A 57,671-nucleotide genomic window follows, 5' to 3' on the forward strand; every position below is an offset into this window, starting at 1 on the left:
CGGCCGTCTCGGCGTCGCCATCGCGAATGACACGCCACGCCCACCAGAGCGGAAAGAGCGGCAGGATCGCCGACGACCAGGCATAGATCGCATCGCCAAGGACCGTCGGGATGCGCAGCATGATCACCGGCAGCACGAGGCCAGCGGCGATGAGCGCATACGCGAACTGCACCGCACGTCGGGCGCGGTGCAATCGGCTGTCTCGGTTTTGGGACGTCAGCATGCCGAACTCCATATAACAGTGGAGAGTGTCGGCACCTGAAACGCCCAACTGTACTATTCGGGGGGCGGTCGCCAGCCGAGCGCGCGCAACTCGACAATCGGCGTGAAGAGTGGTTCAGGAAGCGCCTCCCACCGGCACCACTGCCACGCCGCACATTTGTCCGGTTCGCGCGCTTCGGGCTCACCCGACTCAGCGCGCGTGAGCACGAACAGGGTCACATACTGGCGCCCTTCGGCGGTGAAGAAGGAGTCCACCCACGGGCCCCGCCCTGTCACGCGGACGGCCAGCCCGGTCTCTTCACGCGCCTCGCGAACCGCGCACTGCTCAACGGTTTCGCCGAATTCGAGATGTCCGCCGGGGAACTGCCACGTGCCGTCGCCATGTGTGGCGCTGCGCCGCTGCCCGACGAGCACGGTGTCACCACGCTGGATGATGACGGCGACACCGATGCGAGGAATGGGAGCGGTCATGAACGGGGGGGGTGGCGTTAGCGGACGTACTCCTGCGCCGCGGCGCTGAAGGCGGTCGGCGTTGGCTGCGTGGCGGGTACGTACTCGAGCCGTACCCGCGATTCGCTGAGGAGTTGCGCGAGCACCCACCCGGCGCCGATGCGCCCCATCACGGGCGTTCCGCGAAAGATGACGAGACCGCGCGACTGGTCTACCGTGCGCGGGTCGGGATCGGTGGCGGCGATTTTCAGGACGCCGGCCTCGGTGAGGGTGCCCCCGATGGAGATGCGCGGCGTGCCATCGGTCCAGTCATAGGTGAACGACACGCTCTTGGGCCAGCCGGCGGGGCCGTTCACGAGCTCGGATGCCGAGGTCGCAATGGACGTATGGAACCAGTCGCCGGAGAGTCGACCGGCCACGCCGTAGTCGGTCTTGCCATCGGGATCGATCGGACGGCCATCGATCGTTCGCACGCGCGCGCGCAACCAGCTGCGTAGCGGTTCAATGAAGTAGCGGTACGGCGACGCCACATGCAGCGAGGCGCCATAACGTGCCGGCACGAGCCGCCCGGGTACTGGTGCGTCGTCGTCCACGACGCCGAGGTCCATGCTCGGACACCGGCCCGTGGTCGTCCCGATGGTATCACCCACCTGGACGCGGGTACCGACTCGAACGCCGGGCTTCAGCAGAATGTGGTCGTAGTAGTAGCGGAAGGTACGCGTCATCAGGACTTCGACCTTGAGATCCCCCGTGGATTCGGTCTGCAGCACGAAGTCGATGACGCCGCTGCCGATCGCGCGCACGGGGCGCGGCGAACAATCGGGCGGCGTGGGGCTCCCACTCCACGGGTCCACGAAATTCAGATAGACGTGATCGGTGGGCAGCACGTGGCCCGGTGGCGCCAGATAGCCGAGGGGCGTCCCCGACACGAGGGTGCTGCTGTCGAGCGGCAGGACCGTGAAGACTCCGGGGCCGGTGGCGGTGATGCCGTACGGATTGTCGTTCGCGGGCGCCGTGCTCTCGTGCGAACCGCAGGCGGCGAGGGCGACGAGACTGAAGAGGACGAAGGGGCGCATGCCCTACGGACGGGGGCAGGCGGCCACTGGCAACCAGCGGTCTCGATGGGCGGCCTAGTCGCCGGGGAGGCTGACGTCCTGAAGAAAGAAGGCGGCGAGTTCGCTGCGGCCCTGCACGCCGGCTTTCCGGTACACGTCGACGGCCTGCTGGCGGACGGTGCGTTCGGAGCGGCCAAGCTGGGCGGCGACCTGCTTGTGGCCGAGTCCCTTGAGCAGGAGCAGGGCGACTTCGCGTTCGGCGCGGGTGAGCTGCCAGGTGGTGAACTGCCCGTCGATCGCCGCGCCGAATCCCTGCAGGGCCTGTTCGGCGCTCGCGCGCCAGGCGTCGCGCTCCTGCTGGCGCTGGGCCAGCGCGGCGGTGGTGGCGGCCAGGCTGTGCTGGGTGTCGCGGAGCGCCGCGGTGGAGGCACGCCAGCGGCGGAAGAGAACAATGGAGAAGCTCAGACTCACCACAACGGTGAGCACTTCCCAGGCGACGTGCAGCGTGAGCCAGGAGGCCGGGCGGTCGAGCACGAGATCGACGACGCCCGCCACAACCACAAAGAACAGGAACGCGGCCATGATCGCGCTGAGCGATCCGGTCATCGGGTCCGATTCGGCGTCACGTTCCGCGTGCATGGTACAGATGTCGGATAGATCGACAGTGAAATCAAGTCACCTGTCGGATTCAGCGGGCGGCCGGTGCGGCTGATGTTCATCTCCGAGGCGCCGCTCGAGCGCCCCGTCGATGTACGCACGGTGAACACGCCCTTTGAATCGGAGCTGACGATGATGTTTCAAAACCTGCCGTTGCATGCGCTGGTGGTGCATCTCCCCATCGCGCTGACCGTTCTGGTCCCGCTGTTCGTGCTGCTGGCCTTCTTTCTGGCGAAGCGCGGGGTCGCCGCCAACAAGGCCTGGATGCTCCCGACTGGGCTGCTGGCCCTGCTGCTGGTGAGTGGCTGGGTCTCGCTGCAGACGGGTGAGCAACAGGAAGACAAAGTCGAGCCGGTGGTCCCGGGCGCGGCGTTCGAGACCCATGAGGAAGCCGCCGAGCTATTCCTGTTCATCACCGGCGGCGTGCTCGTGCTGGCGGCAGGTGGTCTGATGAACAACCGCGCGGCCAAGGCGCTGCGCGTGGCGGGGGCCGCCGGCACCCTGGCCGTGCTGGGCGCGGGCTACAACGTGGGACACAGCGGCGGAAAGCTGGTCTACCAGTACGGCGCGGCCAGCGCCTATGCGACGGCGGGGACGACAGCGACCGCGCGTGCCCAGGGTGGCGCGGCGGCCGGACCGATGACAGGATCGGCGGCGGGCGAACTGAGCCGCGGCGATCACAAGGACGACGATCGCTAAAGGTCAGCCCATAACCGACCGATCGATCCAGAACCCTCAGCGACCGCGCAGGATGCCGATCAGCGCCTCAAGATCGGCGGTGAGGTCGCTGAGGGTGGCGCCGGAGCCGACCCGGACCGGCACGCTGGCCCAGTGGTTCACCACGGCGCGGGCCAGCGCGGCCACGGGTGCGGTCCCCCGTACCTCGCCGCGCCGGACGGCGATGGCGAGGACGGTGGCCACGGCGCCGAGCAGGCGGGTCTGCAGGGAGGACAACGCCTGTTGCACGCCGGGGTCGGCGCCGCGCTCCAGCGCGGCCCAGGCGAATACACAGCCGCCCTGCTCGAGGACCCGGGTGGCCCGCCCGAGCAGATAGGCCCGCAGGGCGCTGACACCAGCCGCCGCCTCATCGAACAGCTGAGCGATCCGCGCCTCTTCGGCAGCAACCTCGTGCGCCAGTGCGCTCGCGAAGAGCCCCGCCTTGTCACCGAAGGTGTCGTAGAGACTTTGGCGGCCCAACCCGGTCGCCTCCTCGAGGGTGGCCAGCGATGCCCCGGCGTAGCCCCGGACGCGAAAGACCTGCCCGACCAGCGGGACGATCTGCGCAGGATCGAAGGCTTTGGGGCGGGCCATGGCCCATGGATACTATTTTCTGACCGATCGGTCAACCATCTGCGAACTTTGCCGGCGGCTGCGCTGATGGATACTCAGCGACGGCACCACGATCACCCGGTTGCGGCGGAGTTCGAGCGCGGAGCGATCGTAGAACACCCCGACCTCCAGCCCCAGCCCCAGCCCCAGCGCACCGCTCCCCATGCGGAGGCCGCCGAACGCCCCCGCCGTGGGGTCGTCCCGCACCGCGGTGCTCGACATCGGCAGCACCTGAATGACGCGGAGCCCTCCATACGGCACCCAGTCCCGATCGGGGTCCCCCGACCGGATCAGGGTCGCTTCGAAGTGGGCGTGCTGCCCGAGGTTCACGAATCCGGCCCCGGCCAGCAACGCCGTGGCGGCTCCCGGCTTGGCCGAACGTCCATCAAGCCGGTGCTTCACGGTCATGATCACGCCGCTCGAGGAGTTGATCCGCACGCCGACGTCGTTCCGCTCGTCCACGCCATGCCGGATGTCGACATCGAGCGATGGCACGGAGTAGCGGTTGCCGGCGCTGTCGAAATTGGCCCCGTTGGGCACCACGGTCATAATCGACGTGACCGATCGCTCGCCCTCGGCGAGGGGCTGGGCGGTCGTGTGCACGGCGTAGGGGGTGCAGGCCACCAGCAGCACGCCGGCCGGGAGCAGTGGGAAGAAGCGTCGGAGGCTGGGCATCGGGCGTCGGGGTTGGGGCGGACCGGCCATCCGGTCACGCCGTGGAGTGCCAACACAGTGCCCGGCGCCGAGTCCGCGGCCCATCCGCTACGTGACGTAGACGGCTCCGGCAGCCGGCCCATCTTGTCCCGGCTCTCCCCGCTCTCTAGCGTTCCGCACCTCCCTCCGGCCCGGCGCTCCCGCCGGCCCACCGACGCTGCCACCTCCGGCCACTCCCCTCGTGACGCGCTACGCGGCCATCACCGGTTGGGGCGAAGGGCTCCCGCCCGCCGTCCTGACCAACGACGACCTGTCCACCTTCCTCGAGACGTCCGACGAATGGATCGTCCAGCGCACCGGCATGAAGGAGCGCCGGGTGTCGCATGTCTCGGCGATCGAGATGGCGACCATCGCCAGTAAGCGCGCCCTCGCCTGTGCGGGCCTCGACGCATCGGCGCTCGAGCTCATCGTGTACGGCAGCTGCTCCCCCGATGAGCAGGTCCCAAACTCGGCCTCCGGCGTGCAGGTCGCCATCGGGGCGACGCGCGCCGCGGCGATGGATGTGAATACGGCGTGCACGAGCTTCCTCTACGGTCTCTCGAGCGCCACCGCGATGATCCAGAGCGGCATGGTGCAGAACGCGCTCGTCATCGGCGTGGAGTACATCAGCCCGTTCATGGACTGGAGCAACCGCAACGTGGCCGTGCTCTTTGGCGACGGCGCGGCGGCGGTGGTGCTGCAGGCCAGCGATACGCCGAGCGGCGTGATCGGCACCGTACTCGGCTGCGATGCCGAGGCGCGGCAGACACTCCGCGTGCGCGGGATGGGATGCAGCTATGTGAACGGCGGCCTCACCTACGGCGACACCCTGTGGGACTTTGACGGGCAGGCCATCTTCAAGCGCGCCGTGCACGGGATGAGCGAAGCGTGCGCCCGGGTAATGCGCGAGGCCGGCGTCACCGCGGATGACATCGATCTCGTGGTACCGCATCAGGCCAACCTGCGCATCATCGAGGCGGTGGCGAAGTATGCCGGCGTGCCGATGGAGCGCGTCATGGTCACCGTGCACAAGTACGGCAACATGAGCGCCGCCACCGTGCCGGTGAGCCTGGTGGACGCGCTCAAGGAAGGGCGCATCACCCCGGGCTCGCTGGTGTTGATGCCCGGCTTTGGTGGTGGACTGACGTTCGGCGCGCTGCTCGTGCGCTGGGGCGATCGGGTGACGCCGCTCGGTACGAGTGACGCCGCCTTCCCCCCGGCACCGCATACCGCACTCGAGATGGTGAACGCGATCCGGGCCCGGCAGGTGCACAAGGAGCGCTCGCAGCAGGCGCTGCTCGAGACGCGGTTCATCGAAAGCATGCTCGCGCCGGCCTAGGGCGCGGAACCGGGGCGCGTGGCGGCGCATTAGGTTGCCGCCATGCTCGAACCCCGCATCGATCTCCGTCGCATTCCCCTGGCCACCGCCATCGCCACCACCGGTGGCGTGGCGGGGAACGTGGTCATCCTGAAAGTCGCCGAACGCTACGGCACCCTCACCATTGGCGTGGGCGAGACAGTTCTGTTCAGCGTCATCGGTGCGCTCCTCGCGGCCGCCGTGTTCGCCGCGCTCGGCAAAATGACGCCGTACGCGGTACGCTGGTTCACGATTCTCGCGACCATTGCCATCGCCGTCTATGGCGTGGGCCCCATTGCGGCGGCGTACGAACCCTACATGGAAGGCGCGCCGCTGTTCACGCTCACCACCGTCGTGGCGACGGAGCTGATGCACATCAACAGCGGCGCGTGGATTCTGGTGGCGCTGTTGCGCTTCACACGGGCGCCGTTGGCACCCACACACTGAAGGTCGTGCCCCGCCCCACGGCGCTGCTCACGCGCACCCGGCCACGGGCCCCTTCGAGAATCCGGCTCACCATCGCGAGCCCAAGCCCCGTACCGCGCGCGCACGTCTTGGTGGTGAAGAAGGGCTCCCACATGCGTCGCTGCACCTCCGTGGCAATACCGGTGCCGGTATCCTGCACGTCAAAGAGCACACCGTCTTCCTGCGGATAGGCGTGCACGCGTAGCGTGCCACCGGCCGGCATCGCGTCGCGCGCGTTGAGCGCGAGGTTGATGAGAACCTGTTCGAGTCGTCCGCGATCGATGGCGAGGGGCGCGTCGGCTTCATTCTTCAGCTCGACCTGCACCCGCTGCCCCATGAGCGGGCGCAAGATCAGGTCGAGTCGAGCGAAGAGCTCGCTCGGCATCGCGGTGGTATCGTCGGCCCCCGTCTCCCGCCCCACCGTCAGAATCGTGCGCAGGCGCGTCGACGCCTCGTCGCCCACCCGACGCAGATCACGGATCGCCACCTGCGCCTCCGCGGGTAGCGGATGCTCTTCGAGCAGCTCGGCCGTAGCGGTCATCACCTGCACGATGTTCGCCAGATCGTGCGTCATCCCGGTGGTGACGACATTTACCAGCTCGCGGCGCTGCAGCACCTCGACTTCCCGCTGCGCCTCCAGCATGGCCTGCAGGCGGGCCTCCGCTTCGGCCTGCGCATCACGGTAGATGTGGATGGTCTGCTGCAGTACCCGTGCGCTGAACCACAGCCCCGTGAACATCACCAGAATGGTGACGATGCGATACGTCACCGGCTGCAGATATTCGGGCGCCGTTGGAGTGACGAGGTTGTTGGCGGAGAGGACGAGATTGAGGACGACCGCCACCACATACGCCGCCAGCACGCCGAGTGAGGCCCGCATGCCGTAGAACAGCATGGAGAGCGTGAGCACCACCACGACTGCCATCGTGCTGAGCGCGCGCGGGGCATTCACGATCATCGGGACGATCGAGATCAGCATGATGACCGCAATCGCGTACCGGGCGCGCTGCTCCGCGGGCCAGCGCGGGCGTTGCAGCAGCCACCCCACGAATGGCAGACCTCCCAACACCAGCAGGATGAGCGGGCGCGTGCCCGGCTCATTCCAGCGCGAGATCAGTCCCGCACCAAAGACCGGCGTCCAAAGCCACAGCACCAATCGCGAGAGGAGGCGCAACGCCGCCTCTCGTGCCGATTCGAGCGGATGATGTCCCACCGAGAGCATGTCACAAAGCAACGAGGCTGACGCGACGTGCGCCAGCCTCGGTGCCCAACCGTTCGTCCCGCGCGCCTGTCGTGCGATCGACCGGTCGCGTGCGCTTTACGGCCAGGGCAGCACGATCACCTGATAGCGTGGCCGCAGCTCCGGCTTGTCATTCCCGTCCACAAAACGCTGGATATCGAAGAGCGCGGCGCTGATGTGCGCCTTCGCCGCATCGTCGGCGCCGGTCATGCCGCCCAGGCGAGTCTGGAGGGCCTTAATATGGTGCACCGCCGCCGCGCGCACATCGGGCATCGCCTTCGCATCGCCCGCGAGGTCGAGCAGGATATCCAGCGCCGAACGCTGCGCCGCGCGCTGCATGGCCCGCTCGGCCGCGGATGCGGGTGCCGGCGATCCCCACGTGCGGGTGAGGATCGTGCTGATCACTTCGTCGAGCGTGAGCTGATTGGCGTCGCGCGACGCCTGCACCACCAGGCGCGCGGCGCGCTCACGGTCGAGCAGATAGCCGATCACTTCGGTGGCGAGCCCCCCACCGAGCGTCACCGGATCGAATGTGGGACCCGTGTAGCCCTCGGCCCAGATCTGATCGCCGTTGAAGCCCGGAGGAGCCGGCGGAATGAGCGCCTGCACGCGATCGGGCACCGTGAGTTCGGCGGGCTGGATGGCGTCGAGGGCCAGAGTGAGCGCCTTGCGCTGCTCATCGGCCGCGATGAGACGCGTCGGCACCTGCCCGTCGCCGCGCAGCGCAAAGCTGAAGTCTTCGCCGCCCACGTACTTGGCCACCGCCTCCAGCGAGTACCGGTGATGCAGGTACGCGTGGGTGAATCGCATGTTGAGGAGCGCCATCGGTTCGCCGGGCTGAATCGCGCGCTCGTCGAACTTGTCGATCAGCACCCGCCGCACGGCCCGCGTGCGATTGACCGCATCGAACGCCGTCGCGCCCTCTTCCCACCGCGTCACGAAGGGATTGGGCGTGTTGCTGTTGGCGTACGTGTCGTTGATGAAGCGCACGTTGCGGGCGATGCCGTCCTTCATGATGGCGGCGAGCCCCGTCTTTTCCTTCGCGGCGTCGGGGAACCAGTGATAGCCGAGGTTGATGGCGAGCGAGTCCCACGCGCCGGGGCCGGTGCGGTAGGCGTCGCGCAGATCGAGCGTGCCATCCTTGGCAACGGTGATGAACGGGAACGGATAGTCCATCACGCTCGAGCGGTTCTGCGTGCTCGCGATGTAGTTGTGCTGGAGACCGATCGTGTGGCCGATTTCGTGCGCCGCATGCTGACGGCGACGGGCCATGGCGAACGCCTCGGCGGTCACGTTGGGACCATTCGGGCCCGCCGCCGGCACGGCGCCGGCCCAGATGTTGTAGTCGATCAGCGAGCGCCACGCGTCCATGCGCGCCATGCCGCGAATGATTTCGCCGGTGCGCGGATCGGAGTAGCTGCCGCCGACGCTCGGGCCAGGCCCGTTGCGATGCAGCCAGAAGAGCATGCTGTAGCGGGCATCCATCGGATCGGCGCCCGCCGGAAGATCGAGCACGCGAAAGGCATTCTTGAAGCCCGCGCCCTCAAAGACCTTGGCCCACCAGTTGCCGCCTTCCTTCATCGCCGACTTGTACGGCTCGGGCGTGGAGGGGTCGAGGTAGTAGGTGATCGGCGTGACCGGCTCCACCAGTTCACCGCGCGCGTACGCGGCGGGATCCTTGGGGATGAGGCGCCAGCGGTTCACGTAGCCGCTGCGGTAGTCGCCACTGAGCGGCTCGGAGAGATCGGCAAAGGACGTGGTGCCGTATCCGTAGCGCGGGTCGGCGATGCGCGGACGGAAGCCCGTGGTATCCGGGAGCATCACCAGCGAGTGGTGCTCCTCGAACGTCATGGCCTTCGCATCGGGGGCAAGCCCACCGCGCCCGCCGCGGCCGCCCTGGTCGGTCACGAAGGTGAGGACCGCATGCACCTCGACGTTGCGCGGGAACGCCTTGGTGCGCTCGCCGTCGATGTAGCTGCGCGCCGCATCGACGCGATAGGCACCGGCGCCGGGCGCGGCGCCGCGCAGGTTTTCCGCCACCCCGTAGGCATCGCCCAGGAAGAGCGACGAGGCATCGGCGACGATCACCCCGCTCGAGTCGCGCTCAATCGGAAAGGAGCCGACGATGGAGCGCGGGAAGGCATCGCGCGCGGCCTTCTGCTGGACGGCGTCGCCGGTGAGGGTGCGCACGCCCCAGTTGTCGCGCACCAGCAGGACGCGATTGCCCCGACGCTCCAGGCGCACGATGCCGTTGGGGCCGGTGGAGCCGCGATCGAGGCTGCCGTTCCCCAGGCCGGTGGCGATGGTGACCTGATGGAGGAAGTCCTTGTTCAGCTGCGCCGCGGGGATCTCGAGCAGTGCCCGATTGCGGGCGTCGTCGATGCGGACGCGGAGGAAGGGGGCGTCCTGAGCGCCGGCGGGAAGCGCCAGCAGGAGCGGGACGAGGCCGGTCGCGAGGGGGCGTCGAAGCATGGCAGATCGGTCAGAGCGTGAATCACAGGGGTGCCGAGCTCCCAATGGTACTCCGGGCTGCCGCCGCTCGCGATAACGCGCCGCGAATAGCGAGCTCAGCCTATTTCGCGCCGGGCACGAATTGTCGTATATAACGTTTCCTTCATCTATAATTTTCCTGATTTCGGTATATCTGTAAATCTCACTCAGGTATGCAGTTATGGATTCTGGTAACGCCTGTCACACCGTCTCGAAGTATTCCCCGGCTTGGTGCGCTGGGTCACTGCGCTCGTGAGACCTCATCCATAGTTCATTCGTCCCAGCGGAGTAGGGGAACTCCCGTACGCAGTTCTACGGAGGGCTGACGAGCCCTGCCGTTTCGAAATCGCTGGCCAGCCTGATGACTGCACCCACGTCGCCGTTGCCCATTCCGACCACCACGGCCCGCGTCCCGAGCCCGGCAAAGAAGCCGGGCGCGAGTCGCCTGGACGGCGTGCCCCTCACGCTGCTCCTCTCGGCGCTCATCGCCATCAACGTTCTTGGCGCGCCGTACTACCTCGCGCCCGCCACGGCCCGCCCGCGCCACCCGTGGCACCAACTGCTCAAGCCCTCGGGTGATATCGGACAAACGGCCGGCATTCTGGCCTTCGTCATCTTCGTCTTTTTGTGGCTCTACCCGCTGCGCAAGCGGTGGAAGCCGCTCAAGTGGACCGGCGCCGTGGCGCGCTGGCTCGATGTGCATGTCACGACGGCGCTCGGTTTGCCGTTGCTGCTCACCATTCACGCCGCGTGGCGCTCCGACGGCGTGATTGGTCTGGGCTTCATCGCCATGCTCATCGTGTGTGCCTCGGGTGTGGTCGGTCGCTATCTGTACGTGCGCATCCCGCGTGCGAAGAGCGGTGTGGAGCTCACGCGCGATGAAGTGGCCGCGGAGCAGCTGGACGTGCTGCAGGCGCTGTCCAAGGCCCTCAACGAGCCGATCGACGAGCTGCGCAAGCTGATCGAGCCCGCCGAGCGCACCGCCAACACGAGTGTGTGGGGCGTGCTGGAGGGGCTGCTGCTCAATGACGTGCGCCGCTGGCAGCGCCGCCGTGAACTGTCGGCGCTCTGGGCCCGCAAGGGCGTGTCGAAGGCCACGATCAAGAAGGCCGTGACGCTCGCCAGCCGCGAGATCGCGCTCACCGATCAGGTGCGCATGCTCGAGGCGACGCAGCGCGTCTTCAAGTTCTGGCACATCGCTCACATGCCGTTTGCGCTCACCGCCCTCATCGCCGTGACGGTGCATGTGGTGGTCGTGATTGCGGTCGGCCAGACCTGGTTCTGGTAGGCACCCATGCTGCTCACCACGCTTGGCTTCTTCGCGCTTACGGGCTTCTTCATCTGGCTGCAGCTCCGCAAGAGTGCGCCGTCGTCGGATGCGGCGCCCGCGACCAGCGGCGGCAACATGACGTCGACGCACAACTGCGTCCGATGCGGTGCCCCGGTACCGACCAAGTCCACGTACTGCCCCGGGTGCGGCGTGGCGCAGCAGCTCTTCGAGATCGTGGCAGCGCCAATGGCGCTGGGCGCCACGGCCCTTGGCGGTGGCCAGCCGAAGGCGCTGGTGCGAGCCGACATGTGCGTCGGCTGCGGGACGTGCGTGGCGGCGTGCCCGGAGGACGGCGCCATCTCGATGCGTGGCAAGCTGGCCGTGGTCAATGACGCGCTCTGCAAAGGCATTGGCGAGTGCGTCGCGGCGTGTCCGGTTGGCGGCATCAGCGTGACCACGGGCGCTGCCGTGAATCGGGTGTCGGTGCCGCTGATCGATGCGAACTTCATGTCCAACGTGCCGGGGATCTACATTGTCGGCGAGTTGGGGGGCCGCGGCCTGATCAAGAATGCGATCAACGAAGGCAAGCTGGCGGTCGAGCACATTGCATCGGAGTTGCCTGGCGGTGAAGCGCGCCCCGATGGCGATGAGGACGCGTTCGACGTGGTGATCGTGGGATCGGGTCCGGCCGGTCTGTCGGCCGGTCTCGAGGCCCACAAGGAGCACCTGCACTACGTGATCCTCGAGCAGGGCTCGCTGTCGGACACGGTCCGCAAGTATCCTCGCAAGAAGCTCCTGCTGGCCGAGCCGGTATCGATTCCGCTGTATGGAGACCTCTGGGTCGCCGACGCCTCGAAGGAAACGCTGCTCGAGGTGTGGGAAACCATCGTGGCCAACACCGGGCTCAACGTGAAGACCGGCGTCAAGGTCGATCGCGTGGTTCGGAACGGTGCGTTCTTCGAAGTCATGAGCGACGGCGCCCGCTATCGGGCCCGTCGCGTCGTGCTGGCGATGGGGCGCCGCGGGACGCCGCGCCGACTCGGTGTCCCGGGCGAGGAGACCGAGAAGGTGTTTTACGACATCGTCGAGATGGAGGCCTTTGCCGGCCAGAAGGTCATGGTCGTGGGCGGTGGCGACAGCGCGGTCGAGAGTGCGCTGGGCCTCGCCAATCAGCCGAACACGGAAGTGCGCCTGTCGTATCGCGGCACCGACTTTAATCGCGTGAAGCCGCGCAACACCGAGAAGCTCAACAAGGCCATCGCCGAGGGCAAGGTGATTCCGATGCTCCAGAGTGAGCTGCGGGAGATTCAGCCCGATCGCGTGCGCATTGAAGTCGAAGGCAACTCGATGATCCTGCCGAATGACACGGTGATCATCCGCATCGGCGGCGAGGCGCCGACGACGTTCCTCGAGAAGCTCGGCATACGCATCGTGGACAAGGACGTCCCGATCCAGATGGACGTGGAGGCCGTGAACAGCGGCGCCGCCACGGCCAGCCCGTCCGACTCGACCCACGTGGCTCGCGCCGGATGAGGATTGCGTGAGTGATCGCGTGCGCAACGACCGCGGCCGGCTGGTCGGCGTCTGGCGCCGGAGCCTCGTCATGCTGACGGGGCTTTTGGTGTGCGCCACGACCCGCGAGGCCCAGGGACAGATCTCCCCGGGCAAGCTGTCGCGCGCGCACACGACGCTCGAAGGCGCGGCCAACTGCGTGCAGTGCCATCCGCTCAATCGCCAGCCGATGGCGCAGGCGTGCCTGAATTGCCACAAGGATGTCCAGACGCTGATCACCGAGAAGCGCGGCTATCACGGCAAGCTGCCCGCCGGCCAGCGGCTCGAGTGTGCGAGCTGCCACCCCGATCATGCCGGGGTGGAGTTCGAGATGATTGCCTGGCCCACCAGCAAGGCGCGGTTCGATCATCGCTCGACGGGCTACGCGCTGGAGGGGAAGCACACGACCACCGAGTGCGAGAAGTGCCACACGGTGGCCAACAAGAAGGATGCGGTGGCGGCGCTGTCGAAGCGCAAGACCGGCACCCCGTGGGTGGGGATGAGCGCCACGTGCGCCACGTGTCATGCCCGCGACGATATCCACGAAGGTGAACTCAAGGGCGGCTGCGACAAGTGCCACGATGCGCGCACGTGGGAGAAGGCGCCCAAGTTCGATCATGACGACGCCCGCTTCAAGCTCACGGGCAAGCACGAAGACGTGAAGTGCGCCGAGTGCCACGAGACGACCAAGCTGCCGCGCAAGACCAACCCCAAGGGCGAGGTCGTGCCGATCTTCCGCCCGGTGCCGTTCGCGCGCTGCTCCGATTGCCACGCGGACCCGCACAAGGGGCGTCTCAAGCAGTCGTGCACGAGCTGCCATGAAACGACCGGCTGGGACGCCATCGACAAACGCGCCTTCAACCACAATGCCACCCGCTACCCGCTGCAGGGGCGGCATGCGCGGGTGAGCTGCGCGGCGTGCCACGGAAAGGACAACGAGAAGCCCACACCGGCCTTCGCGACGTGCGCGAGCTGTCATCAGGATGTGCACCGCGGCGAGGCCACCAAGGCGAAAGCGTGCGAAAGCTGCCACGTGGTGGATGGCTTTGCGCCGGCCACGTTCACGGTGGCCAATCACGCCACGACCAAGTACCCGCTGGAAGGCAAGCACGCCGCGATCGCCTGCGCGAAGTGCCACACGACCACCGTGGCCACCCCGGGTACGACGACGCCCGGACTCACCGCCAAGTACGTGAAGCTCCAGATGGCGAGCACGAGCTGCACGAGCTGCCACCAGGATGTGCACGGCGGCCAGCCGGCCGTGAAGGCTGCGAATACCGGATGCGTGCAGTGCCACACGCTCGAGGGGTTCAAGCCGAGCACGATCACGGTGGCGGCGCACGCCAAGTTCCGGTTCACGCTGGAGGGCGCGCACGCGAGCGCGACCTGCGCCGCCTGCCATGGCGTGGTCCGCAAAGACCTGCCGGCGCTGACCACCCCGGCGGGGACCGCCAAGTTCGTCTTTGCGATGGGCGCCAGTGCGGCGGATACGGCGTGCAGCAGCTGCCATCTCGATCCGCATGCCGGTCGCTACGCCCCGGGCGGCGCCCGCGCGAAACTGGGATGCCGCGGCTGCCATGAACTTGCCCGCTTCCGTCCGGCGGCGGTGTCGTTCGCGACGCACGAAAGCTTTGGATATGCGCTCGATGGCGCGCATCGCGCGGTCGAGTGCGCGCAGTGCCATCAGGAAATGCAAGGCAAGGCGCCGGCGTCGTCGCTCAAACTGGTGAGCAAGGCGCGGCCACTGCCGTTCGCCGCAGCCAAGACGCGGAGTTGCAGTCAGTGTCACGCCGACGTGCACGCGGCGCAGTTCGCGAAGCGGAAGGATCAGGGCGCCTGCGACGGGTGTCATGTCACGGATCGCTTCGGTGGTGCGACGCGCTTCGATCACGGCAAGACGAAATTCGCCCTCACGGGTGCGCATTCCCAGGTGCCGTGTGCGAAGTGTCATGCCGTGACACCCAGTGCCGACCCGACTGCGCCGCTCTCTGCCCGCCGGCAGTACGCTGGCGTATCCACCGCGTGCGAATCCTGCCACGCCCCCTCTGCCAAAGGCGCGCTATGACGCCGCATCGCTTCCGCCCGTTGCTGGCCGCCGTTGGCCTGCTGAGTGCACTGGCACTCGGTGGGCGGCCCGCGCACGCGCAGAACGGCCCGCGCCCGCAGACCCCGGCACCCGCCAGCGGTACGGCCGCGAAGGCCGTCAGCTCGGTGACGTCACCGCACGGTGCTACCCTGCGCGAGGCGTGCGCGAGTTGCCACCGGGCAGACGGGTGGAAGCCGGCCCGCATCGCGCCGGACTTCAAGCACGCCGCCCAGACGTTCCCCCTCACCGGCGCGCACGTCCGCACGACGTGCATGAGCTGCCACAAGAGCCTCGACTTCCGCGGCGCGCAGACCTCGTGCGCGTCGTGCCACACCGATACGCACAACGGCGAGCTGGGCACCACCTGCCAGCGCTGCCACAACACGCGCAGCTTCGTCGATCGCGGCGCCGCGGTGCGGAGCCACGAAGGGTCCCGGTTCCCGCTGCGCGGTGCGCATGCCCTCGCGACGTGCGAGTCGTGCCATCAGCGCACGGCCCCCGGCCAGCAGCGCTTCCTCGCGCGCAGTGCGACCTGCGCGAGCTGCCACATGGACACGTATCAGGCGACCCGGAGCCCCGCGCACACGGCCGCCAAGTTCAGCACCGATTGCACGAACTGCCACACCATCAGCACGTGGACCGGGGCGACGTTCGATCACAACACCACGACCTTCCCGCTCACCGGTCGCCACCTGATGACCACCTGCGCCGGCTGCCACGCCGACAAGGTGTTCACCGGCAAGTCCAAGGTGTGCAGCAGCTGTCACGCGCCGGATGCGGCCAAGGCCACCGCGCCCAAGCACGATGGCTTCTCCACGGCCTGCGAATCGTGCCATACGACGTCGGGATGGCCCGGCGCCAAGTTCGACCATGATCGCATGACGAGCTTTGCGCTGACCGGGGGGCACCGTGCGGCCACCTGCGCGCAGTGTCACGCCGACAAGGTCTACAAGGGGAAGCCCACCACCTGCGTGAGCTGCCATCAGACGGACTTCTCGAAGTCCATCAACCCCGACCACGCGGCCGCCAAGCTGCCGACCACCTGCGAGACGTGCCATACGACCGCGGTGTGGAAGGGCGCCAAGTACGACCACACGAAGACCAAGTTCCCGCTGACCGGCCAGCACGTCGCTGCCACCTGCCTCGCCTGCCACGCTGACAAGGTGTACGGCGGCAAGGCGATGGCCTGCGCGTCGTGCCACCAGAAGGACGCCACGGCGGCCCGGAACCCGGTGCACACCGGCTTCTCCACTGCGTGCGAAAGCTGCCACACGACCTCGGCCTGGCAGGGAGCGCGCTTCGACCACAACAGCAGCACGCGCTTTGCGCTCACCGGCGCGCACGAAGGCGCAAGCTGCGCGCAATGCCACAGCGACGGCGTCTTCAAGGGCAAGCCGATGGCGTGCGTGAGCTGCCATCAGGCCAAGTTCGACGCCGCCGTGAATCCGAACCATAAGGCGGCCGGCTATCCGACCACCTGCGAAGGCTGCCACAGCACCAGCGCCTGGAAGCCGGGGCTCTTCGATCACAACAGCACACGCTTCCCGCTCACGGGCGCGCACCTGGCCACGAGCTGCGCGCAGTGCCACGTGAACGGGGTCACGCGCGGCACGCCGATGACCTGCGTGAGCTGCCATCAGACGAAGTACGACGCCTCCACGCAGCCGCACCACAAGGAAGCGCGCTTCGGCACCACGTGCGAAACGTGCCATACGACCAGCAAGTGGCTCGGCGCCCAGTGGAGCCACAACACCCAGACCAAATTCCCGCTGCTCGGTCGGCACGTGGCGGCGGCGTGCCTCGCGTGCCATAGCGATCGCGTGTACGCCGGGAAGCCGAGCGTGTGCCAGAGCTGCCATCAGAAGGATGCCGATGCGGCGCTGACCCCGAGCCATCGGGGCTTCCCCACGACGTGCGAAACGTGTCACTCGGTGAATGGCTGGAAGCCGTCGAGCTTCAGCCATGACAACACGCGCTTCCCACTGCTCGGATCGCACCGCGCGGTATCGTGCGAGAGCTGCCACAAGAACGCGCAGTACGCCGGCACGCCCTCGAGCTGCGTGAACTGCCATCAGGCGAAGTACGACGCCACCACGAACCCCAATCACCGCGCGTCGAACTTCCCGACGACCTGTGGCGTGTGCCACAACCCCACGTCGTGGAAGCCCGCGAGCTTCGATCACAACCTGACGCGCTTCCCGCTCACCGGCAGTCATCGCCCGGTGGCGTGCGAAAGCTGCCACAAGAACGGGCAGTACACGGGCACGCCCACCGCGTGTGCGAGTTGCCATCAGGCCAAGTTCGACGCGACCACGAACCCGAACCACAAGACGGCCGGGTTCACCACCACGTGTCAGCAGTGCCACACGACAACCGCGTGGACGCCGGCGACGTTCGATCACAACCTGACCAAGTTCCCGCTCACGGGGAGCCACAAGACGGTGACGTGTCTCGCCTGCCACAAGACGGGCACGTATACCGGCACGCCGAGCAGCTGCGCGAGCTGCCATCAGGCCAAGTTCGACGCGACCACGAATCCGAATCACAAGACGGCCGGGTTCCCGACCACGTGCCAGCAGTGCCACACGACGACGGCGTGGACGCCCGCCACCTTCGACCACAACACCACGGCGTTCCCGCTGACGGGGGCGCACCGGACCGTGGTGTGCCTCTCGTGCCACAAGAACGCGGTGTACGCCGGCACCCCGAAGGAATGCATCGGGTGTCATCAGGCCAGGTTCGACGCGACCACGAATCCGAACCACAAGGCGGGCGGCTTCCCCACGGTCTGCCAGAGCTGCCATACGACGACCGCCTGGACGCCCTCGAGCTTTGACCACAACGCCACCGCGTTCCCGCTCACGGGGCTGCACAAGACCACGAGCTGCCAGGGCTGCCACGGCGACGGCGTGTTCAAGGGCAAGACCACGCTGTGCAGCGGCTGTCACCTGACCAAGTACAATGCCACCGCGAAGCCCGCGCACCAGAGCAACGGCATCGGGACGAGCTGCCAGACCTGCCACACCACCAATGGCTGGACGCCGGCGACCTACGACCACAGCGTGACGCGCTTCCCGCTCGCCGGGGCGCATCGCGCCGTAAGCTGCGCCGGCTGCCACGGCGATGGCGTGTACCGCGGCAAGTCGATGGCCTGCGCGTCGTGCCACCTGCCCAAGTACAACGCCACGACCAAGCCGCCGCATGCGAGCAACGGCATCGGGACGACGTGTGAGACCTGCCACACGGTGAATGCGTGGACGCCGGCGACCTATGATCACAGCGTCACCGCCTTCCCGCTCACTGGCGCCCACAAGACGGTGGCCTGTGCCCAGTGCCACGGCACCGGCGTGTATCGCGGCACCTCCAAGATCTGCTCGTCGTGTCACCTGCCGGCCTTCAACGCCACGACGAATCCGAATCACAAGACGGCCATGTTCCCGACGACGTGTGAGACCTGCCACACGACGACGGCCTGGCTGGGCGCCAAGTTCGCGCACGATCCGTGGTTCCCGATCTACTCGGGGGCGCACCTCGGGCGCTGGAACAGCTGCACGCAGTGTCACGCGAACAACGCGAACTACAAGGAATTCACCTGCCTGACCTGCCACCTGAAGACCAAGACGGATCAGCAGCATGTGGGTCGCGCGGGCTACAGCTACAGCAGCCCGGCGTGCTACAGCTGCCATCCGCGCGGGAAGGCGGGATGAGACACCCCACGGCGCTCGCGCTGTTCGCCGTGCTGGCGACGCAGGCCGCCGGTGCCCAATCGGCGCAACCGCCGGTGAAGGCCCCGGTGCGTCGGCCCACCACCACGCGCCCGACCACGCCGGCGAAGCCCGCGCCCAAGTCGGCGGCGGCGGCGACCACGAGCGATTCCACCAAGCCGGCGGCAGCGCCGGCCGCGCCATCGCCCTACCGCTGGGTGCACGTCACCTATCTGAGTGGCGAATCGATCTATCTCGATGGCGGCACGACGCAGGGGCTGCAGGAAAAGTCGGCGGTGCAGATCGTCCGCAAGGATTCGGTCGTGGCCACGGTCGAGGTGCAATACGTCTCCTCGACGCGGGCAGCGGGCAAGGCGCGCGCCGGAAGCGCGGCGATCGTCGTCGGCGACAGCGGGCGCTTCCTGCCGTCGTTCGCCGTAGCGTCCGCGCCGACCGGCGATACCGCTGCGCGCGCCGCGGGCAGCCAGACCACCAGCTCGACGTCGATTCTCGCGCCGGTGAGCACGCCAAAGCGGCGCGGCCCGCGCACGATGAACGCGCGCCTCGGCGTGCGCTATCTCACGATGCAGAACGGCACGAGCGCCAGCGGGCGTATCACGCAGCCCGCGTTCGACGTGCGCCTCGAAGGCCACCGCATCGGTCAGTCGGCGTTCGGCCTGCTGGTGGACGCGCGCGCGCATCAGCAGCGTTCGGGCTCCGGCCTCGTGGACAACAGCACCCGCGTGTATCAGTCGGCGATCGAGTACCAGACCGCCGGGACCTCGCCGAGCCGCGTGACGATGGGGCGCCAGCTCTCCAAGGTCCTGTCTCCCGTCGGGTTCTTTGATGGCGTGTCGATGGACTTTGACAACGCCCACTGGAAGTACGGCGCGATTGCCGGCACGCAGCCCGATCAGGTGAAGTTCATGCCGGCCGCCGACATCCGCGAAGCCGGCGCGTATCTGCAATGGCACAACGCCCCCGGTACACGGGGCATGTATCAGGCGACCGTGGGCGGGGTGGGGTCGTATGGCGTGGACGGCGTGAACCGCGAGTTCCTGCTGCTCAACACGCTCATCGTGAACCCCATCATCAGCATCTACGCCACCCAGGAAGTCGATCTCAATCGCGGCTGGAAGCTCACCGCGGAGAAGAACAAGCCGCTCACCTGGTCGAGCACCTTCGCCACGGCCCGCGTCTCGGTTACGCGAGGGCTCTCGCTCAACGCCGGGTACGACAGCCGGCGGAATGTCCGCCTCTATCGCGACTTCATCACGCCCGACGTCGCCTTCGACGATGCCCTGCGTCGCGGCTACTTTGGCGGCGCGTCGGTGAGCCTGCCCCACTTCTACGCCAACGCCGACACGCGCGTGAGCGATGGCACGACCGTGGGCAAGAGCACCTCGAACACGGCGTCGATGACCGTCTCACGGCTGACGCCACTGGGGATCTCGCTGCGCGCCCGTGGCACGCAGTACAACGGCCCGACGGTCAGTGGCCAGCTGTATTCGGGCTCCTTCGAACTCTCCCCGCGTGGGCTGTTCCGCCTTGAGGCCAGCGCCGGTCAGCGCACCGACACGCGTGGAGCGGTGGACTTTGGCGCCACCAAGTCCACCTGGATTGGTGTGGACGCCGATGCGGGCATTGGCCGGTCGTGGTACCTCATGGGCTCGTTCTATCGCGAGCACGGTCAGGTGGACCGCGTGCTCCAGGAATACGTCGGCCTCAGCTGGCGCTACTAGCGCCCTTCCCTGCACTTTCCGGTCATGACTGCACGACTGCTGCTTTCGCTGAGCGCGGTGGCCCTGCTGGCTGCCTGCGCAGATGACGACACCAAGGGGCGCACGCCGCTCGCGGAGGGCGCCATGCCACCGGCGGCCGGGAGCGCGAACGCGGCGCCCGCCGGTCCGCCGCCGGGGATGACGGTCAAGTCCGCCGCCCTGCTCGACAGCGGCAACGTCGCCTTCCGGCTCAAGCAGTATCCGGTCGCGCAGGCGTACTACGAGAAGGCCGCCGCCGAGGTCCCCGATCAGGCCGCGCCGTGGTACGGCGTGTACATGGTGGCGCAGGCGATCAAGAACCAATCCCTCGCCGACAGCGCCATGAAGATGGTGAGCACGCGCGCCGGCGGTGGGGACCTGATGGGATCACCGATGGGCAAGGCCCACGAGAAGCCAAAGCCCTAGCGCTGGAGCCGCTCCACCAACCCCGAACTCCGCGCGACGCTGCGGCTCAGCATGAGCCGCAGCGTCGTTTCGCTGCCGACCACGTGCACGCTCTGCCGCGCGCGCGTGATCGCCGTGTAGAGCAGCTCCCGCGTGAGCAGGCGCGTGTCCACGTCGGGGAGCACGACGAGCACGTGGTCAAACTCGGAGCCCTGCGACTTGTGCACGGTCATGGCCCATGCCGTCTCGTGCGCGGGAAGGCGCGCCGGCGCGATGGCCCGGGGCCCATGCGGTCCCTCGAAGTACACCAACGGCTCGCCATCCACCACGACGGTGGTGCCCACGTCGCCATTGAAGAGTTGCGTGGCCGGATCATTCTGGGTGATGAGCACCGGCCGGTGATGGTACCAGCCGTTCACGGCCACGCCGCGACGCTGCAGCCAGCGCTCGACCGTCGCATTGAGCCCCTGCACCCCGGCATCGCCATCACGGAGCGCACAGAGCACCCGAAAGCGCCCGAGCGCCGCCAACGCCTCCGCCGGCGACCGGCTGGCGAGATACACCTCGAGCGGGGCGCGCACCGGCTCGAGCAGCGCGCTGAGGCTGCTGCCGCGTTGCCCCCGCCAGCTGACATGATCAAACGCGCCCGGCGCGAGCGCCTGCAGCATCCCCTCGGCATCACCGGTGCGGGCCGCAGTGGCCAGCGTCCCAATGCCGGGGCGCTGCCCAAAGCGATACGACACCGTGAGCGGCGCGATCGCGGCCCGCAACGGTGCTGGCGCATGCGCCTCACCGGCGGCACGCACGATATCCCCGAGCACAAAGCCAGTGTCCACGCTCGCCAACTGATCCGGATCGCCGAGCACAATGAGCCGCGCCTCCGGGCGAACGGCGGCCAGGAGCGCATCCATGAGCAGGACGTCCACCATGCTCGCCTCGTCCACGACGATCACGTCGTCCACCAGCGGCCACGCGGCCGAGTGGGTGAAGCGATCGTTCCACGGGCGATAGCCGAGCAGCCGATGCAACGTCACCCCGGTGCGCGGCAACCGCTCGGCGACGGCATCGGGCAGCCGTTCCCGCTGCACGGCCGCGTTCATCGATTCGCCAAGGCGCGCGGCCGCGCGGCCGGTGGGCGCAGCCAACGCGATGCGTCGGGTGGGGTCCTGTTCGAGCAGCAGCGCGAGCAGCTTCGCCGCCATGGTGGTCTTCCCGGTTCCCGGCCCGCCCGTGATGAAGACGAGCGGTTGGGCCAGCGCTGCCGCGGCAGCCTGGCGCTGACCATCCGTGGCCGTGGCGGGGAACAGCCGATCGAAGAGCGCGGTGGGCGGCGCGGCCGAGGCGGCCTGCGCGACCCGCTGGCGAATCTGTGTGGCCACGCGCGCTTCGGCCGCGGCGAAGCGGGCGAGGTAGAGGCGCGTACCATCGAGTACAAACGGGGCGCGTTCGAGCGGATCGGGACGCGGGGGCGCACCGGCCACGTCGCAGGCACCACTCACGGTCAGCGCACCGACCCAGTCGTCGAGCGACGGAAACGTGAACGGCAGCGCCGACTCCTCCTCCGCCACGGTGTGCCCCGCCCAGGCCTCGAGTGCCACGCAGCTGTTGCCCTGCGCCCGCTCCGTACTCACGAGCAGGGCCGTGTGATACAGCAACGGGTCGAGCGAACGCACCGCGTTGATATCGATACGGGCCGCTTCGCGGGCCGCATCACGCGCTGGCGCGAGCCGGCGAACGAGCATGCGTGCAAAGGTGCGATCGATGGCGGTCACCTCGAGCGCGGTCGGCGGCTGTAGCAGCTCCACAACGGTGCTCATGGCGTCACCGCCAGGGCATCGCCATTGCCAAGCGCCGCGTCCAGCGCCTCGATGACGGCGAGGTCGGCCGGCATCGTGAACCACCCGTGTCCGGTGGCGCTCGCGTCGGGACCGAAGCCGCGCAAGAACGCGTAGGCCACACCGCCGAGGTGCTGCGCCGCGTGGTAGTTCGGCAGCCGTGTGCGCAGATAGCGATGCACCGCGACGAGATAGAGATGCGCCTGCAGTAGATAATGGTGCGCCGCCATCACCTCGAAGAGCGCCTCCGGCGCATAACTCTGCGGCGCCAGCGGCAACCGGTTCGACTTCCAGTCCACGATCCACCAGCGGCCATCGTGTTCGAAGACCAGGTCCACAAAGCCCTGCAGAAAGCCGAAGACGAGGCGCATCGGCAGGGCCGCCACGGCATCCGCGTAGCGCTGCAGCGCCGGATCCTGCGCGCGTCGGAAGGCGTCAGCGATGGCGCGCGCCGACAGCGGGGCCTGCGCATTGGCCACCGGCAGGGTGAACTGCCATTCGTGGCGCGCGCGCGTGGGGAGGACATCGGCCAGACGCACGGTCTGGGCGCCGGCGGTGAATGGAGCGCGGTACACCGCCGTCATCATCTCCACCACCGCATCGATGCGCTCATCGGCATCGCTCTCGGCGAGGTGATGCCATTGCAGCAGACGCGCGGCCCGCGGGCGCAGCTGCGCCGAGGTGTCGGTGAAGCCGGACGTTTCGAACAGGCGGTGCAAGACGGTGCCTTCGCGCGCCCCGGCCGGGAAGGCGCGAAAATCGCCACGCGGCAGCGCGCGCAGCGCGGCACTGGTCACCGCGATCGTGGCCGCCGATGGCAGCGGGGCATCCAGATCACGCGCGACATCTTCGGCAAGATCGGCCACCGTATCGCTGCTGCGGCCACTGGCGAGTGCCGTATAGCTCGTGAGCGCAAAGGTCCGAAAGCGCCTGGCCGGCGCGAGATCGGTGGGCAAGGTCCGCGCGGCGAGTGTGGGGATCGCCGGCTGCGGCGGCTCCCATCGGGCTCCGCCCACCGCGCCCTGCACGGCACGCACCACGATCCGCCCGCGACTCCCCTTGGCGAGCGCCTTGAGATGCGCGGGCATGGAGGTCATGCCATCGAGCAGCGCCGCCGCCGCGTGCGCCGGCACGTCGGCCGGCGGCAGCGTATCGACGAGTTCATCGACGAGCAGCAAGTAGCCGAGCGCCGAGTGAATGCTGCCATCGGCCTTGAGACAGGCGTCGCGCTCCTTGGCATTCCCCTTCACGACGGGCCCCCACGTGGCGTACGTGCGGAAGCGAGCCCGCGTCAGCGCGACATAGAGCAGTCGCAGATCCTCGGCGAGGCGGGCGGCATTCGCCACCGCCACCCGCGCGGCGAGCGATGCCGAGCCATGCTCGAAGACCGTCCCATCAGCTTCCTGCACCACGACCGGCGCCTTGCTCGTGAGGCGGGCATTCCAGAGCGTCGGGCAGAAGACGATGTCGTATTCGAGCCCTTTGCTCTTGTGAATGGTGACGATCTGCACGGCGTCGGCATCCGTCTCCAGGCGCAACTCGGTGGCGTCGGCCTCAGTGTGATCGGCGAGACGCTCTGCGGCCAGCCAGCGCAGCACGCCGTCGATGTGCAGCTGCCGCTCCACCGACGCCGTGTGCAGCAGTTCCATGGCGTGGCGCAGATTGGTGACGCGGCGATCACCGTCGGTGAGCGGGAGCAGCCGCTTGAAGACCCGCTGTTCGGTGAAGCAGGCCTGCAGCATCGCCATGAGTCCGTCCCGCGCCCAGCGGTCACGCCAGCGCGTGAAGGCGTTGAGGGTCTGTTCCCACTCGGCCTCGGCCTCCGGTGCCAGCAGTCGGGCGATGTCCTCGTGCCGCGCCCCCCACAGATCGGTGGCCAGCGCCGCGCGGACGAGTGGGGCGTGCCGCGGGGTGGCGATGGCCTGCAGCAGGCGATGCAACTCGTCCATCTCGTGCGAGTGGAAGACATCGTCCATGCCCGACACCACGGCCGGCACGTTCGCCTCGCGCAGCAGCGCCTCCACGGCGCGCCCTTCGTAGCCGGTGCGCACGAGAACAGCGATGTGCCGGGGCTTCCATCCGTCGTGGAGCAGTCCGACGATGTCGTTGACGCAGGTGACGAGGCTGACACGTTCGGCCTCGCCCCCGGTGTAGGCGCGTCCGTCATCGCCGGGCTCGAGCCAGGTCAGCTCCAACGCGTGCCCACCGGGGAGCGCGGCGGGCAGCGGGTAGTCCTTCTCGGCCACCGCCGGCGGGTAGCCGATCCCGTGCTGCATGAAGGGATTTTTGCGCTTGAGGAAGAGCGCATTGACCGACTCCACCATGTCACGGGTACTGCGAAAGTTACGCTGCAGCGAATACCGGCGCGTCTCGGGCGTGAGCGAGGCCGCCGTCAGATACGCTCGCACGTCGGCACCACGGAACCCGTAGATCGCCTGCTTGGGATCCCCGATGAGAAACAGCGGGCGATCGGCAAAGATCGTGGTGAAGATCCGGAACTGCCGCGCGTCGGTATCCTGAAACTCGTCGATCATGGCGGCGTCGAACTGGGCGCGCACCGTGGTGGCCAGCAGGCCGGTCGGCCCCTGCGCGTCGAGGACGCCATGCAGGCGCTCGAGCAGATCTCCAAACCCGATCACCTGCCGACGCGCTTTCTCCGCCGCGACCACCTCGCGGACCGTGCGCAGACAGTCGGCGCGCAGCGCGGCGACCTGCCGCAGTGCGACCTCGACCACGTGCTTCGCGGCGGCGCACTCGGGCCAGTCGGGAATCGTGGCAGCCTGCGCCTTCTGGACAGCGCTGCGCTTGGTGGCCTTGGCGGTAAGCGCCTCGGCGGTGAGCGGTTCGATGAGCGGGACGATCTCGCGCCACAACGCCGGATCGCCCACGCGCAAACGACGGGCGCGCTGCACGGCGGCATCGAGGGCCTCGATCTGCGCCGCGTCGGCGCAGGGCGCCCCCTTGTTCCACGTGAGGGCGAGCGCGCGTTCGGCGAACGCCTCCGGCTTCCACGCCTCCGCGAAGGCGCGCACCGCCTCGAGCAGCTGTGCTTCGAACGCACTGAACGTGAGATCCGGCGCCAGCGTGGCCCCGGGCCAGTTCATCCAGGTGCGATAGTCGCCGAGGAAGCTGTCCGGGCGCAGGTCGGCAGCGACGGCGAGCTGCGCGAGGTGCGGCGTCTCGTAGAAGGTCCGCCGCCACCAGTCGTGCAGGGCTTCACGCACGAGGTCGTCTTCGTTCTCGAGCAGCGCGGCGCCAAAGGGCGTCCCGCTTTCCAACGCGAATTCATCGAGGACGCGCTTCGCGAAGCCGTGGATGGTGAACACCGACAGCGTGTCCACCGCCGCCAAGGCGGCACGCATGCGCGCTTCCGCCCACGGCTTGTTGGCGGCCATCTCGCGCAGGAACTTGACGGTGCCGTCGTGCTCATCCATCGGCATGCCGCTGTACACATCGACCGCGGTGCGCAGCACGCGACGAATGCGGTTGATCAGCTCATCGGTGGCCGCATTGGTGAAGGTGACCACGAGAATGCGGCCGATGCCGCTCACGACCGGCTCGGTGGCGGACCCTTCGAGCAGCAGGCGCACCATGCTGAGCGCCAGGCTGAACGTCTTGCCGGTCCCGGCACTCGCCTCCACGAGCGAGAGTCCGGGCTCGAACGGTGCGGTGACGACGTTGAACGGCTGCGGCTTGGCCTTGGAGCTCATGCGCGCGTACCTCCCTTGGCGCCCTGCTTATACGCCGTTTCGGCTTCGAGCAGGGGCACCCACAGCGCCTCACACCAGCCGATGAAGGCCGCGGCGGCGTCGGTCAGCGGTGCGCGCCCCTTCCACAGCAGCGCGACATGCGGATCATCAACATCGGCCGGCCGCCACTCACTCCGCCGCTCGAAGGCATCGATCGCGAGCGCCATGTTCGCCTTGGCGCCGTAGACCGCGCCGGCTTCCGGGAAGTACGGCAGCGGGGCCAAGTGGACGTGGCGATACGCGGCGATGAGTCCGGAGAGGATGCGCACGGCGTCGTCGGCGCTGATGGGGGCAAAGCCGGTGTCATCCTTGAGCCCCGAGAGATGGGTTGGGCCGGTGCCGCCCATGGCGGCGTAGGCGCAATGGGCAATCCACCCCTGCACGCGGTCTTTCACGCCCACGCGCGCCGCACGAAGCCGACGTTGACCGCTGGGCGTCTGTCCGTCGAGCTGCCCCACGAGGCACCACGCTGGGCCGTCCACACGGACGGCAAGTGGATCGAGCACCGTGAGTGGCTGCAACGGCTCCCAGAAGCCTTCGAATTCGTCGCGCAGGCGGTCGTACCAGAGTGGCCCGAGCGACCCCGGGGGCAACTGTCCGGCGGCCACCGTCAGGCGGGCATCGTCCGCGCGTGACAGAAGCGGCGTGTCCGCCCCGTGCACCGTGTGCGCCCAGGCCCGCTCCAGCATCGTCTGCTGAATGGCGTATTTCTCGAGACCGGCCACGCGGACCGGTTCGGCGTCCTCCACCGCGTCACCGGCGCCGGGGACGCGCAGCTGCAGCACCTGCACGCAGTGAAAGCGCGCGGGGTTACACCAGACGTCCATCAGTGCGTCGAGCGTCACCACGAGTGGCTGGCCTGCCGCATCCGCCAGCGACGGGGTCGGGGCCGACGCGCCACCCCAGAAGGGCGGTGGAGCCTGTCGGGTGTGTGCGGCCGCGAGGCTCCGCGCCCAGCGCTCGTCAAAGCTGAAGCGGCGCACGTCGGCGCCGGTGAAGTACACCGGATTGAACGGTTGCAACGCGTGCGACACGAGGACGTGCTCGCGCGCGCCGGTGAACGTGGTATCGAGGTGATCGAGCAGCTCCGACAGCACCACGCTCGGCGCGATCTCGGCGTTGTTCTGCTGGGAATGCCCCACCCAACTCAGGATAAGCCGCGACTCGGCGCAGAGCAGCGTATCGAGGAACAGCTGGCGATCGTCGGCCTTGGGATTGCGATCGCCGGGGCGCGGGGCGAGCTCGATGCAATCGAAGGCGGCGCGACGCTCCCGCCGCGGGAAGGCCCGGTCATCAAGTCCCAGCATCGCAATCACCCGGAAGGGGATCGCGCGCATCGGCTTCATGGCGCAGAGCGTCAGACCGCCGGTGAGGAAGCCGGTGTCATGCTGATCACCGCTGAGCGCCGTGCCCAGCCAGCGACGCGCGACCTCGAAGGGCACCGCGCGACCGGCCGCCTCGCCCAGTTGATCGCCGGCCGTGCGCGCGAGTTGCACCAGTTCGCGCTGCACCCGATCGTAGGCGCCCTGCTCGCCGGGGCCATCGGGGCGCACCAACCACACCAGGATCTCCTGCAGCAGGGCACTCCACGCGGCGAGCGGACGCGGAGCGCGCAGCGCCTCGAGACGCGAGAAGAGGCCATCCACCCAATCGACGAAGGCACCGAGCAGCTCCACATCGCCGATCGTGTCGCCGGCGATGGGAAGCACCCCCTCCACGAGCGCGTCGATGCGGCCGGTGGCGTAGCCGGCCAGCAGGCGATCGAGCCCCTGGCGCCAGGTGAAGTCTTCGAGGGAGGGGAGCGCGTGCGACCCTCGGTCGAGGCCATCGCGCCCCCATCGGATCGCCGCGGCCTGGACCCACGCGGTGATCTGGTCGAGTTGCGACGGCGCAATGCCCGCGGCCCGCTGCACCGGTGGCAGCGTCAGCAGATCGAGCACGGCACTCGCCGTCAGGCGCGAGCCCACGAGGTCGAGCAGCATCGCGAGCGCCTGCGCGGCGCTCGCATCGCGGCCGAGGGCGCGATCGGCCAGTCGATACGGAATCGCGATGCGCTCGGTGTCACCGGGCGTGGCGCGTCCGTGCGGATCGCCGAACACGATGGCGGCCAGCGGTGCGTAGCGCTCCACATCGGGGACCATCACCAGCACATCGTGCGGCCGCAGCGTGGGATCGGCGGCGAAGGCATCAAGCAGCTGATCGCGGAGCACTTCGAGCTCGCGCACGGGCGAATGACAGTCGTGCACCAGCAACGAGCGATCGGTAGGGTCGATCGCGCGCTTCACCGCGGCGGCCCATCTGGAGGCGTGGGGATCGCGCAGCGCCTGCTGCAGCTGTGCCAGCAGGGTCGGGGTCTGCGCCGCAGGAGCGTCGAGGTGCTCCACCGGCGCGCCGTGCTGCGTGAGCGCCGCGAGCAGTTCCCGTGACGTGCCACCGAACGCGTCCTCCAGCGCGTCGCGCGGCGCCTCGCTCTGCCAACCGGCCGCGGACGGCGTGAGCACGTAGCAGGTGACCGGCACGAAGCGCGCGAGTGCCTGCAGCAATCGCACGAAGAGCGGCGGCAGCGTGGAGACCCCAAACACCGCCACACGCGGTGGCAGTGACGCGGGTGGCGCGACGGTACGTTCGAGGAAGGCGAGCGTGTCGGTGAACCAGCGCGCGAAGTGCGCCGGCGTTTCGCCGTTCGTGAGCCGCCGCCACAGGGCCGCCTGCCATGCCACGTGCGGCGAGTCCGGCCCGTCGTCGCGTCCGGCCTCCCACGCCAGCAGCAGCTCAGGCCGGTAGAGCCGGTACTCGTCGAAGCGCGAGGCGATGCGCCGCGCGAGCGCGTAGCGCTTGGCGGCATCGGCGCCGGCGAGATAGGTCGCGAGCGGCGCAAACGCCGCGTCGTTGAGTTCGCTACGGTCATCGAGCAGGGCGGTGATGCGCCAGGTCAACGCTTGTTCGTCAAAGCGCGGATCGAGCGCGACACCGTGCTGCGCCTGCTGCAGCAGCGTGGCCAGCCGGCGACAGAACGCGGCGGGAAACGGCAGATCGAGCGATGCCGCCGCCCCGCGGCGCATAGCGAGCTGTTGGCGCACCCACCGCTCCATCCCCAGGCTCTGGACGACGATCGTTTCCTCGTCGAACGGCCCGAGTGCGGCAGCGGACTGATCCGCATCCAACCGCGCCAGCAGCTGGCGGGGGGAGCTCCCGGTAATGACTCGAAATTGCGCAGCATTCGCGACCATGCCCCAATCTGGCAGCCGGCTCTGACAGTGGGCAGGCGCCGCGGCGAATCGGCCGTCGGGGGGCCCAAACGCGAACGGGTAGCCACGGGTTGCGATCCCGTGACTACCCGTTCAGGCCATGTGAGGGCTTTCAACGTGCTGGCCTCGATCGGCGGACCCTTGCTGCCATCTGCTTTCGCAGACCGCTACTGATCTCTGCCGCGCCGAGCGCACTGCTGGGCTCACCTCAGTCTGCTGTTCGGCGTAAGCCCCTGCGGGCTCGTCCTGGCATCAGACCCTGGACCGAAGTCCAGTTGGATTTGTCTCGCGCCTTGGCGTGGCGCTATCTCCCTGCCGTGGCCTTTGGCAGTTCGACGCGGATTCCGTCGTTCCGGCGGTTGCCGGTTCGTACATCTGGTTCACGGTGACATTCGGTCGTGTTCGCCAGCTTGCACTGGACGACCCGCCGAGTGGCGCAACCCAGACTCCGGAACGAAAGCGCTGCGACCAACAACGCTTTCGGGGCGGTCACCCCCCTGACCACGACGCCGACGTGCATGCACTCCGTCGCCGCAGCTGGATCCACTATTCGCTGCTGGTGTCACGCCGTCAACAGGCAATTTTTGCTGCATTTTTCGAGTGATTCACATCAGTTTCATGCACTACGTGAGGTGCCGCGCGCGCATCACGACAGCGTCAATGCAGCGGCGTGACGTACGTCGGGTGACGTATGGGTGAGTTCGTCACCGCCTGCTATTCGTCCCACGGTCCCGCTTCGTTTCTCTTTCCCCTCGTGACGTGAAGAGTCTCCGCGTTCCCGAACGGCTCTACCAGATCGCCATGTGGGCGATCTCCTTCGTCTTTGCCAGTTTCCTGTCAGGGCTGGGCGCGCGCATCATCGCCGATCTCCCCGGCGTGGATCAGTCGGTCAGCGTCACCGACTTTGTGGATCAGCGGGCCCAAGCGGCCAGCGTGCTCGCCTCCAATCAACTGGCGGCACGCCGCACGGCGCTCGAGCCACGCCGCGACTCCGCGCAACTTGCCGCGCGCGCCGCCGAAAATGCGGCCCGCAGTACCAAGGCGCGCTTCGATGACTGGATCGCGACGCGCACCGCGACGACCGACCCGGCGCAGGATCCCGAGGTGCTGCGCCGCACGCGGGAGGTCGAGATGGCTCAGGCCACCGCGCGCGACGCGCAGGCGGCCGTCGAGCGCCTCGATGCCGACCTATTGCAGCTGCAGCAGCAGGCCGCCGAGGAAGGGCGCAAATAGCAGGCGCTGCGCGAGGCGGCAGCGCCGCAGTACGAGCGGGCGCGCTTTGTTCAGGAGCTCAAGGTCTTCGGCATCCGGCTCGCGCTCACGCTCCCGCTGCTGCTCATCGCCGCGTGGATGGTGCGCGCCAAGCGGCAGAGCCCGTGGTGGCCACTGCTGCGTGGTGTGGTGCTCTTCGCGCTCATCGCATTCTTCGTGGAGCTGGTGCCATACCTGCCCAGCTATGGCGGCTACGTCCGCTCCATCGTAGGCGTCATTGCCTGCATCGTGGTCGGGCGCTGGGCGATTCGCTGGATGCAGGCGTACCTCGCCCGGCGCGCGGCTGACGAGCAGCGCAATGAAGCCGAACGGCGCCAATCACTGCGCAGTGAAGACGCGCTCAAGCGCATGGCGCTCAAGGTGTGCCCGGGGTGCGAGCGCCCGCTCGCCGCAGACAAGGACAACGGCTCGGGGATGCCCACCAACTTCTGCGTCCACTGCGGCATGAAGCTCTACGACACCTGCACCGGCTGCGGCTCGCGCACGAACGCGTTCTTCACCTTCTGCGCGGTGTGCGGCACGGGGCGGACGGCCGCGACCGCCTAGCCCCGCGCGGCGCCTACTTCAGCGCCGCATCCGCCGAGATCACGGCATTCAGCAGCACGTCCGCCCCGCGCGCGATATCCTCGGGGCGGGAGAACTCCTTGGGCGAATGCGAGATGCCCCCCACGCTCGGGATGAAGATCATCGCCATCGGCGCGATGTGCGCGATCTCCTGCGCATCGTGCCCCGCGCCGCTCGGCATGCGCTGATACGACGCCCCCAGCGCGGTCGCACTCTGCTCGATGAACCCCATGAACCGCTCATCGCTGAGCGCCGGCTTGGAGTTGGTCAGCACGCTGAAGGCAAAGGTCGTGTTCGTGGACGCACCGATCTCCTTGGCCAGCTGCTTGAAGCGCGCATCGAAGCGGTCGATCTTCGCCTGGTCCAGATCGCGCAGATCCACCGTGAGGACGACCTGTCCGGGAATGACGTTCGTCGTGTTCGGCGACACATTCACGCGCCCCACCGTCGCCACCTGCCGGCCGGCTTCGCTTGTGATCGCATCATGCACCGCGACCGTGAACTTGGCCGCGGCCAGCATCGCGTCCTGCCGCTGATCCATCGGCGTCGCGCCGGCGTGGTTCGCGAACCCGGTGATGGTGACCTCGAACCAGCGCAGCCCCACGATCCCCTGCACCACCCCGATCTGCTTTGAGGCCTTCTCGAGGAGCCCACCCTGTTCGATGTGGAGCTCGATGTACCCCGCCACATCCCCCGGCTTCTTCACCGCCTCCGGCAGGCGCGCCACATCCCCGCCGATGATGCCGATCCCTTCCCGCACGGTCTTGCCGCTGCGCGCCGTCTTGGCGAGATCGGCGTCGGTGAGTTCTCCGATGTAGCCCTTGCTCCCGACGGTGCCGCCTTCCTCGTTCTGCCACACCACCACATCGAGCGGGTGCCGCAGCCGGATCTTCTGCTCGGCGAGCGTCCGCGCCACCTCGATCGCCGAGAACGAGCCGACCGGCCCGTCGTAGTTGCCCCCGTCGGTCACCGAGTCCACATGGGAGCCGATGAGCAGCGGCGCCAACCCATTCACGCTCCCGGGCACGCGCGCGATCATGTTCCCCAGCGCGTCGAGACGCATCGCGAGCCCGCTCTCCTTGAACAGATTCGCGGTAAAGGCGCGGCCGGCGAGATCGGCCTCCGAGTACGCCACCCGATTGATGCCGGTCGCCGTGCGTCCGATGCGGTCGAACTGGGCCAGCCAGCCGTTGAGACGTGCGGCATTCACATGCAGCGGGGCGCGTGCGCGACGCGCCGCAACGTGCGACGCCAGCGGCGCCACGGCGGGCGCGATCACCGGCCAGGCGGCCGCGGCGGCCATCTGCTGCAGGAACGTGCGACGGGCGAGCGACGAATCAGACGACATGCCAAGGCTCCGGATCGGGACTCTGCATGATATCGTACGCTGTGCCCCCGCGCTGCCTTTCCTTGCGTTGCCTTGCTGGCCTGGCGCTCGCTGCGCCCGCCCTCGGCGCGCAGACCACGGTTGGCGGGCGGGTCGTGGATGAGCGTGGGGCCCCCGTCGTAGGTGCCGATGTGCGCGATGCCGCTGGCCACCGACGCGTGAGTACCGCCACGGGCGGCTTTGGCGGCCTGACCGTCGGACCCATCACCGTGCGCCGCCTGGGATACGCGCCGCTCGACACCGTCCTCGCCGCCGGGGAGGCGCACCGACTCGCGCTGCGGCCGTCGGCATCGGTCCTCGCGCGGCTGGTGATCAACCCCGGCTTCAGCGGGACCGGCCCGACGGTGCAGGCGCCAACGGTGACCATGACGCGCCGCGATCTCGAGATGCGCCCGCAGCCCGGCGAGGACCTCTTCCGCGCGCTGGCGCGACTGCCCGGCGTGGCCGCGAGTGAACTCAGCGCGCGCCTGCGCGTGCGCGGCGGCGCGGCCGATGAGCTGCTGTACCTGTTTGATGGCGCCGAGCTCCCCGATCCGTTTCATCTGCCGGATGTAGACGCAGCGCTCTCCATGGTGGATCTGGCAATGGTGGGCGGTGTGGATCTGCACGCCGGCACGCTGCCGCTCGAACTCGGGCAACGGAGTGCCGGGGCCATGGTGTTTCCGTTGCCGGCGTTCGATGGGCGCGCCAGTACCACCAGCGCCTCCGTCTCCCTCACGGGCGTGCGCGTCGGACAGCACCTGCGGCTCGGGCCACGCAGCGATGCTGATCTGCTCGTGCGCCGTGGGTATCTCGAGCTCGTCCTCAATGCGCTCGGGGAATCGAAGGGACTCACGCCACGCTATGGCGACAGCTACGCGCGGATCCGGTGGTTCGGGAGCCGCGACCGCGTCGCGGCGCACGTGCTTGATGGCACCGACTTTCTCCGCTACGCCCGCAGCGATGACGCCCAGAGCACCGGACGCTATCGCACCAGCGTGGGGTGGATCACGACCGAGCACGAGCGAGGCGCCTGGCGCGCCACCACGACGGTCTCCTTGACGCACCGCCTCAACGATCGCGACGTCCGCGACGTCCCGGGCACCCTCACGCAGAGTGGCTTCCGCGACCGCCGCGATACGTGGACGGGCGGCGTGCGTGCGGACGTGCGCCGCGCCCTCGGCACGCGCCACCTGATGCAGGCGGGCGGTTCGTGGCAACCGGCACAGACGCACGCCGACCTCTTTCGGCTGCGCGATACGCTGGCCGTGGTACGCAACGTGGTGCAGCGGGGGATCGATACCACGCGCCTGCTCGAGACGGTCGCGACCCAGCGCAGCGGCGCCTGGCTCGGACTCCGCAGTGCGCTCCCCTGGCGTGTCACGCAGGAGCTGGGGGCGCGGGTCGATGCCGCCAGCTGGACGGGCGAGGCGCTGGTCGCGCCGCGCGCGGCGTGGCTCGTGCCGATGCGCGGCGCGACCACGTTGCGCGTCGGGGTGGGCGTGACCACGCAAACGCCGCTGCTGGAAGAACGGGCACTCGCGGACGGGGACACCACGCGGTATCCGGCGGTGCGCGCCCTGCAACAGGCCATTGGCGTGAGTGGTGCCGGGGATGCGATCCGCTGGCGCGCCGACGTCTATTGGCGTCGGACCTCGCACGAGCGCCCCCAGTATGTGAATGCGCGCAACGGCGCGATCATCGCCCCGGAGTTGTTCGATGATCGCGTGCGGCTGGACGCCACGCGGGGTGATGCCAGCGGCATCGAGCTGTCGCTGCGCGATGCCGGCCGCGGCCCCTGGACCTGGGCCGCCGGGTGGACGATCGCGCGCTCGCGGCTCGACGTACAGGGCCGGTGGGTGGCGCGCCCCTGGGACCGTCGGCACACGGCCACGCTCGATGTGGGCCGCGCGCTCGGCGCCTGGCAGTTCTCGGGCGGCTGGGTGTATCACTCCGGCGATCCGACCTCGAGCAGCGTGGCGTTGCAGACGCCCACGCGCACCGGCGTGCTGACGCGTACGATCTATCCCCGACCGTTCGACCGGCGCATGCCCGAGTACCATCGCCTCGACCTGCGGGCCGTGCGAGCCTTCGAGCGCGGCCACACCAGTGGCCGGGTCTTTCTCGATGTGCTCAATGCCTACGACCGCCGCAATGTGCGACGCATGGTCACCTCCATCGCGCGCACGGCGTCCGGTCAGGAACTCACGACGACGCGGCGCGAGACAGGGCTCCCCTTCCTGCCGTCGATCGGGCTGGCCCTCGACTGGCGTTGAGCGACGGCGTTGAGCGACGGCGTTGAGCGACGGCTCCGAACGCCGCCGCCGGGCGATAGCTTTCGAGTCTATGCTGACTCGCCGACTCGTCCCCGCGCTCGCGCTCGCCGTTGCGCTCGCACCGTCACTTGCTGCCGCCCAGACCGTCAACTGGCCGGTCTACCACGGCAACGACGATCACACCCACTACAGCACGCTGGCGCAGATCACGCCGGCCAACGTCAAGCGCCTCAAGGTCGCGTGGACGTTCGACACGAAGGACGCGTTCGCCGGCTCGGAGATGCAGGCGAACCCGATCGTGATCGATGGCGTGCTGTACGCCACGACGCCCAAGCTGCAGGTGTTCGCGCTCGACGCGGCCACGGGCAAGCAGCTGTGGCGCTTTGATCCGCAGAATGGCGCGGCGCCCACAAGCCGCATTCGCCATCGCGGCGTCGTGGTGGTGAACGACCGCGTGCTCTTCAACTACCGCAACCGGCTCTACGCGCTGGATCGCAAGACGGGGCGGCCGATTCCCACGTTCGGCGATTCGGGATGGGTGGACCTGCGACAGGGACTCGGTCGCCCGGTCGAGGGATTGAGCGTGAGCGCAAGCACGCCCGGTGTGGTGTTCGAGAATCTGCTCATCATGGGCAGCACGGTGCCCGAGCAGCTCCCCAGCGCCCCGGGCGACATTCGCGCGTTCGATATCACCAGCGGCAAGCTGGTGTGGAGCTTCCACACGATTCCGCATCCGGGTGAGCCGGGCTACGAGACGTGGCCGGCCGATGCGTGGAAGATCGCTGGCGGGGCGAACGCGTGGAGTGGCGTCACGCTCGATGCTAAGCGCGCGATGGTCTTCGCCGCCACCGGCTCGGCGAGCTACGACTTCTACGGCGCCAATCGTGTCGGCGACAACCTGTACGCCAACAGCGTCCTGGCGCTTGATGCGCGCACCGGCAAGCGCGTCTGGCACCATCAGGTCCTCAAGCACGACCTGTGGGATCGCGACCTGCCGGCGGCACCGGTGCTGGTGACGGTGCAGCGCGATGGCAAGCCGCTCGACGCGGTCGCGCAGATCACCAAGACCGGACACACGTATCTGTTCAATCGGGAGACCGGCGAGTCGCTCTTTCCGCTCAAGGAGATGGCGATGCCGGGCACCGCGCTCGACGGCGACAAGCCGAGCGCGACGCAGACGTTTCCGGTGAGCCCGCCGCCGTTCGCGCGGCAGCAGCTCACCAAGGCCGACCTCACGCGCCGCACGCCGGCCGCGTACAAGGCGGCGCTCAGGACGTTCACCGAGTACAACACGCCGCATCCGTATACCGCGCCGAACACCAAGGGGATCATCATCTACCCCGGCGTGGACGGCGGGGGCGAATGGGGCGGGCCGGCGTTCGACCCGCAGACGGGGCTGCTGTACGTGAACTCGAATGAGATGGCGTGGCTGCTCAAGCTCGTGCCGCGCAGTGATGCCAGTCTCTACAGCGCGAACTGCGCCGGCTGCCACGGTGACAACCGCAAGGGCACGGCGATCGGCCCCACGCTGCTGGGCGTAGAGACGCGCCGCACGCGCGAACAGATCACGCAGATGATCAAGGAAGGGACGGGGCGCATGCCGGCCTTCGGCGCGGCGATGGACGGCGGCGCGATCAACGATCTCGTGAACTTTCTGGTGACGGGCAAGGACGCCACCAAGGAGAAGGCCGCGACGCAGGAAAAGAGCCCCTTCTCCCTTCCGTATCGCACCGCGTACTTCGACATCTTCCTCGATCACGAAGGGTATCCGGCCATCAAGCCGCCCTGGGGAACGCTCAACGCCATCGACCTCAACAAGGGCACCATCGCTTGGTCACGCCCGTTCGGTGAGTATCCCAAGCTCGCCGCCAAGGGCATCCGCAACACCGGCACTGACAGCTACGGTGGTGCGATCGTGACCGAGAACGGATTGCTGTTCATCGCCGCCACCACGTATGACAACAAGATCCGCGCCTTCGACAAGAAGACCGGCACGATCCTGTGGGAAGCCAAGCTCCCGTTCGCGGGGAACGCGACGCCGAGCACGTACATGGTGAACGGCAAGCAGTATCTCGTGATTGCGTGCGGCGGTGGCAAGAATGGCGCACCGAGCGGCGGTACCTACGTCGCGTTTGCCCTTCCCTGAGTAGAACACATGGCTACCGGCGATCCGCAGGACCACGAGCCACCCGAGAAGGATCTCGGCTTCGGCAAGTTCGTCTCCAGTCAGTATCGGGGGCGCTTTCTTACCCGCGACGGGCAAAGCACCGGGCGCAAACTCGGCCTCGGCGCGCAGCGCACGGAAAAGCTGTACCTCCACGCGCTGCGTACGCCCTGGCTGACCTTTCTGGCGTGGGTCGTGGGCATCGTGCTCTTCGCCAACGGCGTGGCCGCTCTGGCGTTTCGAGCGCTGGGCCCCGGCGCCATCGCCGGCAGCGACGGCATGGGGCTCGACGATCCCTTCATGCGCGCGTTCGTCTTCAGCATGGGGCTCTTCACCACCACCGGCAGTGACGGGCTGCATGCCGTGGGTGCCACGGCGCACTTCCTGAGCGTGGTGATCATGCTGCTCGGGCCGCTCACGGGAATCCTGGTGGCCGCGCTCATCATCGCGCGCCTTACCCGCCCGCGGGCGCAGATCCGCTTCAGCGAGTCGGCGGTCATTGCGCCGTACGAGGGCGGGCGTGGCCTCATGTTCCGTATCGTGAACGAGCTCCCCGGCGAGCTCACGAACATCACCGCCAGCGTGAACCTGTCGTGGTGGGAACTCTTCGACGGGAAGAAGGAGCGCAACTACCACCAGCTCGCACTCGAGCGCAGCGACGTCGCGTTCTTCCCGCTGCACTGGACCGTGGTGCACCCGATCGACGGCCGCAGCCCGCTCCGCGGCGTGACGCCGGAGCGCCTGCGCGAGGGTGACGCCGAGATTCTCATTCTGCTCACCGCCCACGAGGAGACCTTCTCCACGCAGGTCACCGTGCGCTCGAGCTACAAGTGGGATGAAGTGGCGTGGGACGCGAAGTTCGCGAGCATCTTCGTTACCGGCGAGGATGCGGGCGTGACGATAGATGTGGAGCGCCTGAGCCGACTCGAGCGGTTGCCGGAGGGCACGACGCGCGTGCCCAGCCCGGCCGAGGGGGCCTTCGTCCCGTAGTACCGTTTGGGCGGAGAGATCGCCGTACCTGATCTGCGGAGGGGCGGAGCATCGGGGCAACGGAGAACGGCGTAGGCGCGTCTCCGATGCTTCGAGGCTCCGCCCCTCCGCACGTCAGGCACAACGGCCCGTCAGTGCGCCCCTTCCAGCTGCAACGCTTCGAGATCGAGCTCCTGCTCCAGGTCGCGCAATACCTCGTCCGAAATGGCGCCCTCATTGCGCAGCCGCACCAGCAGGCGCCGTTCGGCGGCGCGCATGTGCGCGCGGAGCTTGCTGCGTGAGTGGCCGCCGCCCGCTTCGTGCTGACGCAGGCGCTCGCGGACCTCGGAGCGCAGCCACGCGACATCTTCGGGATTGGCCCATGGCTCGTTCGCCGCATCTTCCAGCGCTTCGGCGGCGCGGCGGAGCGCTTCCAGGCGGGCGAAGCGGGCCTCGCGGCGGTGATGCGTCTCCGGCTCGAAGGCGAAGCGCTGGATGATCGGCGCCAGCGTGCACCCCTGCACCACGAGTGTGAAGAGAATCACGGCCATCGTGGCGTACAGCAGTTCCTCGCGGAACGGGAAGGGCGTGCCGGCCGCCGTCGTGAGCGGCAGCGCGAGCGCCGTAGCAAAGCTCACGATGCCGCGCATGCTGGTCCAGCTCACGAGGAACACGGCCTTCCAGTTGGGTGCCGGATCCTTGCGACGGACCTCAGCGCTCAGCCAGCGCGGCAGCCACGTGGCCACGGGAACCCACGCGAGTCGAATGACGACCGCTACCGCGCTCAGCACGAGCCCGGGGAGCAGCAATGCGGGCAACGTCGCCGCCGCGGTCTCGCGCAGCAGGACGGCGAACTGCAGCCCCAGCAGCACGAAGATCATCGCGTTTAGCGCGAACACCACGAGATCCCACACCGCACGCGACTGAATCCGCGAGCGCGGCCCCACGGCCGTCGAGAAATGCTGGCGCGTGTAGAGACCACCGGCGACACAGGCGAGCACCGCGGAGACGTGCAGTTCTTCACCGATCACCCACGCCGCATAGGGGCCGGCGAGCGTCAGCAGCGTCTCGGCCATCTCGTCCTTGGTGCGCTTGAGCGTCCAGATGATGACCCACCCCACCGCGAAGCCGATCAGGATGCCGACGCCGGCATCGAGGACAAAGCGCACCAGCGACTCGCCGAGACTGAACAGCCCGGTCACGGCCGCGGCCACCGCCGAGCGATAGAGAATGAGCGCCGAGGCGTCGTTCACGAGGCTTTCGCCTTCGAGAATGACAATTACCCGGCGCGGGACCGGCAGGCGGGACACGACCGCGGTAGCCGCGACGGCGTCGGGCGGCGAGACGATGGCGCCGAGCGCGATGGCCACCGCCCACGGCATGCCGGGATAGAGCGCCCGGGCCGCAAAGGCGATGCCCAGCGTCGTGGCCACCACGAGCCCGATCGCGAGCAGGCCGATCGGGCGCCGATTCGCCTTGAACTCGCGCCAACTCGTGAAGAACGCGGCCGCCCACAACACCGGCGGCAGAAAGACAAAGAAGACGACCTCGGGCTCGAGCGTCGGCACCGTCACCGACGGAATGGCGCCGAGCGCGAGCCCCGCCACCACCTGCAGGACGGGCGGTGGCACCGGGAGCCGGCGGCCGAACGCGGTCAGCGCGACCACGAGGGTCGCGAACGCGATGCCGACGAGAATCGGGGAGCTGGTGGTTGCCGCGGCGCTCATGATCCCAAGCTAACTCCACGGCACGCCAGCGGGTTTCGCCTCGGTCCGGGACGATCGGTTATCGTTCGGCAGACGCTTCCATTCCGCTTGCCCGACCTGCCATGTCCGCGCTCTTCTCACCCCTGACGCTTCGCAGCGTCACGCTCGCCAATCGCATCGGCGTTTCGCCGATGTGTCAGTATTCCTCGGTCGACGGGTACGCGAACGATTGGCATCTGGTCCACCTCGGGGGCCTGGCCACCGGCGGCGCGGGGCTGGTGATCAGCGAAGCGACGGCAGTCACCGCCGACGGGCGCATCTCGTCGCACGATCTTGGCATCTGGCACGACGATCACGTGCCGATGCTGACGCGTATCGTGTCGTTCATGCGGGAGCACGGCGCGGTGGCCGGTATTCAACTGGCGCACGCCGGGCGCAAGGCCAGCACGAAGCGCCCCTGGGAAGGCACGGGCATGGTCACGCCGGAGCAGGGCGGCTGGACGGTGCGTGGTCCAAGCGACCTCGCGTTCTCGCCCGACTACCCCCAACCGCACGCGCTGGCGCTCGACGAACTGCCGGGCATTGTGGACGCGTTCGTGGCCGGCACCAAGCGTGCGCTGGCTGCGGGCTTTCAGGTAGTCGAGCTGCACGCGTCGCATGGCTACCTGCTGCACGCGTTCATGTCGCCGCTCGCCAATCTTCGCACGGATGCGTACGGCGGCAGTTATGACAATCGCGTGCGCCTCACGCTCGAGGTCGCGGCGGCGGTGCGCACCGTGTGGCCCGCGGAGCTGCCGCTCTTCGTGCGCCTCTCCGCCACCGACTGGGCCGAGGGTGGTTGGACCGTCGAGGAGACCGTGCGCCTGTCCGCGCAGCTCAAGGCGCTCGGCGTGGATCTGATCGACTGTTCGAGCGGCGGCCTGACGACCGCGCAGCACATCACGCTCGGGCCCGGCTATCAGGTGCCGTTCGCGCGACGCGTGCGCGCGGAAGCGCAGGTGCCGACGGCGGCGGTGGGGCTGATCACGACGCCGGAGCAGGCCGAGGCGATCGTGGCGAACGGGGACGCGGATGTGGTGCTGATGGCGCGCGAGCTGCTGCGGAACCCGCGCTGGCCGCTGGAGGCGGCGCATGCGCTGGGGGCGGAGGGGCGGTGGGTGCCGCAGTATGTGCGGGCGCGGAGGCGGTAAGGCGGGCGGCGGGAAGACGAACGGCGGGGAAACCCTGGGGCGGGGCGCGGTGACCTAGGGAGCAGTGGTTATCCTCTCACCCCGTCCCTCACGAATTATGCGCGTTCTTGCTCGTCTGGCCCTTGCGGCGAGTCTGGTGGTGCCCGCGGCCCTGTCGGCGCAGTCCCCGATTATCGGGACCTGGAACATCGAATGGGAGCTCGGTCGCTCCATCATGAATGGCGAGTCGAGTGCCATTCAGGCGAAAGGGACCTTGAAGCTCGAAGCGTCCGGCGATTCCCTGCTCGCCACCGTCACCACCACGAGCCGTAGCGATGGGCAGCCGATCACGCGCCCGAGCTTCACCTTCGGTGGCCGTGCCACCGCCACTGGTGCGGTGCTCACGCAGATCAGCGAAGCCACGCTCAACATGAATGGCGAGACGCGGAAGCAGCGCTCGATCGGCACCTGGACGCTCGCCATCAGCGGCGCCGCGCTCACCGGTGAGATCAAGCGGGAGATCGAAGGGATGATGATGGACATCCCGCCCGCGATGGTGAAGGGATCGCGCGCGAACTGAGCGGCGCGCGATCCCCGAGGCGACTCAGAGCCCGCCGAGTGTGCAGATGTACTGCCACTCGGCGGCGGTCACCGGCACCACCGAGAGTCGGCCCACCTTGATCAGCGCCATCTCAGCGAGCTTGGGATCGCCCTTGATCTGCGGCAGCGTGACCGGCGTCGGAAGCGCCTGCACGGCCTTCACATCGACCATGAACCACGTCGGCGTCGCCGGATCGGAGTCGGCGTCGTAGTAGTCGTGCGTGGGATCGAACGCCGTGTGATCGGGATAGCCTTCCTTCACCACCTCGCAGATCCCCACGATGGCACTGGGCTCGGCGTTGGAGTGGTAGTAGAAACAGCGATCGCCCTTCTTCATGCCGTCCCGCAGGAAGTTGCGCGCGCCGGTGTTGCGCACCGAGTCCCAGCAGGTCGTCTTCTTCGGCGCCTTCTGCAGGTCGTCGAAGGAGAAGACGTCCGGCTCCGACTTGATGAGCCAGTAGCGCACTTCGCCCGGTGCGCGCGTGTACACATGCGCCCACTTGCCGAGCTCGTAGGGCATCGACTGCGGCGCCTTTTTCTTGGCCACCGCCTTTCCCGAGGTTCGAGCTCCCGCCGTACGGGCTCCCGCCGTACGGGCTCCCGCCGTACGGGCTTCCGCCGGTTTCGCCGCCGTCTTCTTTGCTGCCATCACTGCACCATGCAGCACGAGGACGCCCCGCACCCCGCCATCGGCAACCCGCCGCGCGGCGATCCGCAGGGCGTGGTCTGCCCCTGCTGGCCGTGCGTGAACGTCACCAGCCCGCCGCTCAGGACCCGCCGCACCGGGACGTGCGTCTCCGGATGCTCCGTCAGGGGCGCATCGTTCATCGACTGCCGGAGCTCGAACCGCTCCGGCGCCTCGCCGGCCGTGGCCGGCACCGTTTCGTAGACGTAGATCGGCATACCCCAATTCTACGGCGGGCAGCAAGGGGCGCCGGGCGGTATTTTCGCGGCCATGCACCTCTCCCTTCGCCTCGCGCCGGCCCTGCTGTTGGCCGCAGCCCCCGCCGCAGCCCAAGCCCCACGGGCCGACGCCTCGCGTCCCGCGGCGCCGGCCAATCTGATTGCCGTCGCCGACAAGGTCTTCAGCAGCTGGAACAACACGCACGGCCCCGGATGCGCCGTCGGCATCGCGCGCGGGGGCACGACGCTGCTCGAGCGCGGCTACGGGATGGCCGACATTGCCGGTGAACGGCCCATCACGCCGGCCACCATTCTGGAGTCCGGATCGGTCGCCAAGCAGTTCACGGCCACCTCGATCCTGCTGCTCGCCAGGGACGGCAAGCTCTCGCTCGACGACGACGCGCGAAAGTACCTCCCGGAGCTCCCCGCGTACGGGCGCGTCCTCACCGTGCGTCATCTCCTCACGCATACCAGTGGACTGCGCGAGTGGAGCAATCTCGTGGATTGGCAGGGGTGGGCACGGGGCACACGTGTCCACACCAATCCGGACATGGTGCGCCTGATCGCCGCCCAGCAGGCGCTCAACTATCCGGTCGGTGATCACTACTCCTACACGAACTCCGGGTTCCTGCTGCTGCACGCCATCGTGGAGCGGGTGAGCGGCCAGACGTTCTCGCAGTTCACGCGCGAGCGCCTCTTCGTGCCGCTGGGCATGACGCACACGCGCTGGCGCGACGATTACACCCGCATCGTGCCGGGGCTCGCGCAGGCCTACCGCCGCCGCACCGATGGCTGGCACCTCGACATGCCCACCGACAATGTCGTTGGCGCCGGTGGGCTCCTCACTACGGTCGGCGACTGGCTCCGCTGGAATGAGGCGCTCACCAACAACACCCTCGGCCCGGACATCGCGAGCGGACTCGCCAATCGCATGACGCTCACCAACGGCCTCCAGATCGAGTACGCCAATGGGCTCATGGTCGGGCGTTATCGCGGCACGACACAGCTGGCGCATTCCGGCTCGACGGCGGGCTACAGCACGTACCTCGCGCGCTATCCGGAGCTGGGCAACCTCTCCATTGCGGTGCTCTGCAACGCCGCCGGCGCCGGCGCCACGGCGTACACGCATGCGCTGGTCGATGCGCTGGCGCCCGAGCTTCCCCCCGCCGCGGCGCCGGATACGGTGCGCGCGGATCAGACCGCGCTCCTGGCCTGGCGCGGCGTGTACGAGTTCGCGAACGACCATCTTGTGATCACGCTCGATACGGCGAAGGGGCTGTTGAGCAGCGATGGCGTGCCGCTGCGCGCGCTGCGCGACGGTGGCTACCTCGCCGGAAGCCAGCGCCTGCGCCTCGCGGTTGACGGGAAGGGCACGCGCACGCTTCGCACCGCGACCGCCGATGGCGACTCGCTGGTGGCAACCTGGCGCGCCGCCAGCGTCTGGGCGCCCGCGACCGCCGAACTCGCCGCGTTCGCCGGCCGGTATCGCAGCGACGAGATCGCGAATACGATCCGCATCAGCGTGCGCGACGGTCGGCTCATCGTAAGCAAACGCGATGGATTGGAAGAACCCCTCACCCCCACCACCCGCGACGCCTTCGAAAGCAGCGCCGGCGCCGTCTGGTTCACCCGCGACCCCAAGGGCCGCGTCACCACACTGCACGTCAGCGAAGGCCGCATGTGGGATCTCCCCTTCCACCGCCTTCCGTAGTCCAGCTTCCGCAGTTCAGCTTCCGCAGTTCAGGCTTCCGTAGTTCCCGCAGTACGTCTCCCCGCCTCCCATTCCCCCCGTGTCCAACCCCGTCGTCCTCATCACCGGCGCCGCCACCGGCATCGGCGCCGCCTGCGCCCGCACCTTCGCGAAGGCCGGCTGGCGTACCGGCATCTGCACCCTCGCGGACACGCGCGCCGAGGCCGACGCGGTCGCCGCCGAGTGCACCGCGCTGGGCGCCGAGGGACACGTGCTGGAATTCAGTGTCACCGACGATGCCGCGTGCCGCCACGCCGCCACCGCGCTCGAGCAGCACTTCGGGCGGATCGATGGCCTCGTGAACTGCGCCGGGGTGACGCGCTTCGTGCCGCACCATGATCTCGAAGGGCTGCCGAGCAGTGAGTTCACGCGCACCAACGACGTGAACGTCATGGGCACCTTTCAGATGATCCGCGCCTGTCGCGGTGCGCTCGAGCGCAGCGGCCGCGGCGCGGTCGTGAACTACTCGAGCATCGCCGGCCTGTCGGGGGTGGGCTCGTCGGCCGCGTATGCCGCCAGCAAGGGGGCGGTGATTTCGCTTACCCTGTCCATGGCGCGCGCCCTGGCGCCGCTCATTCGCGTGAACGCGATCGCACCGGGCTACGTCGCCGGCGGGTTGCCGAGCCGCGTGCTCGATGCCGACGCGCTCGCGGCGGTCGAAGCGAAGTATCTCGAGACGCAGCCGCTCAAGCGCCTGCTCACGCCGGGCGAAATCGCTGAGCTGACCTATTTCCTCATTGCGGGGCCGGCTGGCATCACGGGTGAGATCATCCGGATGGACGCGGGCCTGCACCTGAACGGCTGATGAGCACGCGCATTGGGTTCATCGGGACCGGCCTGATTGGCGCGCCGATGGTGGAGCGCCTGCTCGAGTGTGGCCGCGACGTGGTGATCTGGAACCGCTCCGCCGATAAACTCGCGCCGCTGGTGGCGGCCGGTGCGACCGCCGCCGCGTCGGCCGCGGACGTCGCGCGTCAGTGCACGCTCGTGTGCCTGTGCCTGACCGATACAAAGGCCGTCGAGGATGTCGTCTTTGGGAGCGGAGCCCTGGCCACGGTGATGGGTGCGGATCACCTGGTGATCGACCTGTCGAGCATCGCGCCCGATGCCACGCGGGCCATGGCCGCGCGCCTCGACCAGGCCTGCGGCGCGCACTGGATCGATACGCCCGTCTCCGGTGGCGTCGTGGGCGCACGAGCCGGTCGGCTCATCGTCTTTGCGGGCGGTGACGCCGCCGATGTCGCGCGCGCCAGCGTGGTGTTCGACGCGCTGTCGCAGCGGGTGACGCACATGGGCGGTCACGGTGCCGGTCAGTTCACCAAGAGCTGCAATCAGCAGCTGGTGGCGTGCAATCTGCTGGTGATCGCCGAGATGATCGCCTTCGCGGAGCGCGCCGGTGTGGATGCCACGCAGCTGCCGGCAGCGCTCGCGGGCGGCTGGGCCGACTCGCTGCCCTTTCAGGTCTTTGGCCCGCGCATGGCCGCTGGCGTGGACACGCCGCGCATCGGCGCGGTGGGCACCTTCCGCAAGGACATCGATCAGGTGGTGCGCCTCGCCGCCGACGTGGGTGCGACGGTGCCGGTGACGGCGTTCGCGGCCTCACGCTACGCCGAAGCGGCGGCGCGTGAGGATATCACCGCCGAGGGTGATGCGTCGCGATTGATCCGGCTGGTCACGTAGACACTGCGGTGCGGTACCTTCTCGTTTGCCGGATCGCTGAACGGCGCTGCGGGGATCACGGGGAGGCCTGCGTGGGACGCTGGCAACGTGCCGACACTGAAAGATCGTTGTGACTGCTCTGCGGAGGGGCGGAGCATCGGAGCACTGGAGGTGTTCTCGCTTTCTTCGTTAACCACTCCGATGCCCCGTTGCTCCGCCCCTCGGCAGATCAGGTACAGCTCCTCGTCGGAATGATCAGCACCATCCGAAGTGCCCTTGCTCCCGTTCCCCCGTGATCCCCGCCACGTTCTTCCTCTGACCTCTCCAGTCTGATGCCTCGCGAGTTCCGGTCAGCCAAGATCCACGAAGGGCTCCTGCGCGCCCCGACCTATGCGTTTCTGCAAGCGCTTGGGCAGAGCGACGACGAGATCCGGCGCCCGCATGTGGGCGTGTTTCACACCGGCGGCGAGATGAGCCCGTGCAACCTCGCGTTGCGGGAGCAGGCGCAGCACGCCAAGACGGGGGTGTATGCCCACGGGGGGATGCCCCACGAATGCCCCGTGGTGAGTGTGAGCGATGGGCTCAGCGTGGCGCATCCCGGGATGCGCTACTCGCTGGTGAGCCGTGAGCTCATCGCCGACAGCGTCGAAGCGAGCACCGAAGCGCATCAGTGGGACGGCGTCTTTGCCATCGGCGGCTGCGACAAGAATCTCCCTGGGCTCATGATGGGGATCGTGCGCTGTAACGTGCCGGGCATCTTCGTGTATGGCGGGAGCACGTTGCCGGGCACGTACCAGGGGCGCGACACCCACATCGGCGAAACGTACGAAGCCGTGGGGCGCGTCCTCGCCGGCGAAACCACGATCGACGAAGTCACGGCGCGCGCGCGGAGCTGCATTCCCACCGCCGGCGCGTGCGCGGGGCAGTTCACGGCAAATACCATGGGCATGGTCGGCGAAGCGCTGGGGCTGTCGCCCATCGGCTCGAGTATGATTCCCGCCGTCTACAGCGAGCGCGCGCCGATGTTGCGTCGCGCCGCGGCGGTGCTGATGCAGGCGGTCATGGCCGATGCCCCGCGGCCGCGCGACATCGTCACCCGCGCGGCGCTCGAGAACGCCTGCGCGGTGGTCAGTGCGACCGGCGGCTCCACCAACGCCGCGCTCCACCTCCCGGCGATCGCCCACGAAGCCGGCGTGCCCTTCACGCTCGACGACGTTGCCGCGGTCTTTGCCCGCACGCCGTTGCTCGCCGACCTGCAGCCCGGTGGCCAGTACCTGGCGCGTGACCTGCACCACGCCGGCGGCACCGGCATCGTGCTCAAGGCACTCCTCGACGCCGGGTTTCTGCACGGCGAGGCGCTTACGATCACCGGGCGCACGATGGCGGACGAGCTGGCGCCGGTGGCGGCCCCCGATGGGGCGGTGGTGCGCACCGCCAGCAACGCGCGCAGCCGCGACGGTGGCGTCACCGTCCTCACCGGCAACCTCTGTCCCGCCGGTGCGCTGCTCAAGACCGCCGGACTCGCCACGCTCACACACACCGGGCCCGCGCGCGTCTTCGAGAGCGAGGAGCAGGCGCTTGAAGCGGTCCGCGTGCGGCGCTACGCCCTCGGCGACGTGATCGTGATTCGCAATGAAGGCCCCAAGGGCGGCCCCGGCATGCGCGAAATGCTCGGCATCACCGCGCTCCTCTACGGCCAGGGGGTCGGCCAGCAGGTCGCGCTGCTTACGGACGGCCGCTTCAGCGGCGCCACGCGAGGCCTGTGCATCGGGCACGCGGGCCCGGAGGCGGCCGACCGCGGCCCCATCGCCGCGCTCCGCGACGGGGACACGATCACGATCGACGCCACGCCCGGCGCGCGGCGGATCAGCGTCGCCCTCACCGACGCCGAGCTCACGCGGCGGCTGGCCGCGCTCCCACCCTTTGTGCCCAGCGTGAAAGGCGGGCTGCTGGAGAAGTACGCAAAGCTGGTAGGGCCGGCGAATGAGGGCGCGGTGACGCACAGTGGCACACGCCGATTCCAACCCACAACCCAGAACCAAGAGCCCGAAACCCTAAACTGATCGGTTCTGGGTTTCGGGTTCTTGGTCGTGGATTGTGGGTCTTTGTCTCGGGTTATTGCCGCGGCGCCGCCGGCATCGCCTCCACGCACATCACGTACACATGCCACCGCGCCTCGCCCCGCTGAAGCGGGCGGGCCGCATCCACGGCGTCTTCGGCCTCGGTATTCAGCATCGACGGGCCGTACACGTTGAACAGGCAGTCCACGTTGCCGGTGCGGAAGCGCAACGACGCCTCGCCAGGTGAGTCGCGGGGATCGGGGGTCCGTACCCAGCCCCCCACGGCGCGGATGCGCTCGTAGAACGCCACCGCCTCCGCCTGAGCGCCGCGCGTGGTCCCGCCGGCGGACGTCACGCGGCAGCCGATCAGCTTCTTGCGCGTCCGCCAGTCGTCGAGCGTATCCGCCTCGACCCGCGTCGCCAGCTGTCGATCCCCCGACAGAAACCGTTCCGCCGCGTCACACATGGGGAATCGCCCCGGTTGCCCCAGCAACGCCAGAACTGCCATCAGCATACCCCACACTACGCCAACCCAGCCCCCGCCGTTCACTCCCCCCTCCCTCCTCCCCCCTGACTTCTCGAATACGGTCCCTCCGCCCACCCTCCCCCGTCAGGGTTTCACCGAATAGCCAAGCCGGGTCGAACCGCCGAGCTTTCAGCTCTCCCCTACCCCGCCGCCGTTCTATGACGTACTCGCCGCCACCGACCGCGTACGACCTCGCCTATCAGCACGCCCGCACCGACCCGGAAGGGTTCTGGGCCAGCGCCGCGAGCGCCCTGCACTGGGACCGCCCGTGGGATCGCGTCCTCGACGACACCCACGCCCCCCTCTATCGCTGGTTCAGCGGCGGGCGACTCAACACCTGCTACAACGCGATCGATCGCCATGTCGAGAACGGTCGCGGTGCACAACCCGCGGTGATCTACGACTCCCCCGTCACCAACGGACGGCGCGTCATCACCTACGCCGAGCTGCAGGACGAGGTCGCGCGCTTCGCCGGGGTGCTCACCAACCTCGGCGTCACCAAGGGCGACCGCGTCATCATCTACATGCCGATGACACCGGAAACGCTCATCGGCATGTATGCGTGCGCGCGCATCGGCGCGGTACACTCCGTCGTCTTCGGCGGATTCGCGCCCAATGAGCTCGCGGTGCGCATCGACGATGCGCAGCCCAAGGTGGTCCTCACGGCGAGCTGCGGCATCGAAGTGCAGCGCATCGTGCCGTACAAGCCATTGCTCGATCAGGCGCTGGAACTCGCCTCGCATCGACCGGCGCACTGCGTGGTGCTGCGGCGCCCGATGCAAACCGCCGATCTCACCCCCGGGCGCGATCACGACTGGCGCCAGCTCGTGACGATGGCCGAGCCGGTCCCGTGCGTCAGCGTGGACGCCACCGATCCGCTCTACATCCTCTACACGTCGGGCACGACCGGCGTCCCCAAGGGCGTCGTGCGCGATCACGGAGGGCACGCCGTCGCGCTGCACTGGAGCATGGCGCACATCTACGGCGTGAAGCCGGGCGAAGTGTTCTGGGCCGCCAGTGACTTCGGCTGGGCCGTTGGCCACTCGTACATCGTGTATGCGCCGCTGCTCGCCGGCTGCACCACCATCGTGCACGAAGGCAAACCGGTCGGCACTCCCGATGCCGGCGAATTCTGGCGCGTGATCCAGGAGCATCAGGTGCGGGTGCTCTTCACCGCGCCGACCGCCTTTCGCGCCATCAAACGCGAAGATCCCAAAGGCGAGTTCTTCGCGAAGTACGACACGAGCAGTCTGCGTGCCCTCTTCCTGGCCGGTGAGCGCCTCGATCCCGATACCTACCACTGGGCGCGCGCCCTGCTTGGCAAGCCGGTCATCGACCACTGGTGGCAGACCGAAACCGGATGGCCCATCGCGTCGAACTGCCTCGGGCTCACGCCGTTCCCCGTGAAGCCCGGGTCGCCGACGAAGCCGGTGCCCGGCTACACGGTGGAGATTCTCGACGAGGACGGCCACGCGCTCCCGGCGAACAAGGAGGGCGCCGTGGCGATCCGCCTGCCGCTGCCGCCCGGATCATTGCCGACGCTCTGGCGCAACGATGCCCGTTACATCGAGACGTACCTCACCAAGTACCCCGGCTACTATCTCACCGGCGACGGTGGCTACATCGACGAAGACGGCTACCTGTTCATCATGGGGCGCGTCGATGACATCATCATCGTGGCCGGCCACAACCTCTCCACCGGTTCCATCGAGCAGGCGCTGGCGAGTCACCCCGATGTCGCCGAGTGCGCCGTGATCGGCGTACGGGACGCACTCAAGACCCAGGTCCCACTCGGTCTCGTGGTGCTCAAGCAGGGGGTGGAGCGCGACGCGAGTGAACTGGCCGCCGAACTGGTGCAGAAGGTGCGCAACGAAGTCGGTCCGGTGGCGAACTTCCGCCAGGTGACCACCGTGGCGCGCCTGCCCAAGACGCGCAGCGGCAAGGTGCTCCGCAAGACGATGCGCCTGATCGCCGATGGTGACGCGTGGTCCGTGCCCGCCACCATCGACGATCCGGTCATTCTCGACGAAGTAAAGGTTGCGTTCCAGCGACTGGGCTACGCGCAACGGCCGATTGGCACGATCGGCGGCTAGCCCTTACCGCCGGCGCCCGCCGCCTCGCCCGCCGACGACGATCGGCACACCGACGAACCCGGTGTAATACGGCGCTCTCCACCCGAGGGCGCCGTAGCCGTATCCGAATCCGGGGCCGTACATGCCATAAAACCACTGATCGTAGAAGGGATAGTTGGCGTAGCGGGGCGTCTTGTCCTTGTCGTTCTGCACGACATCGAGCGGCGCCACCACCACCGAGGCGTTGCCCTGGATGTCCTTGCACGACCGCTTTTCCTTCTCGGCGGTCGCGACCAGCTTGCCGTCCAGCCAGAGTTCGACATCGCCCTTCGACCTGGAACTGAACTCCACCTGCTCGTGCGGACCGAGCGGGATTTTGGTGTGCTCGCCGCTTTTCGCCACGGCCACCTCGGCGTCAACGGGCCGAGCGCCGTCGTTGCGGACGATAAAGCGATCTTCGCACAGCTGACCGAAGGTCAGGCGCGAAATATCCGAAACGGCGCTGCGTGTGACATCCGCGATCTGTGCGTGCGCCGTGGGGGCGACGCTGACGGCGGCGAGTGTAGACCAGAGGAGCGCCCGCGACGTGACGGTCGCCGTCGCGCGCGAGAGTGTGTGCGTACAGCGCATGGTTCCTCCTGCGAAAACGCGGCAGGCAAGTCAGTGACCGACGGCGGCGGCGCCTCGTGCGTTCGCGCCGTGCAAGGGTGTGACACCCACGCGCCAAAGCGCCCTACGTCATGCATTTAGGGTGTTTCATACGATCAAGGGACGCTCACGTAACGCCATCGACTTTCCGATACCTCGTAGACATCGGCGCCGGCGAGCGCCGCTCAATTCAATTTCGTGGGTGATCACTCGACGAGGAGTGTATCTATATGGTCCGTTGGTTTCAGGATCTTCGCATTCGCAGCAAGCTGCTGGTTACGGTTGGACTGGTGTTGCTGGGCACCGCAGGACTCGGCATTCTCGCCGAACGCGGATTGAGCGATGTGAATGATCAGTCGGTGGCCATCACCCGCGATTGGCTGACGGGCGTGGAGCGAATCGGTGAGCTCGCGGCCCAGGTGCAGGAAACGCGCGCGATTCAGTACTCGCACATCGCGGCGATCTCCGCCGAAGACATGACCGCGATCGAGGGCGAACTCGCGGAGCAGAGCGGCCACATCAAGAAGGCCGAAGAGGCGTACGACGCGACCATCATTCTGGCGACCGACAGCGCGCTCTTCCGGAACTTCAAGGCGGCGTACAGCGCGTATGACTCGGCTTGGGGTACGGTCCAGTCGCTCTCGCGCGCCGGGAAGAACGCCGAGGCGCGACTCGCCATGCATCAGCAGGTGGAGCCCAAGTTCGAGGCCACCAACACCACGCTGGCCGCCCTCGTCAAGCTGAATCACGACGAAAGCATCAAGGCGACCGAACTCGCTGCGTCGATTTACAGCCGTACGCGCCTGATCATGGTTGGCGTCATCGTGACGCTGCTGATCGTGGGCTTCGGTCTCGCTTGGTGGACCGGCAGCATGGTCGATGCGGCCGTTCAGCCGATCGTGGCGCGTCTCAAGTCGCTGCAGGACCACTGCGTAGCTGGCCTGCGGCGCGGCCTGATCGCGCTCTCGAGCGGTGACACGTCGGTGGTGGTCACGCCGGTCACCACGCCGATCAAGTCCGAACAGCTCGACGAAATCGGTCAGATCAGCCGCACGTTTGACACGGTGCTCGCGGATATTCAGACGGCCGTGCGCCACTTCGGCGAAACGCAGGGCTCCATCGGCCGCGTCATCGCCGAGAATCAGGGGCTCGTGAATGCCGCGCAGCGCGGGCAGCTGGCCGAGCGTGCGCAGGTTGAGGGGCACGAGGGCGCGTTCCGGGCGCTCGTCGCCGGTATGAACGACATGCTCGAAGCGGTGAGCCAGCCGATTGCCGAAGCGCAGCATGTGTTGGCCAAGGTGGCCGACAAGGACCTCACGGCGCGCATCACCGGCCACTACGAAGGCGATTACCTCACGCTCAAGAACTCCGTCAACACGGCCATCCACAACCTCTCGGAAACACTCGAGCAGGTGACGGCGGCCGCGGAACAGGTGGCGGCGGCGAGCTCGCAGATTGCGAGCGCCAGCCAGTCGCTCGCCGGTGGGGCGAGTGAGCAGGCCGCCAGCATCGAAGAGATCGCGTCGAGCTCGACCGAGTTCTCGAGCATGGCCAAGAGCACGGCGGCCAATACGCAGGAGGCGCAGGCGCTTGCCGAACGCGCCCGCCAGAACGCGATCGAGGGGAGCGAGCGAATGCAGAAGCTCACCGCAGCCGTGCAAGAGATTCGCCGCGGCAGCGTGGAGACCGCCAAGATCGTGAAGACGATCGAGGAGATTGCCTTCCAGACGAACCTGCTTGCCCTCAACGCGGCCGTCGAAGCGGCACGCGCCGGCGATGCCGGCCGCGGGTTCGCGGTCGTCGCGGAAGAGGTGCGCGCGCTGGCCATTCGCTCGGCCGAGGCCTCGAAGAACACCGCGAGCCTCATCGAGCAGGCATTGCAGAGCGCCGAGCATGGCGTGTCGCTCAACACGGCGGCCGCCACGAGCTTCGACGCCATCCGTGGCGACGTCGCAAAGGTGGCTGATGTCGTGGCGGAGATCTCGGCGGCCTCGCAGCAGCAGGTCGAAGGCGTGCAGCAGATCAACGGCGCGATCGATCAGCTGAACAGCGCCACGCAGCATGTCGCGTCGAACGCCGAGGAATCGGCGAGCACGGCCGAGGAGCTCTCGAGCCAGGCGGCGGTGCTCAACGCCATGGTGTCGCGCTTCACCCTGGAGCATGATGCCGGCAGCGTGCGAGCGGCGGCGCACGCCGAGTACGATCGAAACCATGCCAAGCAGCAGGCGGCGTGGCAGCGGGCGGCGGCGCCGGCTCGGGGCGCCAAGGCGGCGCGTCCGACAGCGCCCATGATGGCCCCGAAGTTCGCGTCGAAGCCGGTGGCGAAATCGTCCAAGGCGATCGCGCAGGATTTGATCCCGTTCGACGACGAGTCGATGCACGAGGATCTGGACACGCTGTCGGTGTTCTGAACGACCAGCAGCGCTGGTGACTGACACGCAACGCCGCACGGGGCACGTCTGACGCCTCGTGCGGCGTTCGTCGTTCGGGTTGCCCCCCGATCTATTCCCGGCCGAGACGGTCGGGGCCGGCACCCATTCCCCCAGCAGGGGGCACCGGGAACGCGTAATTTCCTCGCGTTGCATTTCCCACCTTCCGCGAGGATTGCCGATGTTCCGTCGTAGCCCCGTCGCCGCCGCCCTGCTGCTGGCGAGCGCCTGCACCATTCAGAGCACCCCCGGAGCCGCGTCCTACTCGCAGCTCCCGTCCACTGGCATGCGGTCCGGCAGCATGGGCGGCATGGAGATGCGCGGCATGGACGACCACAGTGCGCACATGCGCGCCGAGGATCTCAAGTCGCCCACGCTCGGCCGCTATGCCACCGTGCAAGACCTGTCGCTGCCAGCCAGCAACAACGCGGCGCCCGATCGACTCAAGGCGAGCAACCGCCACAGCGAATGGGTGAAGTTCCCCGTGGCGCCGGGCTCCAAGGATTCGGTGATGGCGTGGGTGGTCTTCCCGTTCAGCAAGACCTCCACGCAGAAGGCACCGGTCGTGGTGGTGGTGCACGAGATCTTCGGACTCTCCACGTGGGTGCGCGGCGTGGCGGACCAGGCGGCGGCCGATGGGTTCATCGCGATCGCCCCGGACTTCCTGTCGCGCGTCCGCGGTGGCCCGACGACGGTGGAGCTGGCGGCGGATTCCGCGCGCAAGATCATCGCCGGCGTCAACACGACCGAGCGCAATGCCATCATCAGTGCGGCGGCGAACTACGCCATGATGCTGCCGAGTGCACAGCAGAAGTACGCGGTCATCGGCTACTGCTGGGGCGGACAGACGGTGTGGGCCCACGCCGTCAACGGGGGCGTGAAGGGCTATAGCGGTGGCGTCGCCTTCTACGGCGCGCCGTACACCAAGGCTGGCCAGCCGGCCACGGCCACCACGGCCGCCGTACCGGCTACGGTGGACGGGGATTCGCTGCAGAAGATCAGCAAGCCGGTGATGCTGCTCAACGGCTCGAAGGACGCCCGCATCGGCGCCCTGATGCCCGCGATCGACTCGGCGATGAAGGCCCTCAAGAAGGACTACGCCGGCACCAACTACGAAGGCGCCGTGCACGGCTTCCTGCGCGCGCAGAACGATCCCAAGGCGCAGCGTGACGAAGCGGAAGAAGCCGCGAACTACGCGGCGACAAAGGATGGGTGGCCGAAGACGGTGGCGTTCTTGAAGCGGGTACTGAAGTAACCCGGCAACCCCAAACCCTAAAACACCAAACCCCAAACTGATCAGTTTGGGGTTTGGTGTTTTAGGGTTTGGGGTTGCCGGGTTATTTGTGCGTACTCAGCAGCAAACTCGTCTCCGTATTCGCCACCCCCTTCACCTTTCCGATCTGCCGCAGCACTTCGTCGAACTCCTGCAGCGTGTCGGTGGCGAGTTCGGCGACGATGTCCCAGCGTCCGTTGGTCGTGTGCAGCGCGCGGACCGCGGGGTAGCCGCGGATGGTGCGCAGCACCACGTCGGCATCGCCTTCGGTGCGAATGGTCGTGATGGCGCGAATGCGGTGGGCGCCGGCTTCGGCGGCGGTCTTCACGGTGAAGCCCAGCAGCACCCGCTGCTCCACGAGACGGTCGATGCGGTTCTGCACCGTGCCCCGCGACACGCCGAGCTGCTTGGCCAGCGTGGCCACGCTCAGGCGCGCGTTCTCGCGCAGCAGGGAGACCAGCCGTACGTCCAAAGCGTCCATGGTGCGCAATATGACACTTTTGCCTGACTTTTTGCTAGATAGATCGCGCAGTTCTGTGCACTGATTGATCTTGTTGCTGGCATCGGTCGTGCCGATCCTTGAGGCATGACGATCTCCGGCCCCGCCCCCCTGCCCAGCATCATCGAGCTGATCGGTGTCCCCCTCGACCTCGGCGCCAGCCGCCGCGGCGTGGACATGGGGCCATCAGCCATGCGCCTCTCGAGCCTGGTCAAGCAGCTCCAGGGGCTCGGCTACGACGTGCGCGACACCGGGAATGTCCTCGTCCCCGACCGCGCCTCCGTGGCCGACGCGTTCGACGAACGTCTGGCCGCCATCGCCGCCGTCTGCGCCGAGGTGGCGACGCGCACCGCCACCGCCGTGCGTCAGGGCGTCACGCCGCTCGTGCTGGGCGGCGACCACTCGCTCGCCGCGGGGTCGGCCGCCGGCACCGCCTGCGCGCTGCGTGAGCGTGGCGAGCGCATGGGGCTCATCTGGCTCGACGCACACGCCGACCTGAACACGCCGGCGACCAGCCTCTCCGGCAATATCCATGGCATGCCCGTCGCGCATCTGCTCGGGATGGGGGCGCCAAGTCTCATTCATCTGGCGGGCGATGAACCGGCCGTGCAGGCGCAGCATCTCGCCTACGTGGGGCTGCGTGATCTCGACGCGGCCGAACAGCACGCCATCCGTGAGCTCGGTATTCGCGCCTTCACCATGCGCGACATCGATGAACGCGGCCTCCGCGCCGTGATGGACGACGCCATCGCCATCGCCACCAATGGAACCGGCGGCGTGCATGTCTCGTGCGACGCCGACTGGGTGGACCCTCGCGAGGCCCCCGGCGTCGGCACGCCCGTGCGCGGCGGCGCCACGCTCCGCGAAGCGCATCTCGCGATGGAGATCATCCACGACAGCGGCGCCATGCGCGCCATGGACCTCGTGGAGGTCAACCCGATTCTCGACCACCGCAACGCCACCGCCGAACTGTGCGCCGATCTGATCGCGAGCGCCTTCGGCCGCCACATTCTCTGACCGCGAGCGTCGTATGCCGAGCCTCCTGTCCCGTACCGAACAGCTGATCGCGCAGGAAGAGCGCTGGGGTGCGCACAACTACCATCCGCTGGATCTGGTGATCGCGGAGGCGCAGGGCGCGTGGGTGACGGATGTGGATGGCACGCGCTATCTCGATTGCCTGAGCGCGTACTCGGCGGTGAATCAGGGGCACGCGCATCCGCGCCTGGTGGCCGCGATGGTGGCGCAGGCGCACCGGGTGACGCTGACCTCGCGCGCGTTCCGCAACGACCAGCTGGGCGCGTTCTGCGAAGCGCTCGCGACGCGGTGCCGCAAAGACATGGTGCTGCCCATGAACACCGGCGCGGAAGCCGTGGAGACCGCCATCAAGGCCGCGCGGCGTTGGGGCTACCGCGTGAAGGGCATCGCCGCCGATCGCGCGCAGATCATTGCCTTCACCGGCAACTTTCACGGACGCACGAGCACGCTCGTGGGCTTCTCGAGCGAACCCGCGTATCGCGCCGACTTCGGTCCGTTCGCGCCCGGCTTCACGCTGGTCCCGTTCGGTGACCTCGACGCTGTGCGCGCCGCGATCACCCCGGAGACCTGCGCCGTGCTCGTGGAGCCGATCCAGTGCGAAGCGGGCGTGATCCTCCCACCCGATGGCTTCCTCGCCGGGCTGCGCACGCTCTGCAGCGACCACCGGATCCTGCTCATGGCCGACGAAATCCAAACGGGTCTCGGCCGGACGGGGGCGATGTTCGCCTGCGATCACGAGCAGGTCACCCCCGATGTGTACATCCTCGGCAAGGCGCTGTCGGGCGGCATGTATCCGGTCTCGGCGGTCGTCGCCGACGCCGACATCCTGGGCCTCTTCGAGCCCGGCTCCCACGGCAGCACCTACGGTGGCAACCCCCTCGGCTGCGCCGTGGCCTGCGAAGCCCTACAGGTCATCGACGACGAGCAGCTCGTGGAGCGCTCGGCGCGGCTTGGCGCGTGGCTGCTCGGCGAGTTGCGCACGCTCACACACCCCGCGATCAAGGCGGTACGCGGCCGCGGCCTGATGTGCGCCATCGAGCTGCACGAACCCGCGCGCCCGTGGTGCGAGGCGCTGCAGCAGCGCGGGGTGCTGTGCAAGGAGACGCACGGGACGGTGATCCGGCTGTCGCCGCCGCTGGTGATCGCCGAGGAGGATCTGCGCTGG

43 protein-coding genes (2 of these 43 cut by a window edge) are annotated in these 57,671 nt (G+C 68.3%); 25 read left to right on the forward strand and 18 right to left on the reverse strand.

Annotation, left to right across the window (positions count from 1 at the left end; all coding sequences use genetic code 11):
- The 4 genes in view from K2R93_02265 to K2R93_02280 are tightly spaced (at most 54 nt apart) and all read right to left on the reverse strand, a layout consistent with a single transcriptional unit that may run on beyond the window.
- On the reverse strand, positions 1 to 223 hold the start of the coding sequence (locus K2R93_02265; GenBank protein ID MBY0488643.1) for an EAL domain-containing protein. The gene continues 2,486 nt to the left of window position 1, outside the view; only the first 223 of its 2,709 coding nucleotides appear in the window; it begins with the start codon at positions 221 to 223; its stop codon lies beyond the left edge, outside the window.
- 53 nt (positions 224 to 276) lie between these two features.
- Positions 277 to 693, reverse strand: coding sequence for an NUDIX domain-containing protein (locus tag K2R93_02270; protein ID MBY0488644.1), 417 nt, complete (start codon positions 691 to 693; stop codon positions 277 to 279).
- A 17-nt stretch (positions 694 to 710) separates the two neighbouring features.
- Positions 711 to 1,748, reverse strand: a complete 1,038-nt coding sequence (locus K2R93_02275; protein MBY0488645.1) for a M23 family metallopeptidase — start codon at positions 1,746 to 1,748, stop codon at positions 711 to 713.
- Positions 1,749 to 1,802: 54 nt separating this feature from the next.
- Complete coding sequence (locus K2R93_02280; protein ID MBY0488646.1) at positions 1,803 to 2,366, reverse strand: LuxR C-terminal-related transcriptional regulator; 564 nt, start codon at positions 2,364 to 2,366, stop codon at positions 1,803 to 1,805.
- 72 nt (positions 2,367 to 2,438) lie between these two features.
- Between K2R93_02280 and K2R93_02285 the strand changes: the two genes are divergently transcribed.
- Positions 2,439 to 3,083, forward strand: coding sequence for a hypothetical protein (locus K2R93_02285; GenBank protein ID MBY0488647.1), 645 nt, complete (start codon positions 2,439 to 2,441; stop codon positions 3,081 to 3,083).
- Between the two features lie 36 nt (positions 3,084 to 3,119).
- On the opposite strand, the gene K2R93_02290 is transcribed toward K2R93_02285, so the two are convergent.
- Both K2R93_02290 and K2R93_02295 read right to left on the reverse strand, forming a co-directional pair.
- A complete protein-coding gene (locus tag K2R93_02290) occupies positions 3,120 to 3,695 on the reverse strand; it encodes a TetR/AcrR family transcriptional regulator (protein ID MBY0488648.1) in 576 nt (191 codons plus the stop codon).
- 12 nt (positions 3,696 to 3,707) lie between these two features.
- On the reverse strand, positions 3,708 to 4,388 hold the full coding sequence (locus K2R93_02295; GenBank protein MBY0488649.1) for a hypothetical protein: 681 nt from the start codon (positions 4,386 to 4,388) through the stop codon (positions 3,708 to 3,710).
- A gap of 220 nt (positions 4,389 to 4,608) precedes the next feature.
- Between K2R93_02295 and K2R93_02300 the strand changes: the two genes are divergently transcribed.
- Complete coding sequence (locus tag K2R93_02300; protein MBY0488650.1) at positions 4,609 to 5,745, forward strand: ketoacyl-ACP synthase III; 1,137 nt, start codon at positions 4,609 to 4,611, stop codon at positions 5,743 to 5,745.
- Positions 5,746 to 5,787: 42 nt separating this feature from the next.
- Positions 5,788 to 6,210, forward strand: a complete 423-nt coding sequence (locus K2R93_02305) for a hypothetical protein (protein ID MBY0488651.1) — start codon at positions 5,788 to 5,790, stop codon at positions 6,208 to 6,210.
- Here K2R93_02305 and K2R93_02310 read toward each other — a convergent pair.
- Together K2R93_02310 and K2R93_02315 are read right to left on the reverse strand one after the other, a co-directional pair.
- Positions 6,179 to 7,450: a HAMP domain-containing histidine kinase gene (locus K2R93_02310; GenBank protein ID MBY0488652.1), complete on the reverse strand. Its 1,272-nt coding sequence runs from the start codon at positions 7,448 to 7,450 to the stop codon at positions 6,179 to 6,181. The genes K2R93_02305 and K2R93_02310 overlap by 32 nt on opposite strands.
- Before the next feature lie 96 nt (positions 7,451 to 7,546).
- Positions 7,547 to 9,940: a zinc-dependent metalloprotease gene (locus K2R93_02315; GenBank protein MBY0488653.1), complete on the reverse strand. Its 2,394-nt coding sequence runs from the start codon at positions 9,938 to 9,940 to the stop codon at positions 7,547 to 7,549.
- Positions 9,941 to 10,319: 379 nt separating this feature from the next.
- Between K2R93_02315 and K2R93_02320 the strand changes: the two genes are divergently transcribed.
- The 6 genes from K2R93_02320 to K2R93_02345 are packed head-to-tail and all read left to right on the forward strand — an operon-like array spanning position 10,320 to position 20,755.
- Positions 10,320 to 11,246, forward strand: coding sequence for a hypothetical protein (locus K2R93_02320; GenBank protein ID MBY0488654.1), 927 nt, complete (start codon positions 10,320 to 10,322; stop codon positions 11,244 to 11,246).
- A gap of 6 nt (positions 11,247 to 11,252) precedes the next feature.
- Positions 11,253 to 12,761, forward strand: a complete 1,509-nt coding sequence (locus K2R93_02325; GenBank protein MBY0488655.1) for an NAD(P)-binding domain-containing protein — start codon at positions 11,253 to 11,255, stop codon at positions 12,759 to 12,761.
- Positions 12,762 to 12,768: 7 nt separating this feature from the next.
- The gene (locus K2R93_02330; protein MBY0488656.1) at positions 12,769 to 14,844 is read left to right on the forward strand and encodes a hypothetical protein; all 2,076 of its coding nucleotides are present in this window, start codon (positions 12,769 to 12,771) and stop codon (positions 14,842 to 14,844) included.
- Complete coding sequence (locus tag K2R93_02335; protein MBY0488657.1) at positions 14,841 to 18,572, forward strand: hypothetical protein; 3,732 nt, start codon at positions 14,841 to 14,843, stop codon at positions 18,570 to 18,572. The genes K2R93_02330 and K2R93_02335 overlap by 4 nt, the downstream gene beginning before the upstream one ends.
- Positions 18,569 to 20,311, forward strand: coding sequence for a hypothetical protein (locus K2R93_02340; GenBank protein MBY0488658.1), 1,743 nt, complete (start codon positions 18,569 to 18,571; stop codon positions 20,309 to 20,311). Before K2R93_02335 ends, K2R93_02340 begins: the two co-directional genes overlap by 4 nt.
- 24 nt (positions 20,312 to 20,335) lie before the next feature.
- Positions 20,336 to 20,755, forward strand: coding sequence for a hypothetical protein (locus tag K2R93_02345; protein MBY0488659.1), 420 nt, complete (start codon positions 20,336 to 20,338; stop codon positions 20,753 to 20,755).
- Here K2R93_02345 and recD read toward each other — a convergent pair.
- Genes recD through K2R93_02360 form a run of 3 tightly spaced genes read right to left on the reverse strand, consistent with a single transcriptional unit; the run spans position 20,752 to position 29,548 of the window.
- Entirely contained in the window at positions 20,752 to 22,551 is a 1,800-nt protein-coding gene (gene recD / locus K2R93_02350) for an exodeoxyribonuclease V subunit alpha (protein MBY0488660.1), read from the reverse strand. The genes K2R93_02345 and recD overlap by 4 nt on opposite strands.
- Entirely contained in the window at positions 22,548 to 26,279 is a 3,732-nt protein-coding gene (locus tag K2R93_02355; GenBank protein ID MBY0488661.1) for a UvrD-helicase domain-containing protein, read from the reverse strand. The genes recD and K2R93_02355 overlap by 4 nt, the downstream gene beginning before the upstream one ends.
- Entirely contained in the window at positions 26,276 to 29,548 is a 3,273-nt protein-coding gene (locus tag K2R93_02360; protein ID MBY0488662.1) for an exodeoxyribonuclease V subunit gamma, read from the reverse strand. Before K2R93_02360 ends, K2R93_02355 begins: the two co-directional genes overlap by 4 nt.
- Before the next feature lie 777 nt (positions 29,549 to 30,325).
- Here K2R93_02360 and K2R93_02365 point away from each other — a divergent pair.
- Together K2R93_02365 and K2R93_02370 are read left to right on the forward strand one after the other, a co-directional pair.
- Positions 30,326 to 30,799: a hypothetical protein gene (locus K2R93_02365; GenBank protein MBY0488663.1), complete on the forward strand. Its 474-nt coding sequence runs from the start codon at positions 30,326 to 30,328 to the stop codon at positions 30,797 to 30,799.
- Positions 30,800 to 30,916: 117 nt separating this feature from the next.
- On the forward strand, positions 30,917 to 31,384 hold the full coding sequence (locus K2R93_02370) for a zinc ribbon domain-containing protein (protein ID MBY0488664.1): 468 nt from the start codon (positions 30,917 to 30,919) through the stop codon (positions 31,382 to 31,384).
- A gap of 13 nt (positions 31,385 to 31,397) precedes the next feature.
- Here K2R93_02370 and K2R93_02375 read toward each other — a convergent pair whose 3' ends face one another.
- Positions 31,398 to 32,705: a Zn-dependent hydrolase gene (locus tag K2R93_02375; GenBank protein ID MBY0488665.1), complete on the reverse strand. Its 1,308-nt coding sequence runs from the start codon at positions 32,703 to 32,705 to the stop codon at positions 31,398 to 31,400.
- 107 nt (positions 32,706 to 32,812) lie between these two features.
- On the opposite strand from K2R93_02375, the gene K2R93_02380 reads away from it, so the two are divergent.
- The 3 genes from K2R93_02380 to K2R93_02390 all read left to right on the forward strand — a co-directional run bounded on the left by K2R93_02380 (position 32,813) and on the right by K2R93_02390 (position 38,198).
- A complete protein-coding gene (locus tag K2R93_02380) occupies positions 32,813 to 35,044 on the forward strand; it encodes a TonB-dependent receptor (protein ID MBY0488666.1) in 2,232 nt (743 codons plus the stop codon).
- Positions 35,045 to 35,114: 70 nt separating this feature from the next.
- Complete coding sequence (locus K2R93_02385) at positions 35,115 to 37,190, forward strand: pyrroloquinoline quinone-dependent dehydrogenase (protein ID MBY0488667.1); 2,076 nt, start codon at positions 35,115 to 35,117, stop codon at positions 37,188 to 37,190.
- A 9-nt stretch (positions 37,191 to 37,199) separates the two neighbouring features.
- Complete coding sequence (locus tag K2R93_02390; protein ID MBY0488668.1) at positions 37,200 to 38,198, forward strand: hypothetical protein; 999 nt, start codon at positions 37,200 to 37,202, stop codon at positions 38,196 to 38,198.
- A gap of 131 nt (positions 38,199 to 38,329) precedes the next feature.
- Here K2R93_02390 and K2R93_02395 read toward each other — a convergent pair whose 3' ends face one another.
- A complete protein-coding gene (locus K2R93_02395) occupies positions 38,330 to 39,904 on the reverse strand; it encodes a Na+/H+ antiporter (protein MBY0488669.1) in 1,575 nt (524 codons plus the stop codon).
- Between the two features lie 101 nt (positions 39,905 to 40,005).
- Between K2R93_02395 and K2R93_02400 the strand changes: the two genes are divergently transcribed.
- Together K2R93_02400 and K2R93_02405 are read left to right on the forward strand one after the other, a co-directional pair.
- Positions 40,006 to 41,073 carry an NADH:flavin oxidoreductase/NADH oxidase gene (locus tag K2R93_02400; GenBank protein MBY0488670.1) on the forward strand — a complete coding sequence of 356 codons (1,068 nt, stop codon included), beginning with the start codon at positions 40,006 to 40,008 and terminating at the stop codon, positions 41,071 to 41,073.
- A gap of 97 nt (positions 41,074 to 41,170) precedes the next feature.
- Positions 41,171 to 41,632: a hypothetical protein gene (locus K2R93_02405; GenBank protein ID MBY0488671.1), complete on the forward strand. Its 462-nt coding sequence runs from the start codon at positions 41,171 to 41,173 to the stop codon at positions 41,630 to 41,632.
- A gap of 24 nt (positions 41,633 to 41,656) precedes the next feature.
- Here K2R93_02405 and K2R93_02410 read toward each other — a convergent pair whose 3' ends face one another.
- Together K2R93_02410 and K2R93_02415 are read right to left on the reverse strand one after the other, a co-directional pair.
- The gene (locus K2R93_02410) at positions 41,657 to 42,172 is read right to left on the reverse strand and encodes an EVE domain-containing protein (GenBank protein MBY0488672.1); all 516 of its coding nucleotides are present in this window, start codon (positions 42,170 to 42,172) and stop codon (positions 41,657 to 41,659) included.
- A gap of 128 nt (positions 42,173 to 42,300) precedes the next feature.
- Positions 42,301 to 42,555 (reverse strand): hypothetical protein, encoded by a 255-nt coding sequence (locus K2R93_02415; protein MBY0488673.1) that lies wholly within the window; start codon positions 42,553 to 42,555, stop codon positions 42,301 to 42,303.
- A gap of 52 nt (positions 42,556 to 42,607) precedes the next feature.
- Here K2R93_02415 and K2R93_02420 point away from each other — a divergent pair, with 52 nt between their 5' ends.
- From K2R93_02420 to K2R93_02435, 4 genes are all read left to right on the forward strand, one after another.
- Positions 42,608 to 44,266 carry a serine hydrolase gene (locus K2R93_02420; protein ID MBY0488674.1) on the forward strand — a complete coding sequence of 553 codons (1,659 nt, stop codon included), beginning with the start codon at positions 42,608 to 42,610 and terminating at the stop codon, positions 44,264 to 44,266.
- 79 nt (positions 44,267 to 44,345) lie between these two features.
- Complete coding sequence (locus tag K2R93_02425) at positions 44,346 to 45,110, forward strand: SDR family oxidoreductase (protein ID MBY0488675.1); 765 nt, start codon at positions 44,346 to 44,348, stop codon at positions 45,108 to 45,110.
- Complete coding sequence (locus K2R93_02430; protein MBY0488676.1) at positions 45,107 to 45,985, forward strand: NAD(P)-dependent oxidoreductase; 879 nt, start codon at positions 45,107 to 45,109, stop codon at positions 45,983 to 45,985. The genes K2R93_02425 and K2R93_02430 overlap by 4 nt, the downstream gene beginning before the upstream one ends.
- A 311-nt stretch (positions 45,986 to 46,296) precedes the next feature.
- Positions 46,297 to 48,027 carry a dihydroxy-acid dehydratase gene (locus K2R93_02435; GenBank protein MBY0488677.1) on the forward strand — a complete coding sequence of 577 codons (1,731 nt, stop codon included), beginning with the start codon at positions 46,297 to 46,299 and terminating at the stop codon, positions 48,025 to 48,027.
- A gap of 52 nt (positions 48,028 to 48,079) precedes the next feature.
- Here K2R93_02435 and K2R93_02440 read toward each other — a convergent pair whose 3' ends face one another.
- Positions 48,080 to 48,538: a hypothetical protein gene (locus K2R93_02440; protein MBY0488678.1), complete on the reverse strand. Its 459-nt coding sequence runs from the start codon at positions 48,536 to 48,538 to the stop codon at positions 48,080 to 48,082.
- A 170-nt stretch (positions 48,539 to 48,708) separates the two neighbouring features.
- Between K2R93_02440 and K2R93_02445 the strand changes: the two genes are divergently transcribed.
- Positions 48,709 to 50,643, forward strand: coding sequence for a propionyl-CoA synthetase (locus K2R93_02445; GenBank protein ID MBY0488679.1), 1,935 nt, complete (start codon positions 48,709 to 48,711; stop codon positions 50,641 to 50,643).
- A 3-nt stretch (positions 50,644 to 50,646) separates the two neighbouring features.
- Here the strand turns inward: K2R93_02445 and K2R93_02450 are convergent, their stop codons facing one another.
- The gene (locus K2R93_02450; protein ID MBY0488680.1) at positions 50,647 to 51,252 is read right to left on the reverse strand and encodes a hypothetical protein; all 606 of its coding nucleotides are present in this window, start codon (positions 51,250 to 51,252) and stop codon (positions 50,647 to 50,649) included.
- 248 nt (positions 51,253 to 51,500) lie between these two features.
- Here K2R93_02450 and K2R93_02455 point away from each other — a divergent pair, with 248 nt between their 5' ends.
- Both K2R93_02455 and K2R93_02460 read left to right on the forward strand, forming a co-directional pair.
- Positions 51,501 to 53,681, forward strand: a complete 2,181-nt coding sequence (locus K2R93_02455; protein ID MBY0488681.1) for an MCP four helix bundle domain-containing protein — start codon at positions 51,501 to 51,503, stop codon at positions 53,679 to 53,681.
- A 199-nt stretch (positions 53,682 to 53,880) separates the two neighbouring features.
- On the forward strand, positions 53,881 to 54,954 hold the full coding sequence (locus K2R93_02460) for a dienelactone hydrolase family protein (GenBank protein ID MBY0488682.1): 1,074 nt from the start codon (positions 53,881 to 53,883) through the stop codon (positions 54,952 to 54,954).
- Positions 54,955 to 55,036: 82 nt separating this feature from the next.
- Here K2R93_02460 and K2R93_02465 read toward each other — a convergent pair whose 3' ends face one another.
- On the reverse strand, positions 55,037 to 55,453 hold the full coding sequence (locus tag K2R93_02465) for an Lrp/AsnC family transcriptional regulator (GenBank protein ID MBY0488683.1): 417 nt from the start codon (positions 55,451 to 55,453) through the stop codon (positions 55,037 to 55,039).
- 105 nt (positions 55,454 to 55,558) lie between these two features.
- Between K2R93_02465 and rocF the strand changes: the two genes are divergently transcribed.
- On the forward strand, positions 55,559 to 56,488 hold the full coding sequence (gene rocF / locus K2R93_02470; protein MBY0488684.1) for an arginase: 930 nt from the start codon (positions 55,559 to 55,561) through the stop codon (positions 56,486 to 56,488).
- A 25-nt stretch (positions 56,489 to 56,513) separates the two neighbouring features.
- Positions 56,514 to 57,671: the 5' portion of an ornithine--oxo-acid transaminase gene (rocD, locus tag K2R93_02475; GenBank protein MBY0488685.1), read on the forward strand. 48 nt of this gene lie beyond the right edge of the window; only the first 1,158 of its 1,206 coding nucleotides appear in the window; its start codon is at positions 56,514 to 56,516; its stop codon lies beyond the right edge, outside the window.

Source organism: Gemmatimonadaceae bacterium, from assembly GCA_019752115.1.
Classification (GTDB): Bacteria; Gemmatimonadota; Gemmatimonadetes; order Gemmatimonadales; family Gemmatimonadaceae; genus Gemmatimonas.

Excerpts from the sequence above, each read along its gene's own strand:
- K2R93_02270 (MBY0488644.1), bottom strand. The coding sequence starts at position 693 with ATGACCGCTCCCATTCCTCGCATCGGTGTCGCCGTCATCATCCAGCGT.
- K2R93_02275 (MBY0488645.1), bottom strand. The coding sequence starts at position 1,748 with ATGCGCCCCTTCGTCCTCTTCAGTCTCGTCGCCCTCGCCGCCTGCGGT.
- K2R93_02280 (MBY0488646.1), bottom strand. The coding sequence starts at position 2,366 with ATGCACGCGGAACGTGACGCCGAATCGGACCCGATGACCGGATCGCTC.
- K2R93_02285 (MBY0488647.1), top strand. The coding sequence starts at position 2,439 with ATGTTCATCTCCGAGGCGCCGCTCGAGCGCCCCGTCGATGTACGCACG.
- K2R93_02290 (MBY0488648.1), bottom strand. The coding sequence starts at position 3,695 with ATGGCCCGCCCCAAAGCCTTCGATCCTGCGCAGATCGTCCCGCTGGTC.
- K2R93_02295 (MBY0488649.1), bottom strand. The coding sequence starts at position 4,388 with ATGCCCAGCCTCCGACGCTTCTTCCCACTGCTCCCGGCCGGCGTGCTG.
- K2R93_02305 (MBY0488651.1), top strand. The coding sequence starts at position 5,788 with ATGCTCGAACCCCGCATCGATCTCCGTCGCATTCCCCTGGCCACCGCC.
- K2R93_02310 (MBY0488652.1), bottom strand. The coding sequence starts at position 7,450 with ATGCTCTCGGTGGGACATCATCCGCTCGAATCGGCACGAGAGGCGGCG.
- K2R93_02315 (MBY0488653.1), bottom strand. The coding sequence starts at position 9,940 with ATGCTTCGACGCCCCCTCGCGACCGGCCTCGTCCCGCTCCTGCTGGCG.
- K2R93_02320 (MBY0488654.1), top strand. The coding sequence starts at position 10,320 with ATGACTGCACCCACGTCGCCGTTGCCCATTCCGACCACCACGGCCCGC.
- K2R93_02325 (MBY0488655.1), top strand. The coding sequence starts at position 11,253 with ATGCTGCTCACCACGCTTGGCTTCTTCGCGCTTACGGGCTTCTTCATC.
- K2R93_02335 (MBY0488657.1), top strand. The coding sequence starts at position 14,841 with ATGACGCCGCATCGCTTCCGCCCGTTGCTGGCCGCCGTTGGCCTGCTG.
- K2R93_02340 (MBY0488658.1), top strand. The coding sequence starts at position 18,569 with ATGAGACACCCCACGGCGCTCGCGCTGTTCGCCGTGCTGGCGACGCAG.
- K2R93_02345 (MBY0488659.1), top strand. The coding sequence starts at position 20,336 with ATGACTGCACGACTGCTGCTTTCGCTGAGCGCGGTGGCCCTGCTGGCT.
- recD (MBY0488660.1), bottom strand. The coding sequence starts at position 22,551 with ATGAGCACCGTTGTGGAGCTGCTACAGCCGCCGACCGCGCTCGAGGTG.
- K2R93_02355 (MBY0488661.1), bottom strand. The coding sequence starts at position 26,279 with ATGAGCTCCAAGGCCAAGCCGCAGCCGTTCAACGTCGTCACCGCACCG.
- K2R93_02360 (MBY0488662.1), bottom strand. The coding sequence starts at position 29,548 with ATGGTCGCGAATGCTGCGCAATTTCGAGTCATTACCGGGAGCTCCCCC.
- K2R93_02370 (MBY0488664.1), top strand. The coding sequence starts at position 30,917 with ATGGTGCGCGCCAAGCGGCAGAGCCCGTGGTGGCCACTGCTGCGTGGT.
- K2R93_02375 (MBY0488665.1), bottom strand. The coding sequence starts at position 32,705 with ATGGCCGCCGCGGCCGCCTGGCCGGTGATCGCGCCCGCCGTGGCGCCG.
- K2R93_02385 (MBY0488667.1), top strand. The coding sequence starts at position 35,115 with ATGCTGACTCGCCGACTCGTCCCCGCGCTCGCGCTCGCCGTTGCGCTC.
- K2R93_02390 (MBY0488668.1), top strand. The coding sequence starts at position 37,200 with ATGGCTACCGGCGATCCGCAGGACCACGAGCCACCCGAGAAGGATCTC.
- K2R93_02395 (MBY0488669.1), bottom strand. The coding sequence starts at position 39,904 with ATGAGCGCCGCGGCAACCACCAGCTCCCCGATTCTCGTCGGCATCGCG.
- K2R93_02400 (MBY0488670.1), top strand. The coding sequence starts at position 40,006 with ATGTCCGCGCTCTTCTCACCCCTGACGCTTCGCAGCGTCACGCTCGCC.
- K2R93_02405 (MBY0488671.1), top strand. The coding sequence starts at position 41,171 with ATGCGCGTTCTTGCTCGTCTGGCCCTTGCGGCGAGTCTGGTGGTGCCC.
- K2R93_02410 (MBY0488672.1), bottom strand. The coding sequence starts at position 42,172 with ATGCCCTACGAGCTCGGCAAGTGGGCGCATGTGTACACGCGCGCACCG.
- K2R93_02415 (MBY0488673.1), bottom strand. The coding sequence starts at position 42,555 with ATGCCGATCTACGTCTACGAAACGGTGCCGGCCACGGCCGGCGAGGCG.
- K2R93_02420 (MBY0488674.1), top strand. The coding sequence starts at position 42,608 with ATGCACCTCTCCCTTCGCCTCGCGCCGGCCCTGCTGTTGGCCGCAGCC.
- K2R93_02435 (MBY0488677.1), top strand. The coding sequence starts at position 46,297 with ATGCCTCGCGAGTTCCGGTCAGCCAAGATCCACGAAGGGCTCCTGCGC.
- K2R93_02440 (MBY0488678.1), bottom strand. The coding sequence starts at position 48,538 with ATGCTGATGGCAGTTCTGGCGTTGCTGGGGCAACCGGGGCGATTCCCC.
- K2R93_02445 (MBY0488679.1), top strand. The coding sequence starts at position 48,709 with ATGACGTACTCGCCGCCACCGACCGCGTACGACCTCGCCTATCAGCAC.
- K2R93_02450 (MBY0488680.1), bottom strand. The coding sequence starts at position 51,252 with ATGCGCTGTACGCACACACTCTCGCGCGCGACGGCGACCGTCACGTCG.
- K2R93_02455 (MBY0488681.1), top strand. The coding sequence starts at position 51,501 with ATGGTCCGTTGGTTTCAGGATCTTCGCATTCGCAGCAAGCTGCTGGTT.
- K2R93_02460 (MBY0488682.1), top strand. The coding sequence starts at position 53,881 with ATGTTCCGTCGTAGCCCCGTCGCCGCCGCCCTGCTGCTGGCGAGCGCC.
- K2R93_02465 (MBY0488683.1), bottom strand. The coding sequence starts at position 55,453 with ATGGACGCTTTGGACGTACGGCTGGTCTCCCTGCTGCGCGAGAACGCG.
- rocF (MBY0488684.1), top strand. The coding sequence starts at position 55,559 with ATGACGATCTCCGGCCCCGCCCCCCTGCCCAGCATCATCGAGCTGATC.